The sequence below is a fragment of the Methylorubrum suomiense genome, from assembly GCF_022179765.1.
Taxonomy (GTDB): domain Bacteria; phylum Pseudomonadota; class Alphaproteobacteria; order Rhizobiales; family Beijerinckiaceae; genus Methylobacterium; species Methylobacterium suomiense.
Genome location: NZ_BPRE01000014.1, coordinates 113,771 through 166,553 on the forward strand (window position 1 = coordinate 113,771; position 52,783 = coordinate 166,553).

Below are 52,783 nucleotides of genomic sequence, written 5' to 3' on the forward strand. Positions count from 1 at the left end.
AAAGCCGGACGGCCGCAGCCGGTCGCGACGTCCCACAGGCGAACGGTGCCGACGAGGGTTTCGCCGCGCGTCGCGGTCAGGGCGAGGCCCTGCGCGGGCAGACGGCCCTCGCGCAGGCGCTGCGAGGTCTTCAGGACGCGTGCCGGGCCGAAGCAGGCATCGAGCAGGCGCTCGCGCGCGGCGACGTCCGAGGCGATCTCATCACGGATCTGGATCATGGCCGTACCCTCCCAAACTCGCCGTTCGGCGGGAAGAAACAGCCCTCGCACCTGCGCGGGGCGCAGGCCGTCCGGGACACGTCGATGGCGCGTCCCGTGGGACGCGCGGGCTTTCTGACGCGGAACGCGTGAACGGAGGCTGAGCGCGGGCTCAGATCACGATCTGCTCGAGGGGCGGGAAGCCGTTGAAGGCCACCGCCGCGTAGGTCGTGGTGTAGGCGCCCGTGCCCTCGATCCACACCTTGTCGCCGATCGAGAGCGAGACCGGCAGCGGGTAGTGATTCTTCTCGTAGAGCACGTCGACCGAGTCGCAGGTCGGACCGGCGACGACGCAGGGGCTCATGCGGTCCTCGTCGTGGTCGGTTCGGATGGCGTAGCGGATCGACTCGTCCATGGTCTCGGCGAGGCCGCCGAACTTGCCGATATCGAGATAGACCCAGCGCACCTCGTCCTCGGCCTCGGACTTCCGGGAGACCAGCACCACCTCCGCCTCGATCAGCCCGGCATTGCCGACCATGCCCCGGCCCGGCTCGATGATGGTCTCGGGAATCCGGTTGCCGAAATGCTTGGTGAGCGCGCGGAAGATCGCGTCGCCGTAGGATTCCACGCCCGGCACCGCCTTGAGGTACTTGGTCGGGAAGCCGCCGCCGAGATTGACCATCGACAGGCTGATGCCGCGGAGCGCGCATTCCTGGAAGATCATCGAGGCGGAGGCGAGCGCCCCGTCCCAGGCTTCCGTGTTGGCCTGCTGCGAGCCGACATGGAACGAGACGCCGTAGGCATGAAGCCCGTGCCGGTGGGCGTGCTCCAGCACGTTCACCGCCATCTCCGGCTCGCAGCCGAACTTGCGCGAGAGGGGCCAATCCGCGCCCGCGCCGTCGCACAGGATGCGGCAGAAGACCTGCACGTCGGCAGCCGTCACGCCGGCCTCACCGGCGGCGCGGACGATCTTCTCCACCTCGGCCTGGCAATCGACGGCGAAGAGCCGGATGCCGAGCTTCAGCGCGCGCACGACGTCGCGCTCCTTCTTGATGGTGTTGCCGAAGGAGATGCGCTCGGCCGTGGCACCGGCGGCGAGCGCCATCTCGATCTCGGCGACCGAGGCGGTGTCGAAGCAGGAGCCCATCTCGGCGAGCAGGCGCAGGACCTCCGGGGCCGGGTTCGCCTTCACGGCGTAGAACACGCGGGTATCCGGCAGGGCGCGGGCGAACTGCGAGAAGTTCTCGCGCACGACCTCAAGGTCGAGCACCATCACCGGACCCTCGTCCCGGCCGAGGTCACGGCGCGCGCGCAGGTAATCGCGGATGCGATCGGTCATCGGTCGTCCCCACCACAGGTTCGAGGCGCCATCCGTGGGCGCGAGATCGAATCGAGACGACCCGTCGGGATCGTCGGCGTCAGGGGGCGATGCGTCGCGTCCGTCCACGCGCTTTGGAGACGCGGGATCGGCCACGAGTGCAGAGCACCCGGAAGCTGCCGTGGATTGGATGGGGAAACCCCAACCGCACGCCGGGCAAGGAGAAACAAGCCTCTTCGGTGTCGGCCTTTGGAGGGCCGACGAGACCAAAAAAGCCCGTTCGTCGTTGCTTTAAGCTGCGTCCCCCGTGGAGAGCGGGGTTCGCCGGTTTCGCCTCCGGCTGCCGGTTGTTGTTAGGGTCTGGTGTTGCCACCCGGATGCCGGCCGTAGGGATCCACCCCTTGCGACCATCGATCCTTTAAGACCCCTGGCGGCTGTCCGGCAGTTGACCGGATGCCCACCAACCGGCACGCGGCCACAGGCACGTGCGAAATTGGGCGAGGCGGATATACGCAGCGTAACGGGGTGAAACAAGTGGCTTCCCACACCTTTAGCCGGCGTTTCCCCATAGCCTCACGCGATTGTGGCCGACCCGCATCAGTCGGTGTTTCGCCGCTGGGCTCACGCGTCGGCGGCCGCATCCCACGGCTCAGAGCCTCTCGCTCCGCTCGACGGCGGGGCAGAGCCGACGCTGCTGCGGCGCTCGCCCGAACATCGGCGATGCCGCCCGATCCATGGGCATGGCCCCGCAGCGTTCGGTAGCAGCCCTTTCCAAGGACGCGCGGACGGTCCATTGAACCGGGCCGAAGCTTGGCCCGCATCGTCATACGGGCCGACATGCCGAGCTGCAGGGAGTCATGACCGAGCCGTCCCGCCGCGCCGTCGTCTCAGGCCTCGCCGCCGGCTTGGCCGGTCTTCCCATCACCGCTCTGGGGCAGGCACGGCCCTTCAGCTTCGCCACGGTCGAGGACGAGGCCCGAAGCCTCGCCGCCGCGCCCTACGACGCGACCGTGCCGCCCCTGCCCGACATCTTGGCCAAACTCGATTACGACGCGTGGCGCGACATCCGCTTCCGGCCGGACCGCGCTTTCCGGGTCGGCGCCGACGGGCGCTTCCGGCTCCAGCTGTTTCATCTCGGCTTCCTGTATCCGCGCCCGGTGGCTGTCAGTCTCGTGCGCGACGGAACCGCGACCCCGATCACGTACGATCCGGCCCTGTTCGATTTCGGCCGGACCAAACTCGACGCGCCGCTGCCGGGCGATCTCGGCTTTGCCGGCATTCGCCTTCACACCGCCCTCAACCGTCCGGACGTAATCGACGAGCTGATCGTCTTCGTCGGCGCGAGCTACTTCCGCTTCCTCGGCCAGGACCAGCTCTACGGCCTCTCGGCGCGCGCCCTGGCGGTGAACACCGAGGCCGCGGGCGGGCCCGAGGAATTCCCGGTCTTCCGCGCATTCTGGATCGAGGCGGACGGCGAGCCGGGCACCTGCACGATCCACGCGCTTCTCGACGGGCCATCGCAGGCGGGCGCCTACCGATTCATCGTACGGCCGGGCGCGCAGACCACGGTGTCGGTGACCGCGACGCTGTTCCCGCGTCGGCCGCTGGCCGATGCCGGCCTCGCGCCGCTCACTTCCATGTACTTCATCGGCGAGACCGACCGGGGACACAGCGACGATTACCGGCCCGAACTGCACGATTCGGACGGTCTCCAGATCGCGGCGGGCTCCGGCGAGTGGCTCTGGCGGCCGCTGGACAATCCGGGGGGACGACGGATCTCCACGTTCTCCGTCGCCTCGCCGCGGGGCTTCGGCCTGATGCAGCGCGACCGATCCTTTGCCAGCTATCAAGATCTTGAGGCGGGTTACGAGCGTCGTCCCGGCTACTTCGTCGAACCCGAGGGCGATTGGGGCGAGGGCAGCGTCGTCCTGATGGAGTTGCCGACCGACAACGAGACCGCCGACAACATCGTCGCCTTCTGGCGACCGAAGATTCCCTTCCCGCCCGGTAAGCCGGCACGCTTCGCCTACCGGATCCGGGCGATCGGCGCCGGCGATCTTCATCCCAACGGTCAGGTGGTCAACACTTTCCTGGCCACACCTGCCGCCAGCGGCGCCCCGCGCAAGGAGGGCGATCCGGATGGCCGCCTCGCCCGTCGCTTCCTCATCGATTTCGGCGGGGGCAGTCTGGATCGGCGCGCCGCAGGAGCCCCGCCGCCGGAGGTCGTGGCGAGCGCGAGCATCGGACGCATCGTCGCCACCTCGATCGTGCCGAACCCGCATATCGGCGGTTTCCGCGTCGCCGTCGACATACGCCTCGATGCCCCGGGGACGACGGAGTTGCGGGCCTTCCTGCGCGACAAGGGTGGCGAGGCGCTGACCGAGACATGGACCTTCCCCTGGAGCGCCGCGTGAGCCGCAACGGCCATGCCCCCGCCGGGCTCGACGTGACGATCCGGCCGGCCCGGCTCGCCGATCTCGATGCCCTAGTAGCCCTGGAACACGCGGCCTTCGCCACCGACCGAGCCGAGCGTCGGGCGATCCGCCATGCTCTCGGCTCGCCTAGCATGAGCCTGCTCGCGGCGGTCGCGCAGGATGCGGGCGAGGAGATCCTCGTCGGCGCCGCGACCCTGGAGCGGCGGCGCACGAGCCTCGTCGCCCGGCTCTCCTCGATCGCCGTTTCGCCGGCGCGGGCCGGCCACGGCCTCGGCAGCCTCCTGCTCGACGCGGCCGAGACCGATACCCTCGACCACGACCGCAGACGCCTGCGCCTGGAGGTTCGGGCGGACAACGGAGCCGGCATCCGCCTCTACGAGCGGCACGGCTATACCCGCTACGGCACCAAGCCCGACTATTACGAAGATGGCATGGAAGCGTGGTGCTACGAGAAGGTGTTGGCCCCGCGCTGAAGCGGCGCAGGGGGAACCGCCCTTCAGGATCGGGCTTTCATCCTCATTCACGCTGCACCGCAACCGACAACGTGCGCCAGCGCACTGGCATCCCTCACCGATGGGACCACGTTGCGGGTATCTACCCGCGTCCCCGGCTGCCCGCCGGTGTCGTCCTTGATCCAAAGAGAGCCGAATGCCGAATCTGTTCGACCCGATCACCCTCGGTGCCATCGAGCTGCCGAACCGCATCCTCATGGCGCCGCTGACCCGCGGTCGCTCCACCCGCACCCACGTGCCCACCCCGCTGATGGCCGAGTACTACGCCCAGCGCGCGGGTGCCGGCCTCATCATCTCCGAAGCCACGGGCATCAGTCAGGAGGGGCTCGGCTGGCCCTACGCACCGGGCATCTGGTCGGACGAGCAGGTCGAGGCCTGGAAGCCGATCGTGAAGGCGGTCCACGATGCCGGTGGACGCATCGTCTCGCAGCTCTGGCACATGGGCTACCTCGTCCATCCGGATTTCCTGGGCGGCGAACCGCCGGTCTCGGCCTCCGAGGCGACGGCACCGGACGAGGCGCATACCTACGAGGGCAAGAAGCCCTACGGAAAGGCTCGCGCCCTGCGTGAGGACGAGATCCCGCGCCTCATTGCCGATTACGAGCGCGCCGCCCGCAACGCCGTGGCGGCAGGCTTCGACGGCGTTCAGATCCACGCGGCCAACGGCTACCTTCTCGACGAGTTCATCCGGGACGGCGTCAACAAGCGCTCCGACCGCTACGGCGGCTCGGTCGAGAACCGGGTGCGGCTGGTGACCAAGGTGGCCCAGGCCGTCGCCGGCGTCGTCGGCCCCGAGCGCACCGGCATTCGCTTCTCGCCCAACGGGGCCATCCAGGGTGTGGACGATTCGAACCCGCACGAGACCTTCGGCCTCGCCGCCGAGATGATGGAGCGTGTCGGTCTCGCCTTCATCGAGATGCGCGAGCCCGGACCCGACGGCACCTTCGGCAAGGCATCGGTGGCGCCCGTCGCCCCGGTCGTGAAGGAACGCTTCGGCGGACCGGTGATCCTCAACTGCGACTATGACGGCCCGCGCGCCCAGGCGGCGGTGGAATCGGGCGAGGCCGACGCCATCGCCTTCGGCCGCCCCTACATCGCCAACCCGGACCTGCCGGAGCGCATTTCCAAGGGCCTGCCCTTCGCCAAGGACGACATCAAGACTTGGTACAGCCAGGGCCCGGAGGGCTATGTCGACTACCCGACGCTCGGGAAGCAGGCCGCCTAAGCACCCCGGATCGGCGGATCGAATGGACGGCCCCGCGCGAGCGGGGCCGTTTTTTGTCGGCTGGGAGCATCGTCTTGCACGGCGCCCTCGCCGAGGCGGACCCCGCTTCGCCCAAGGCTCGACGTGCCCTCCCGGTGCGAACCCGTGGGCATGCTCCCCGTGGCTTGCCGGATCGAGCCAGCAGGGTCCCGGGCACGACGGACAGTCCAGCGAGGCACGGAAGGCCCCGTGCGGAGAGCGACAACATGGGACGGACCTTCCGAAGAGACAGCTCTGCGCCCGAGGGGATCGCCGCATGGCGAGGCGCATCCGATCACGTGGCAACACCGGGCGCGGTGGACCGGGGGTCGTGTCCGCGCCGCCGGCAGCCCATCCGTCATAGGCCGTTCGCGTGAGCCATCCCCCCTATCGCCTCGTCGCCTTCGATTTCGACGGGACCCTCGCCGACACCTTCCCCTGGTTCTGTTCGGTGCTGAACGGGGTGGCGGACCGCTACCGCTTCCGCAGGGTCGAGGCCGACCCGGTCGAGCGGCTGCGGATGTTGGGCGCCCGCGCGATCATCGCGGAGCTCGGCATCCCGGCCTGGAAGGTGCCGCTGATCGCCCGGCACATGCGCGGGCTCGCCGCGCGCGACGCCGAGGCGATCGCGCTGTTTCCCGGCGTGCCGGCGATGCTCGACGCGATCGATGCGGCGGGGATCGGGCTCGCGGTGGTCAGTTCCAACGGCGAGGCGACCGTGCGCCGGGCGCTCGGGTCATCGGGCATCGGCATCCGCCACTATGCCTGCGGCGCCTCGCTTTTCGGCAAGGCACGCCATCTGCGCGCGGTCGCACGGGCGGCAGGGATCACGCCGGAACGGATGCTGGCGGTGGGCGACGAAATTCGCGACGCCGAGGCCGCCGCCGAGGCGGGCTGCGCGTTCGGCGCCGTCGCCTGGGGTTACTCGGCGCCCGCTGCGCTTGCAGCCCGGGCGCCGGCCCATCTGTTCGGAGGGCCCGACGACATCGTCCGGGCCCTGACCGGCGGGGCGGCCTACTGACCGGCGCGGGCGCCGGGGACGATCGAGGTGCCGGCGCCGCTTCCGAACGGCTCGTAGCGGGTCAGACCGCGGAAGAGCTGGCTGAGGAAGGCGCGGTCGGCGCCGCTCGACGGGGTCCTGCGCTCGATGAAGTCGAAGACGCGTCCATCCTGCAGGCCGTAGAGCGCCACGCGCTCCACCTTCATGCCGGGATTGAAGTAGACCGCCGTCACCTTCTGATCCTGCACCTGCTCACCGAGGAACAGCACCGTGCGGCTCGTGGTCTGGCTGATATAGTACCAGGACTTGTTGCCGACCGTGGAGACGGTCGAGGGCGTGCCGAGGATCTGCAGCACCTGCTCGGCGCTCATCCCCGGCTTGACGGTCGCGAGGGCGGCCTGGTCGATCTGGTAGCCGTGGCGGATTTCCTCGCCGATGCAGCCCGAGACGCCGAGCGCGATCGTGCCGAGAACAGCCACGCGGGCGAGCGACGAGACGAGACGGCGCGACATCGGCCCCCCTGTTTCCATCATGCGGGACGGGTCCGCGGCACGATTTCGCTCGTGCGTCTTCGGACTTGCACCCTGGTCGAGGGTTGCCGTACCGCGGTGATATGGCTTTGACAAGGCAAGCTCGGCCACAGGCCAGGCCGATCCGGTGGACCGCATGATCGCAGGGTTTTTTCGCCGTGCCGGGGAGCGCCGCCGGACGATCCGAACGCTGCACCAGCGGATCGGCGAGGCGGCGCGCCGGCCCGATCTGTACGAGGCGCTGGGCGTGCCCGACACCGTGGAGGGCCGGTTCGAAGCCCTGAGCCTGCACGTCATCCTCGTGCTGCGTCGCCTCGGGCACTTGCCGCCGCCCGCCGACGACGTCGCCCAGGAGCTGATCGATTCGGTGTTCGTGCAGCTCGACGAGAGCCTGCGTGAACTCGGCGTCGGCGACATGGGCGTGTCGAAGCGCATCAAGAAGCTCGGCGCCTCGTTCTACGCGCGGGCCGGGGCCTACGGCACTGCCCTCGACGAGGGCGACATGCAGGGTCTGGCCGCGGCCCTCGCCCGCAACGTGCTGGCGAAGGACGAGGCGGACGCCGCCCAGGCGCTCGCGGCCTACGTCGCGGCCAGCGCCGATGCCCTCGCCGGGCAGGATCTCGATGCCCTGCTGACGCAGGGTCCCCGTTTCGCCGCTCCGGCCCACGCGCCGCAGGAGGCTTGAGATGAATGCCGCCCCGACCGGACCGCTCTCCCGCTCGGTCAATGTCGAGCGCCTGAACAAGGATCGCGCCGAGATCACCGTCGAGGCGAGCCCGGAGGAATGCGCCGTGCTCGCCCGGGACTTCAAGATTCCCGCCATCCGCGACCTCGTCGGGCGCTTCCGCCTCAGCGGCTCGCTCACCCGGCTGCATGTCGGCGGTAGCGTCGAGGCGATCGTGACCCAGGTCTGCACGGTGACGCTGGAGCCGTTCGAGGCGAAGGTGGAGGAACCGGTCGATGTCGAGTTCACCAATGCCGACATCCTGAACGACACCGATGCCGAGGATGTCGAGCTGCCCGATCCGATCATGAACGGGCGGATCGATTTCGGCGCGCTGACGGCCGAGTTCCTGGCGCTCGGGCTCGATCCCTATCCGCGCAAGCCCGGCGTCGCCTTCGAGCCGGTCAGCGCGGGGGAGGAGCCGCTGCCGTTTGCCGACCTCGCGGCGCTCAAGGACAAGCTCGGCGGAAAGGCGTAATCGCCCATCGCGTCGGAAAATTCTCAGTTTTTGTTTGCCCGGCGGGGCGGCCTCGCTATTTTGCGCGCCGCCGAACCGGGCCCGTCGGGCCCTCTCCGCCCGCATGCAGGACGCCCCGCGGCGTCCGGTCCAGGGAATCATGTCGAACCGCGTTTGCATCTCGCTCGACGCCATGGGCGGCGATCACGGCCCTTCGACCGTCGTGCCCGGTGCGGCCATCGCCCGTGAGCGCCACCCCGAAACCACCTTTCTCATGTTCGGCGACGAGGCGGTCATACGCCCCCTCGTCGAGGCCGAACCCCGCCTGAAAGGGGCGGTGGAGATCCGCCACACCACCGTGTCCGTCGCCATGGACGACAAGCCGAGCCAGGCGGTGCGCCAGGGCCGCGGCAAGTCCTCGATGTGGCGGGCGATCCAGGCGGTGCGCGACGGCGAGGCCCAGGCCGCCGTCTCGGCCGGCAATACCGGCGCGCTGATGGCGATGTCGAAGATCTGCCTCAAGACCATGGCGGGGATCGAGCGCCCGGCCATCGCCTGCCTGTGGCCGACGGTGCGGGGCGAGAGCGTGGTGCTCGATGTCGGGGCCACGATCGGCACGGATGCCGAGCACCTCGTCGAGATGGCGGTGATGGGCGCGGCCATGGCCCGCATCGTGCTCGATCTCGAGCGCCCGACGGTGGGCCTTCTCAATGTCGGCACCGAGGAGATGAAGGGCAACGAGGCCGTCAAGGAGGCCGCCCGCCTCCTGCGCGAGACGGAGCCCGCCCATTTCCACTATTACGGCTTCGTCGAGGGCACCGATCTCGGGCGCGGCACCACCGACGTCGTCGTGACGGAGGGCTTCACGGGCAACATCGCCCTGAAGACCGCCGAGGGCACCGCCAAGCAGATCGGCAGCTACCTGAAGGCCGCCATGGGCCGGACGCTCTCGGCCAAGATCGGCTACCTGTTCGCGCGCCAGGCCTTCGCGGCCCTGCGCGAGAAGATGAATCCGAGCCGGGCCAATGGTGGTGTGTTCCTCGGGTTGGAAGGCATCGTCATCAAGAGCCACGGCTCGGAAAACGCGCAGGGCTTCGCGTCGGCGGTCGATCTCGCCCACGACATGGCGCGCCACGACCTGATGCGGACGATCCGGGATATGCTGGAGCAGACGCCCGCCGTCGCGCCAGCCTGAGAAAAGATGCGGCTCGGATGAGCCGTCGAGATTGAGGAAGGGACGGATCCGATGGCGCTTCTGCGCTCCGTCGTGGTCGGGTGCGGTGCATACCTGCCCGAGAACGTGGTCACCAACGCGGCCCTCGCCGAGCGGGGAATCGAGACCTCGGACGAGTGGATCGTCCAGCGCACCGGCATTCGCCAGCGCCACATCGCCGGCCCCGACGAGACCACCTCGGTGCTGGGCACCCGCGCGGCTCAAGCCGCCCTCGACGAGGCCGGCCTGTCGCCGGCCGACATCGATCTCGTGCTCTGCGCCACCTCGACGCCCGACCACACCTTCCCGTCGACCGCGACCCAGATCCAGGCAGCGCTCGGGATCGAGGGCGGCTTCGCCTTCGATCTCCAGGCCGTCTGCGCCGGTTTCGTCTACGCGGTCGCCACCGCCGATCGCTTCCTCTCCACCGGCGGAGCCAAGCGCGCGCTGGTCATCGGGGCCGAGACCTTCTCGCGCCTTCTGGACTGGGAAGACAGGACCACCTGCGTTCTGTTCGGCGATGGCGCCGGGGCGATCGTTCTGGAAGCGCGCGAGAACGACGCGTCCGACCGGGGCGTCCTCACCAGCTGCCTGCGCTCGGACGGCCGCCACCGCGCCAAGCTCTACGTCGATGGCGGTCCGGGCTCGACCGGCACCACGGGCAAGCTGCGCATGGAAGGCCGCGAGGTGTTCCGCTTCGCGGTGGGCTCCGTCACCGACGTGATCGAGGAGGCGTTCCGCGCCTCCGGCACCACGGCGGACGATCTGACGTGGTTCGTGCCGCATCAGGCCAACCGCCGGATCATCGAGGCCTCCGCCGACAAGCTCGGCATCGCCCGCGAGAAGGTGGTCCTGACGGTCGATCGCCACGGCAACACCTCGGCCGCCTCGATTCCCCTGGCGCTGGCTGCCGCCCGCCGCGATGGACGCATCCAACAGGGCGACCTCGTGATGATCGAGGCGATCGGCGGCGGGTTCACCTGGGGCGCGGCGCTGATCCGCTGGTAGAGCGGGCGGTTCGGCGGGGGCGCACGGTCGATCCGGCAAGATGTCCGGATCGCCGGGCACGAAGAGCGCGACTGAGACCGCGTGATGGGGTGGTCCTCGGCTTTGGCCGAGGCGTCTCGCGGAGCGAACCGTCCGAGGCGGCGGATACGGCCACCGGCAGGGGGCCGGACAGAACACGGCGTGATCGCTTCGCGCGATCGAGCGCTGTCAAGACGAAGGTTCGGTTGACCCTGGGCGACTCGCCGATTAGCGTGTCCGATCATAGAGATACGCGTTAGGCCGAAACACGGCCGGGAGGGGAGCGCATGGCGGGAAGGACGGTCACACGCGCCGATCTGAGCGAGGCCGTCTACCAGCAGGTCGGCCTCTCCCGCTCCGAATCGGCGGCGCTGGTCGAGACGGTGTTGTCGGAGATCTGCACCTGTCTGTCGCAGGGCGAGACGGTGAAACTCTCCTCTTTCGGTTCCTTCGTCGTTCGCTCCAAAGGCAAGCGGATCGGCCGCAATCCGAAGACCGGCGTCGAGGTCGAGATCGAGCCGCGCCAGGTCATGGTGTTCAAGCCTTCGAACGTGCTCAAGGCACGCATCAATGGCGGGACCGTCAACGGTCACGACACCGACGAGGATTGACCCCTCCGTTGAAGCCCGGTGATTCGCGCGGGCGCCGCTGCCGACGCGCTCCCGCACTCCATTCGATCCAGGCCGTCACAGGGATCCGCCCATGGGGCTTCCGCTCGCATCCGAGGACGACCGCACCGAGAAGCGTCCCGGCGCCTTCCGGACCATCACGGAGGTCTCCGAGGAACTCGGCGTACCCCAGCATGTCCTGCGCTTCTGGGAGAGCCGGTTCAGCCAGATTCGGCCGCTCAAGCGGGCGGGCGGACGGCGCTATTACCGGCCCGACGACGTCGATCTCCTCAAGGGCGTGCGCCGGATCCTGCATGGGCAGGGCTACACCATCCGGGGGGCGCAGCGCATCCTGAAGGAGCACGGCGTCCGCTTCGTCCAAGCGATCGGCCGGGGCGAGGCCGAGCCCGGCCCGCCCCTGCCCCAGGATCGCGATGAGGATGCTACGGTGGGCCTGGTGTCCGGCCGGTCCACGTTGGAGGCGGTCCTGTCGGAATTGCGCTCCTGCCGGGCGCTGCTGGCCGACCTCGACCAATCCGATCCGGAGCCGCACGAGGCCGTCTAGGGCGAATTGCGACGAAGCAGATCCGGTTCGTCGGAAGGCTGCGCGGCTCGACGTGGGCGGATGGCAGGTGCGGGTGCGCCAAGCCGATCCAAGACATCGCCGGTTCGGAAGCGTGGGCCTTACCATTTCGGCCCGTGCGCTCGAAACGAGGCGGCTGGAGCCCGGATCAACTCCCTTGTGCGCAAGTTATTGCCGAATCTCGCGGTTTTGTGTCCGCGCGGCCAATGTTGCGCGAACTTTATCGGCACAGGGACGTTGAGGCGCCATGCCCCCACGCGCCCGGATGTCGCCGACCCAGGAACTGATCGCCCGCATGATGCGGATTGTGCGGGCTTGTCCGGAGGCCGCCAACGAGGTGCTGGAGCTGATGTTCCTCGTCAGCCAGATCGAAGCCTCGACCACTGTCGACCGGGACTATCGCGACGCCCGCCGCGTCATCAGTCGCTTGCGGGCGCCCCTTTGGGAAATGGGTCCGGCCGACCGGGAAGCCCTTCTCAAGGCTGCGGAAACGATTCGCCGGGCCTGCGATTTGTCCGACGCTGACATACCCGCGACGCCCGGAGCCGACCTCGGCGAGCGCGCCCGGATCGAGGCCGTGCTGTCCCAGACGCTGGCGGGAGAATTGAGCGCGGCCCAGATCGCCCGCGTGGCGGGTGCCGTCGCCGCCGCGATCCAGCACTGAGCCGGCTCCACCCGAACCTTTGCGTGAGGAGCCTCGACGCAAGCGGCTTCCATTCCCACATGCGCCCTTGCCGATGCAAACCTGCGCCCGCATCGGGCCGGATTCCCCGCATGCCGGATCGGGCGCGGCGCGACGACGAGGAAACGCCGATGATTGCGACGATCTCCGCCCTCCGCCCGGCTCCGGCCGCGACCCGAGCCCTCGTGCTCGTGGCATCGCTCGGCCTTGCCGGAGCCGCCGCGGCGCAGACCACCGTGACCCGCAGCGAGACGGTCCAGGCCGGCAAGGGGGCCCGCCTCGTGATCGTGCCGAACCTCAAGAAGGATTGCTCGACCGGGCCCATGCCGGAGATTCGCGTGACGACGCCACCGAAATTCGGCTCGCTCATTACCAAGGGCGGCAAGCTGAAGACCCCGGCCAAGTACCGTTGTCCGAACAAGGACGCCGAGGCCCAGGCGATCTTCTACCAGGCGAATGCTGGCTATACCGGCCCCGATACGGTCGTGGTCGAGGTCAAGAACTCCGATGGCGAGATCGAGAAGCGGGATATCCGCATCACCGTCGAAGCCAGCAAGGGCGACGACAAGGCCAAGGACAAGAAGGACACCACCGACCTGTGAGGTGATCCTGCCCACGTCCCGTGACGTGGCGCATGCTGCAGCGCGAAAAGCCGGCGGTCTCCGCCGGCCCGACAGGCATGGTTTGAGGGGTGCCGGCGGCGATCACGGAGAGCCTCGTCGGCTGCTAACTCGTAGCCTGGGTTAGAGTGTGACCCGTTTGCGACGCTGGCCTCTACGCATATTCGCGCTGCGACAAAACCCGCAATGTCAGTTGCATCCGAGGCGAGACAGGATGAAGCTGTCATCAGCCTGAAGGGGGTGTTCGAATGCCGCTGCACTCGACGAACGACCTGTTCCAGAGCTTCGCGCGCGGCTACGAAGCGCGCCGCGACACGGAGATGACCCTCTCTGAATATCTCGAGGCGTGCCGCGACAATCCGCTGATGTATGCTTCTGCCGCTGAGCGCATCCTCGATGCGATCGGCAAGCCGGAGATGGTGGACACCGCCAAGGACGCGCGCCTCGGCCGCGTGTTCATGAACCGCACGATCCGGGTCTACCCGGCCTTCTCCGAGTTCTACGGGATGGAGGAGACGATTGAGCGGATCGTCTCGTTCTTCCGCCACGCCGCTCAAGGGTTGGAGGAGCGCAAGCAGATCCTCTACTTGCTGGGCCCCGTCGGCGGCGGCAAATCCTCCCTCGCGGAGCGCCTCAAGGCCTTGATGGAAGTCCATCCGGTCTACGTGCTCAAGGCCGGCGACGAGGTCTCGCCCGTCTTCGAGAGCCCGCTCGGTCTGTTCGATCCCGAGGTCATGGGCCGCGAGATCGAGGAACGCTTCGGCATTCCGCGCCGCCGCCTCACCGGCCTGATGAGCCCTTGGGCCCTCAAGCGGCTCGACGAGTTCGACGGCGACATCTCCCGCTTCAAGGTGATCAAGGTGCGGCCCTCGCGCCTGCGCCAGATCGCCATCGCCAAGACCGAGCCGGGCGACGAGAACAATCAGGACATCTCGTCCCTCGTCGGCAAGGTCGACATCCGGCGCCTCGAGACCCTCTCCCAGGCCGATCCCGACGCCTATTCCTATTCGGGCGGCCTCAACCGGGCGAACCAGGGCGTTCTCGAATTCGTCGAGATGTTCAAGGCGCCGATCAAGATGCTCCACCCGCTGCTCACGGCGACGCAGGAGGGCAACTATGTCGGCACCGAGAATATCGGCGCGATCCCCTTCACCGGCGTGATCCTGGCCCACTCGAACGAGGCCGAGTGGCAATCGTTCAAGACCAACAAGAACAACGAAGCCTTCATCGACCGGATCTACGTCATCAAGGTGCCCTACTGCCTCCGGGTCACGGAGGAGCAGCGCATCTACGAGAAGCTGATCTCGAGTTCCGAGCTGTCGCAGGCGGCCTGCGCCCCTGGGACTCTGGAAATGCTGGCGCGCTTCTCCGTTCTCTCGCGCCTGCGGGAGCACGCCAATTCCAACCTGTTCTCGAAGATGCGCGTCTATGACGGGGAGTCGCTCCGCGAGGTCGATCCCCGCGCCCGTTCGATGCAGGAATACAAGGACACGGGCGGTGTCGACGAGGGCATGGACGGGATCTCGACCCGCTTCGCCTTCAAGGTGCTGGCCGCGACCTTCAACCACGACACCACCGAGGTCTCGGCCGATCCGGTGCATCTCATGTACGTGCTGGAGCAGGCAATCCGGCGCGAACAGCTGCCGCCGGAAACCGAGAAGCGGTACATGGAGTTCATCAAGACGGAACTCGCCCCGCGCTACGCCGAGTTCATCGGTCACGAGATCCAGAAGGCCTATCTCGAATCGTATCACGATTACGGCCAGAACCTGTTCGATCGCTACATCGACTACGCCGACGCCTGGATCGAAGATCAGGATTTCAAGGACGCGGAAACCGGCCAGCTGCTCAACCGCGAACTCCTGAACCAAGAGCTGACCAAGATCGAGAAGCCCGCCGGAATCGCCAATCCGAAGGATTTCCGGAACGAGGTGGTCAAGTTCGCCCTGCGCTCCAGGGCGCAGCACGGCGGCCGGAACCCGTCGTGGACCTCCTACGAAAAGCTGCGCGAGGTGATCGAGCGGCGGATGTTCTCCCAGGTCGAGGAGCTGCTGCCCGTCATCTCCTTCGGCTCCAAGAAGGACAGCGAGACCGAGAAGAAGCACGGCGAGTTCGTCGACCGGATGACCGACCGGGGCTACACCGAGCGTCAGGTTCGGCGTCTCGTGGAATGGTACATGCGGGTGAAACAGGCGGGGTGAGGCGGGCCGCCCCATCTCACGCATCCGCCGCACTCCCGCACCTTTGTCCTTGAACCAGGGACGTGACACCAGGCGCTGAGCGACACCGGATGCACATCGTCGATCGTCGGCTCAATCCAGGCGGAAAGAGCCTCCCGAACCGCCAGCGCTTCCTGCGCCGGGTGAAGGACGTCGCCCAGCGGGCGGTGCGCGAAGCCGCCCGCGAGAAGGATATCAAGGATCTTGGGAAGGACGGGCGCATCACCGTGCCGGGCGACGGCGTGCGCGAACCGCGCTTCTCGCGCCAGCCCGGCACGGGCCATCAGGACTACATCCTGCCGGGCAACAAGACCTACGTGGAGGGCGACCGCATCGAGCGTCCGCCCGGCGGCGGCGGAGGGGGCGGCGGCGCGGGGGAAGGCGGCGACGGGTCGGAGAACAGCGAGGATGCCTTCCACTTCGTGCTGACGCGGGAGGAATTCCTCGACCTCTTCCTCGAGGATCTTGAACTGCCCGATCTCGCCAAGCGGCGTCTCGCCATCGTCGAGACGGAGGGACTGCGCCGGGCCGGCTACACCGTCTCCGGGTCGCCCGCGAACTTGGCGCTCTCGCGCACCCTGCGCAATTCAATGTCCCGGCGCATCGCCCTCAAGCGGCCGAAGCTCGAAGAAGTCACCGCCCTGGAGGAAGAGGTCGCGAAGGCCCGCGAAACGGATGATCCGGCCCTGCCCGATCTGCTGGTGAAGCTGGAGGCCTTGCGCGAGCGCTCCAAGCGCATCCCCTACGTCGATCCGATCGACCTGCGGTTCCGCCGCTTCGAGCCCTATCCGAAGCCGATCGCCCAGGCCGTCATGTTCTGCCTGATGGACGTCTCGGGCTCGATGACCGAGCACATGAAGGATCTGGCCAAGCGGTTCTACATCCTGCTGCACATCTTCCTGACGCGCCGCTACAAGCATGTCGAGATCGTCTTCATCCGTCACACCGACCGGGCGACGGAGGTGGACGAGGAGACGTTCTTCGGCTCCCGCGAGACGGGCGGCACCCTGGTCTCCTCCGCTCTGGTGGAGATGAAGCGGATCGTGGCCGAGCGCTACTCGCCGGACGACTGGAACATCTACGCCGCCCAGGCGTCGGACGGCGACAACGTCTCCTCCGACGGGCCGACCTCTACGGAATTGCTGCGGGCCCACATCCTGCCGGCCTGCCAGCACTTCGCCTATCTGGAGGTCGGCGACGAGAACGGCCCGCGCGCCGGCTTCGTCGAGCACCGCACCACCCTGTGGCGGACCTACGAGGCCCTGGCCAAGGCGGGCGAGCCGCTCGCCATGCGGAAGGTGAACCACCGCCGCGACATCTACCCTGTCTTCCGCGAGCTGTTCGGCCGCAAGGACGCGAAGGCGGAAGTGTGAGCTATGTCCCCTCCCCTTGCGGGGAGGGACGAACGCGTCGAGGAAAGGGCCGACATGGTCGCGAGCCTGAGCCGCACGAAATCCGCCGCCCCTCAGCCGAGCGAGCTGCTGTTCACCGGCAATGACTGGGACTTCCACACCATCCGGCGCATCCACGACGCCTGCGAAGCGGTGGCGGGACCGGAACTCGGCCTATCCTGGTATCCGAACCAGATCGAGATCATCACCGCCGAGCAGATGCTCGACGCCTATGCCTCGATCGGCATGCCGCTGTTCTACAAGCACTGGTCATTCGGCAAGCACTTCGCCCAGCAGGAGGCAAGCTACCGGCGTGGCCTGATGGGGCTCGCCTACGAGATCGTCATCAACTCCGATCCGTGCATCTCCTACGTCATGGAGGAGAACACGGCGACGATGCAGACGCTGGTGATCGCGCACGCCGCCTTCGGCCATAACCACTTCTTCAAGAACAACTATCTGTTCAAGCAGTGGACCGACGCCGAGGGCATCCTCGACTATCTCGATTTCGCCAAGAGCTACATCGCCCGCTGCGAGGAGCGCTACGGCCACGGGGCCGTCGAGCAGGTGCTCGACGCCGCGCATGCCCTGATGAGCCAGGGCGTCCACCGCTATCCCCGCAAGAAGCGCCCGGACCTCGCCAGCGAGCAGCGCCGCGAGCGCGAGCGCGAGGAGCACGGCGAGCAGATCTACAACGACCTCTGGCGCACGCTGCCGGCCAAGACCGGCGCGGCCAAGGGCGACCCGGCCCTGGAGCGGCGCAAGGCGCTGCTCGAGCTGCCGCAGGAGAACATCCTCTATTTCCTGGAGAAGGTCGCCCCGCGCCTGCGGCCGTGGCAGCGCGAGATCCTGCGGATCGTTCGGCTGGTGGCGCAGTATTTCTACCCGCAGCGCCAGACCAAGGTCATGAACGAGGGCTGCGCCACCTATTGCCACTACCGGATCATGAACGCGCTCTCGCAGAAGGGGCAGCTCAGCGAGGCGGCCTATCTCGAGTTCCTGACCTCGCACACCAACGTCATCCGTCAGCCGAACTTCGACGACCGCTCCTTCGGCGGCCACAATCCCTATGCGCTGGGCTTCGCCATGATGCAGGACATCGCCCGCATTGTGGAGAACCCGTCGGACGAGGATCGCGACTGGTTCCCCGACATCGCCGGCACGGGCGATGCCATGTCGGTGCTGCGCGATTGCTGGGAGAATTACCGCGACGAGAGCTTCATCGCGCAATTCCTCTCGCCCAAGCTCATGCGCGACATGCGCCTGTTCCACGTGGTGGACGACCCCGACGAGCCGGAGATGCGGGTCGAGGCGATCCACGACGAGCGCGGCTACCGCAAGATGCGTCGCTCCTTCGCCCGGCAATACGACGTGGCGTGGCTCGATCCCGATATCGAGGTGGTGGACGTCGATCTGGAGGGCGACCGCAAGCTCATCCTCCACCACAAGGCGCTCAACCGCATCACCCTGCAGAAGGAGGACGCACGGCGCGTGCTCCAGCACCTCGCCGACCTTTGGGGCTACGACGCGGTGCTGAAGGAGGTCGACCCGGCGAGCGGCGCGGTGCTCGTGGAGCACAACGCGAGCGCGCGGCCGATCTTTTTCTAGGACATCTCCCTTCACCCCCCTCATCCTGAGGTGCTGAGCGTCAGCTCAGCCTCGAAGGAGGCTCCAGCTCGCGATGTGATCCCTGGAGTCCCCCCCCTTCGAGGCCGCTACGCGGCACCTCAGGATGAGGGTCATGGTGGGAGTGGCGTCGTCAGAGCGAGAGCAGCGCAGCGCTCGCGTCGCGCGCGGCCTCCGCGAGGCGCACACGGCCGCCATCCAGAACAGCCCCTCCCCCCGCGATCAGGGCGAGCGCCGCCGGGTAGAGCCGGTGTTCCTGCACGATGACGCGGGCGGCCAGCGTGTCCGCGTCGTCGCCGGGCAGGACCGGCACCGCCGCCTGGGCGACGATCGGCCCGGCATCGAGCTCCGGCACGACGTAGTGGACGGTGCAGCCATGGAGCCGCACGCCGGCTTCGAGGGCGCGCTCATGCGTATGCGTACCCTTGAACAGCGGCAGCAGCGAGGGGTGGATGTTGATCATCCGCCCGGCCCAAGACTCGACGAAGGCGTCGGTGAGGATGCGCATGAAGCCCGCAAGCACGATCAGCTCGATGCCGGCAGCCTCCAGCTCCCGTTGCAGGGCTGCATCGAAACCCGCGCGATCGGGATAGGCCCTGTGGTCGATGGCGCGCGCCGGGATGCCGGCTTCCCGGGCACGGTCGAGACCGGCGGCATCGGGGCGGTTCGACAGGACGAGCACGATCTCGGCCGGGTAGTCCGAAGCACGGGCCGCCTCGATCAGCGAGACCATGTTGGAGCCGCGGCCGGAGATCAGGATCGCGACGCGTTTCCGTGTGTTCTGGGTTTGGGCGGACATGGGCGTTCCGGGCAATCTCCGGTCATCCCATTGTTCCCCTCATCCTGAGGTGCCGCGTCAGCGGCCTCGAAGGCGGGATCCAGGGATCGCGGGACTCTTGGAGCCCTCCTTCGAGGCCTCCGCTTCGCTACGGCACCTCAGGACGAGGTGAGTGGATGGGAGCAGGCGGCCTTGCGCGGTTACAGCGCCAGCCGCCCCGTGAACGTCACCGGCTCCGCCCCCCGCTCGGTGATCCGTCCGAGACGCACCGGCGCCTCGCCGGCTTCCGCGAGCGCGGCGGCGACGGCATCGGCCGCATCGGCGGCGGCGACCACCACCATGCCGATCCCGCAATTGAAGGTCCGCAGCATCTCCGGCTCGGCGACGCCCCCCTCTCGTGCCAGCCATCCGAAAACCGGCGGCACGGAGATCGCGGACAGATCGACCTCGATGCCGACGCCCTCGGGCAGGACGCGGGGCAGGTTGTCGGGGAAGCCGCCGCCGGTGATGTGAGCGAGGGCGCGGATGCCGCCCGCGCGCTTCAGGGCGGCCAGCAGCGGCTTCACGTAGATCCGCGTCGGCTGCAGCAGAGCCTCTCCCAGCGAGCGGCCCGGCGCGAACGGCGCGTCGGCGTCGTAGGAGAGGCCGGTCTTGGCCACGATCCGGCGCACCAGCGAGAAACCGTTGGAATGGACGCCGGACGACGGCAGTCCCAGCACCGCATCACCCGGCAGGATGCCCGGCCGCGGCAGCAGCGTGCCGCGCTCGGCCGCGCCCACCGAGAAGCCGGCGAGGTCGTAATCGGAGCCGTCGTAGAGGCCCGGCATCTCGGCGGTCTCACCGCCGATCAGCGCGCAGCCCGCCTGCCGGCAGCCCTCGGCGATGCCGCGCACGATGTCGGCGCCGACGCCCGGAACGAGCTTGCCGGTGGCGTAATAGTCGAGGAAGAACAGCGGCTCGGCGCCCTGGACGATGATGTCGTTGACGCACATCGCCACGAGGTCGATGCCGATCGTGGCGTGTCGCCCGGTCTCGATGGCGATCTTCACCTTGGTGCCGACGCCGTCATTGGCGGCGACCAGGATCGGATCCTTGAAGCCCGCGGCCTTGAGATCGAACAGGCCGCCGAAGCCGCCGATCTCCGCATCCGCCCCCGGCCGGCGCGTGGCGCGCACCAGCGGCTTGATGGTCTCCACGAGCGCGTTGCCCGCGTCGATATCGACGCCGGCCTGCGCGTAGGTGAGCCCGTTCCCGTCCTGCGCCGTCATCGCCGTCCCGTCGCACATCCACGATTCATGGACATGCGCTGCCACATCGCGGCGCGAATGGCCACTACCGCGCGCGCAAAGCGCCGCATTCGGGCACAGTATCCTGCACCGGATCCGGCATCGACCGGATGTGGCCAGGACGCGGCGCCTTGACCCGCAGGGCCACGCTTCCCACACTTCTGCCACGGCGACGAGACGTAGGGAGCCTCGATGCGCGCACGGGCCATCATCGGGCTTTCGATTCTCGCGGTCCTCATCTTCCTGCTCTACGAGCTGCGCGAGGTGATGCTGCCCTTCGTGGCGGGGCTCGCGCTCGCCTACCTGCTCGATCCCCTCGCCGATCGGCTGGAGCGGCTCGGCCTCGGGCGGCTCGCCGCCACGCTCATCATCCTGGCGGGTTTCGTCGTCGGCTTCGTGGTGCTGCTCATCCTCGTGGTGCCGCTCGCCGCTGGACAGATCGCGGCCCTCGTCAACACCTTGCCGGGCACCGTCTCGCGTCTGCAATCGATCCTGGTCGAGCGGGCCGGGCCGCTGCTGGAGCGGCTCGGCGGCAAGGAGGTGGTGGGCGAGCTGCAATCCTCCGTCGGCACGCTGGTCGGCCAGGGCGGGACGTGGTTCCTCGCCTTCCTCAAGTCGCTCTGGACCGGCAGCCAGGCTCTGGTCTCGATCGCCTCGCTCCTCGTCGTCACCCCGGTCGTCGCCTTCTACCTGCTGCACGACTGGGATCGGATGATCGCGGCGCTGGACCGCTGGGTGCCGCCGCGCCACCGCCCGACGGTGCGACGGCTCGCCGGCGAGATCGACGGCGCCGTGACCGGCTTCGTGCGCGGGCAGAGCCTCGTCTGCCTGATCCTCGGCTCGTTCTACGCCGTCGGCCTGTTCTTCGTCGGGCTGAACTTCGGCGTCCTGATCGGAATGATCTCGGGCTTCCTCACCTTCATCCCCTATGTCGGCACGCTCACCGGCTTCATGCTGTCGGTCGGCGTCGCCCTGGCGCAATGGTGGCCGACCGGCGACTGGCTGCATATCGGGCTGACCGTCGGCGTGTTCGTCATCGGCCAGTTCCTCGAGGGCAACGTCATCTCGCCGAAGCTCGTCGGCGACTCGGTCGGCCTGCATCCGGTCTGGCTGATGTTCGCGCTGCTCGCGTTCGGCTCGCTGTTCGGCTTCCTCGGCCTGCTGCTCGCCGTGCCGGTCGCCGCTTCCCTCGGCGTGCTCGTCCGCTTCGGCATCGAGCGTTACCTGGAGAGCCGTCTCTATCGCGGCGACGGGCCGGTGCTGATCGGCGAGACCGAGGCCGCCCGTCTGCCGATCCGCGATTGACAGGTCCGTCACTCGGCGTGCGGCCCGGCGCGCTATATGCTGTCCCCATGCGCGACACCGCCCCCCCGAAGCAGCTGACCTTCGACCTGCCGCTCGACCCGCGCTACGGCGCGGAGGATTTCCTGGTCAGCCCCTCGAACGAGGAGGCCTATGGCCTGATCGAGGCGTGGCCGGACTGGCCGGACACGGTGTTCCTGCTCAAGGGCCCACCGGGCAGCGGCAAGAGCCATCTCGCCTCGATCTGGGCGAGCCGGGCCCAGGCCTGGACCGTGACCGCCGCGTCGGTCGGGAGCAGCGACGTCGCCCACCTGATCTCCAACGGCGCCCTGGTGGTCGAGGACGTGGACCGGGCGGAGGGCCGCGACGAGGCCGCCCTGTTCCACCTGCTCAATCTGGCCCGCGAGCGGCGCTTCCCCGTGCTCCTCACCGCCTCCGGGCCCGTGGACGGCTTCGGACTCAAGGTTGCGGATCTGCGCTCGCGCCTGCGGCTCGCACCGGGTGCCGAGATCGGCCCGCCGGACGACGCGCTGCTCAAGGCGGTGATCGTGAAGCTGTTCGTCGATCGTCAGCTCGTGGTCGATCTGTCCGTGGTCGAGGCCCTGGCGTTTCGCATCGACCGTTCGCTGGCCCGCGCCCGCGAGGTGGTGGCCGAGCTCGATCGTGACGCCCTCGGCCGTCGGCGCCGCATCTCGAAGCCGCTCGCGCTCGCCGTGCTGGACCGGATTGGCGGCAGCGAGCCCGCGATGGAGGAGGACGGGCCGTGATGCGGCGTGCGGCGCACCTGCTGCTCGCGCTCCTGGCCTTCGGGCCGGCAACCGCGCGAGCGGCTCTGGAGGGTGTGCCGCCCGGCGGCATCGACAATTGGTCCGACCTGCGGAACCTGTTCGTGCGATGCTGGACGGTCCCGAAGGGAACCGAAGGCTCGCTGATCGCCTTCCAGTTCCTGCTGGCCCCCGATGGCGGCATGCGGGGCCCGCCTCGCGTGGTCGGCAAGCGCCTGACCGGGGATGCGGATGCGCAGAAACGCTTCTCGGACGCGGCCTACGCGCCGTTCTCGCGCTGCCTGCCCGCGCCGCTGACGCCGGGGTTCAAGGCGTTGCTCGGCGAGACGCTGATCCATCTGAGCTACGTCAACGGCCCCCGCATCAAGGCCCGCAATCTCGGCGCAGCCATGACGATCTTCGCCGAGGAGGCGCGACGGGAGGCGGAATAGGCCGCGCCGGTCAGTCCGGCCGCCGTCACGAAACTGTCAAACAAGCGCGGGCCGCTCATGCTACGGAGCCGGCCGCGATCGAAACGGAGAGGAGCCCGCGCGTTGTCGGAAGCCGAGACGGACGGTCTGGTGCAGGACGCCGAGGCGCTGGAGGCCGAAGAGACCAGCCTCGCCACGGAGAGGGGTGTTCGCAGCGAGACGGCGCGCGCCCGCACGGCGCGGGCCGCGCGCATCATTGCCGCCGAGAAGGCCGCCGAGAAGCCGCCGGAGCCGGAAGCCGGCACCGATCCCACAGCGACCGTGGCCGCCCGCGAACCGGTGATCGAGGCGGGCCGCGCCCTGCGGCACTCGCCCGAGCGCTTCGTCAACCGCGAGCTGTCCTGGCTGCAATTCAACCGCCGGGTTCTGGAAGAGGCCTCCAACCCCAACCATCCGCTGCTGGAGCAGCTGCGCTTCCTCTCGATCTCGGCCAACAACCTCGACGAGTTCTTCATGGTGCGCGTCGCCGGCCTGCATGATCAGGTTCGCGCCGGCCTCACCGTGCCCTCGCAGGACGGGCTCTCCCCCGCCGAGCAGCTCGTGCGGATCGGCAACGAGGTGTCGCGGCTGGCCCTCGACCAGCAGGAACGCTGGCGCCAGCTGCGCGCGGAGCTGAACGTCAACGGCATCCACCTCGCCGAGCCGGCGGAGCTGTCGGCCGAACTCCTCGCCTGGCTCGAAGACTACTTCCTGGCCCATGTCTTCCCGGTGCTGACGCCGCTGGCCATCGACCCGGCCCACCCGTTCCCCTTCATCCCCAATCTCGGCTCGACCATCGCCTTCATGCTGGTGCGCCCCCGCGACGGGCGGACCTTGCGGGCGCTGATCCGCATGCCGGCGGTGCTCGACCGCTTCGTCCGCCTGCCCGATCAGGACGGCGACGCGACGGCGCGCTTCATCGCCATCGAGCAGGTGATCGTGAAGTTCGCCGCGCGCCTGTTCCCCGGCTACACCCTGAAGGCGCAGGGCGCCTTCCGCGTCGTGCGCGATTCCGACCTCGAGATCGAGGAAGAGGCCGAGGACCTCGTCCTGCACTTCGAATCGGCGATCAAGCGCCGCCGCCGCGGCGTGGTGATCCGCCTCGAAGTCGAGGCCGGCATGACCGAGGAGCTGCGCGCCTTCGTGGCCGACGAGCTGGAGATCGCCCCCGACGCGATCTTCCTCGTGGAGGGGACGCTGGCGCTCAACGAGCTGTCGCAGATCGTCGGGATCGACCGGCCGGACCTGAAGTTCAAGCCCTACAATCCGCGCTTCCCCGAGCGCATCCGCGAGTCCGGCGGCGACGTGTTCGCCGCGATCCGCCAGAAGGACTTCTGCGTCCACCACCCCTACGAGTCGTTCGATTCGGTGGTGCAGTTCCTCTACCAGGCCGCCCGCGATCCGAACGTGGTGGCGATCAAGCAGACGCTCTACCGCACCTCCTCGAACTCACCGATCGTCGCGGCTTTGGCCGAGGCGGCGGAGGCCGGCAAATCGGTGACCGCCCTGGTCGAGCTGAAGGCCCGCTTCGACGAGGAGGCCAATATCCGCTGGGCGCGCAATCTCGAGAAGGCGGGCGCGCAGGTCGTGTTCGGCTTCGTCGAGCTGAAGACGCATGCCAAGCTATCGATGGTGGTGCGCCGCGAGGGCGACCGGCTCGTCACCTACTGCCATGTCGGCACCGGCAATTATCACCCGATCACCGCGCGCATCTACACGGACCTGTCCTTCTTCACCGCCGATCCGGCGATCGGCCGGGACGTGTCGCGCATCTTCAACTTCGTCACCGGCTATGCCGAGCCGGCCGAACTGGAGCGCATGGCGGTCTCGCCGCTGACGCTCAAGCCGCGCCTGCTCCAGCACATCGAGGAAGAGATCGCCCACGCCAAGGCCGGGCGACCGGCGGCGATCTGGATCAAGTGCAACTCGCTGGTCGACAGCCAGATCATCGACGCGCTCTACGACGCCAGCCAGGAAGGCGTGCAGATCGATTGCGTGGTGCGGGGCATCTGCTGCCTGCGCCCCGGCATCCCCGGTCTCTCCGAGACGATCCGGGTGAAATCCATCGTCGGGCGCTTCCTCGAGCACGGGCGCGTCTACGCCTTCGGCAACGGCGCCGGGCTGCCGCATCCGAAGGCGACCGTTTACATCTCGTCGGCCGATCTGATGAGCCGCAACCTCGACCGCCGCGTCGAGGCCTTACTGCCGATCACCAATCCGACTGTGCATCAGCAGGTGTTGGACCAGATCATGCTGGCCAACCTCCTCGACAACCGGCAGAGCTGGCGTGTACTGGCCTCAGGTGCCTGCGAGCGGATCGGCCCTGCCGAAGGGGAAGAGCCGTTCAATGCGCACAAGTATTTCATGACGAATCCGAGCCTGTCCGGGCGCGGCAAGTCGTCGAAGAAGTCGAGCCCGCGGGCGCTCAGCCGCCGCGCACATCGCTCGTGACCGACAGGCTCCGTGCCGGAGCAACCACGCCCCGGCGCGTCACCATCGACGAGCGCGCCGCCGGGCTCGCCCCGGGGTGCCTCCCTGGCAAGGGGATCGCATGGGTCCGCCCCGTTCGCACCTGACGCTCGCCCACGATGCCGAACGGCCGGGGCCCATGACGAGCACCATGACCGCACCCGTCGCGATCATCGATATCGGCTCGAACTCCGTGCGGCTCGTCGCCTATGACGGGCTGCAGCGGGCGCCGACGCCGCTCTACAACGAGAAGGTCCTGTGCGGCCTCGGCCGCGCGGTCTTCTCAACCGGGCGGCTCAACGACGAGTCGGTGCAGCGGGCGCTCACCGCCCTTCGGCGCTTCCGCGTTCTGTGCGACACCATGCGGATCACGCGCATCTTCGTGCTCGCCACGGCGGCGGCCCGCGACGCTGCCAACGGTCCGGCCTTTCTCGACGCGGCCCGCGCCGCGCTCGGGCAGGAGATCCAGCTCCTGTCGGGCCGACGCGAGGCGGAATTGTCGGCGCTCGGCGTCGTCTCCGGCTTCTACGCCCCGGACGGCGTGGTGGGCGATCTCGGCGGCGGCTCGCTCGAACTCGTCGATGTCCACGGCGTCACCGTCGGTTTGGGCGTGACCATGCCGCTCGGCGGGCTGGCGCTCCAGGACCTGTCCGAGAACTCCCCCAAGAAGGCGCGGAAGATCGCCCGCGACCACCTGCGAAAGGCCGAGCCTCAGCTGGAGACTCTGCGCGGCCGCACCTTCTACGCCGTCGGCGGCACGTGGCGGGCTCTGGCGCGGCTGCATCAGGCGGCGCGCGGCTACCCGCTCCACGTCATGCACGGCTACACCGTCGAACCGTCCGACGAATTGAGCTTCCTCGAAATGGTCGAGACGACCGATACGGCGACGCTCCAGGAGGTCGAGACCATCTCCGAGGCGCGCCGGCCGCTGCTGGCCTACGGTGCCGTGGTGCTGGAGGAGATCATCCGCCTGGGCCGGCCCCGCGAGATCGCGATCTCGGCGGGCGGCGTGCGCGAGGGACTCCTGTTCGAGCAACTCGACCGCGAGGCCCGGGCCCTCGATCCGCTGATCGTCTCGGCCCAGGAACTGAACGACCAGCGCGCCCGCTCTCCCGGCCACGGCGAGGAGCTGCGTGCCTGGACCGACCGCTTCGTCGAGACCCTCGACGGGCCGGAGACCGCGGGGGAGCGCCGCCTGCGCCACGCCGCCTGCCTGTTGTCGGATATCGGCTGGCGCGCCCATCCCGATTATCGCGGCGAGCAGAGCCTCAACGTCATTGCCAACGCCGCCTTCACCGGCATCGACCATCCGGGACGGGCCTACCTCGCCCTCTCCGGCTACTTCCGCCACGAGGGCGTCGCCCCGGAAAAGGCGAGCCCGATGCTGCGCGGGCTTGCCGGGCCGCGCCTCTTCGACCGCGCCCGGCTGATCGGTGCGCTCCTGCGGGTCGCCTTCCCGGTCTCGGCCGGCATGGCCGGTCCCCTCGCGCGGATGCCGGTGGCAGTGGAGGACGGGAAGGTCGTCCTGCGGCTGCCGCGCGAATGGGAGGCCTTGAACGGCGAGCGCCTTCTCAACCGCGTCCGCGGCCTCGGCCGGGTGATCGGTCTCGACGGGCGCATCGACGTCGCCTGACGGATCCCGGCCCGGACGCTCAGCGAAGCGTCAGCGGAAAGCTGAGCTCGGTATAGCCTTCCAGCGTCAGCAGGCCGGGCGGCGGAGGGGCGAACGGACCGGCGGCCTCGACGGCACGGCGCGCCCGTTCGCCCAGGGCCGGACTCCCCTCCTCGATCGCCACCCCGTCGAGGGCGCCGTCGGCGGCGATCCGCACCCGCAGGGTCACCGGGCCGCCGCGCCCCGGCGCGACCCGGTCCGCCGCGCCGATGCGGCTGACGACGGTGGCGACCCAGGCGCGGGCCTTGGCATCGACCCGCGGGGCCGCCGCCGCGGGCGGCATCGGCAGCGCGAGGAGCGACAGGACGAAACAGCGCGTCAGAAAACGGAACGCCACGCGACACCACTCCGGCGGCCGGGCTCGAAGCCGGCCCGTGAGAATGAAACGATAGAGCCGATCGGAAGAGGCAGCCGCATCCGTCTGGAGCGACCGGACGATGATGGTTCGTGCCGGCAGCCCGCGCCGCCGCAACAAAAAGGGCGCCCTGGGGCGCCCCGAACGCAAGACCGGGACCGATCACATCGTCGTGTCGGTCACGGTGACGCGTCTCACATGCGGTTCTTCTTGGACTTCATCTTCTTCGACTTCATCGGGCCGCTGCCGGACATCTTTCCGCTCATCTTGCTGTCGGGCTGCACGCCGGTGGCGTTGGAGCCGGTCATCTGTGCGGTATTGCCGCTCTGGGCCGAAGCCGGGGTGGCGATCGCCGCCGCACCGAGGATGAGGGCGGCAGAGAGAGCGATGGCGTGCTTCATGGGGCGTCTCCCGATTTGTCGTTGCAGACTTCCGAACCGCAACGACAACGAGGTCCTGCGGCCGAGGTTCCGCCCGCGGACCGACAGCCTTGTCACTGCGCCGCAACACGAATTCGGCGCGAGCCCCATCCCTGGGCCGCTCAGATCGTGGCCGCCGCACCCCGCCGCAGATGCTCGTCCAAGCGCGGCATGATCTCGACGAAGTTGCACGGGCGGTGGCGATAATCGAGCTGGCTCGCCAGGATCCCGTCCCAAGCATCGCGGCAGGCGCCGGGCGAGCCCGGCAGCACGAAGATGTAAGTGGCGCCCGCCACCCCCGCGGTCGCCCGCGATTGCAGCGTCGAGGTGCCGATTTTTTCGTAGCTGATGCGATGAAAGATCGCCGAGAACCCGTCCATCCGCTTCTCGAACAGCGGCTCCAAGGCCTCCGGCGTCACGTCGCGACCCGTAAAACCGGTGCCGCCGGTGGTGAGGATTACGTCGATCCCCGGATCGCGCACCCAGGCCCCGACCCGCTCGCGAATAGCGCCGACCTCGTCCGGCACGATGTCCCGCTCCGCCAACCGATGCCCGGCCTCGGTCAACCGTGCGGCGAGCGTATCGCCGGACTTGTCGTCGGCGAGCGTGCGCGTGTCGGACACCGTCAGCACGGCGATCGAGAGGGGGATGAAGGAGCGGGCAGGTTTTGAGTCGGACATCGGCGTCTCGCGGGCGTTCACGGCGGATGCTGCCGCATATGGCGTCGCCCTGTCGACTTGTCCCGTGAATGTCCGGCGGGCACGGCAGGGGCGCCGGGGAACGCGTTTACGCTCCCTCCCGCCCCATGCTAGGCGCCGTCGCAAATCGCGCGTCCGGACGAGGCCTCGAACAGCATGATTCCCCGTTATTCCCGCCCCGAGATGGCCGCGATCTGGTCGCCGGAGAGCCGGTTCCGGATCTGGTTCGAGATCGAGGCCCATGCCACCACCGCGCTGGCCAATATCGGCGTCGTCCCGAAGGAGGCCGCCGACAAGGTGTGGGAGAAGGGCCGCGACGCGGTCTTCGACGTCGCCCGCATCGACGCGATCGAGGCGGTGACGAAGCACGACGTCATCGCCTTCCTGACGCACCTGGCCGAGATCGTCGGGCCGGAGGCGCGCTTCGTCCACCAGGGCATGACCTCCTCGGACGTGCTGGACACCTGCCTCAACGTGCAGCTGACGCAGGCCGCCGACATCCTGATCAAGGATCTCGACGCGCTGCTCGCCGCCCTGAAGCGGCGCGCCTTCGAGCATAAGCTGACCCCGACCATCGGCCGCTCGCACGGCATCCATGCCGAGCCGGTCACATTCGGCCTCAAGCTGGCCCAGGCCTATGCCGAATTCGACCGTGCGAAGGAGCGCCTGATCGCGGCGCGCAAGGAAGTCGCGACCTGCGCGATCTCGGGTGCGGTCGGCACCTTCGCCAACATCGATCCGCGGGTGGAGGAATACGTCGCCGAACAGATGGGACTCCAGCCGGAGCCGGTCTCGACCCAGGTGATCCCGCGCGACCGCCACGCCATGTTCTTCGCGGTGCTCGGCGTGATCGCGAGTTCGATGGAGCGGCTCGCCATCGAGGTGCGCCATCTCCAACGCACGGAAGTGCTGGAGGCCGAGGAATTCTTCTCCGAGGGGCAGAAGGGCTCGTCCGCCATGCCCCACAAGCGCAACCCGGTGCTCACCGAGAACATCACCGGTCTCGCCCGCATGGTGCGCGGCTACGTGACCCCGGCGCTGGAGAACGTCGCGCTCTGGCACGAGCGGGACATCTCCCATTCCTCGGTCGAGCGCATGATCGGTCCGGACGCCACCGTCACCCTCGACTTCGCGCTGGCGCGGCTCACCAGTGTGATCGACAAGCTGCTGATCTACCCGGCCAACATGCAGAAGAATCTCGACCGGCTCGGCGGCCTCGTCCATTCGCAGCGGGTGCTGCTGGCCCTCACCCAGGGCGGCGTCTCGCGGGAGGATTCGTATCGGCTGGTCCAGCGCAACGCGATGCCGGTCTGGCGCGGCGAGGGCGATTTCCTGACGCTGCTCAAGGCCGATCCGGAGGTGACCGCGGTGCTGAAGCCGGAGCAGATCGAGGAGTGCTTCGACCTCGGCTATCACCTCAAGCACGTCGACACGATTTTCTCGCGCGTGTTCGGGGCGGCCTGAGCGGGGACGTCCAGCACGGAATCTGCTTCTCCACGCGACGACGGAACGCCCGAGACCTCCGATGACCCGCACCGCCTACCTCAACGGTGAGTTTCTGCCCCTCGACGAGGCCCGCATTCCGGTGATGGACCGCGGCTTCCTGTTCGCCGACGGGATCTACGAGGTCGCGGCGGTGCTCGGCGGCAAGCTCGTCGACAACGCCGCGCATCTCGCCCGCCTCGACCGCTCGCTGTCGGAGATCGGCATCCGCAATCCGCATTCCGCACAGGAATGGGAACGGTTGGAGACGGAACTCGCGACCCGCAACGGGCTCACCGAGGGGCTCGTCTACATCCAGGTCACGCGGGGTGTGGCCGAGCGCGACTTCTCCTTCCCGAAGGAGGACGTGGCACCGACCGTGATGATGTTCACCCAGGCCAAGAGCATCGTCGCCAATCCCCTGGCCGAGATTGGGGCGAAGGCGATCACCGTCCCGGATCTCCGCTGGAAGCGCCGCGACATCAAGTCGGTGGCTTTGCTGGCGCAGGTCATCGCCAAGCAGCAGGCGGCGGAGGCCGGCGCGGCGGAGGCCTTCATGGTCGAGGACGGCGTGGTGACGGAGGGCTCGTCCTCCTCGGTCTTCATCGTGACCAAGGCCGGCGCGATCGTGACGCGCCCGCTCTCGCACGCGCTGCTGCCGGGCATCACCCGGGCCGCCGTGCTGGCCCTCGCCGCCGAGACCGGGCTCGCCTTCGAGGAGCGGCTCATCAACGCCCGCGAACTCACCGAGGCGGCGGAAGCCTTCTACACCTCGGCCTCGGCCTTCGTGATGCCGGTGGTCGAGATCGACGGCCACACGCTCGGCGATGGCCGGCCGGGGCCGGTGGCGCGGCGCCTGCGCGAACTCTACTTCGCCTTCGCCGAGGGCCGGCGGGGATAGGCGTGCGGAGATCCGAAGAGGACCGCGAAGAGGAACGTCCATGGGGGCGCCCCCGTTGGTCCGCATAGGATCGACTGAGGACGCTATGACTTTCGGAAAGACGATGTTCGGTGCCGCCGCCCTGTTTGCCGCTTTCGCCGGCACGGTGGCGCTCGCACAGGATCCCTCCGTGCCCCAGCGCGGGCAGGACAGCGACCCCAAGCTGCCGGCCCCCAACGACCGGGTCCCCGAGAAGGTCCGGCCGGAGGGCGATACGACCGGGACCACGCTGAGCGACAAGCTCGAGAAGTCGGATGGCGTGATCAAGCCGCCGGCCGGCGTCGATCCCGAGATCCGGACCATCGCGCCGGATCCGACCCCGAACTCGACGCCGGTCATCAAGCCGCCGGGCAACGCCAAGTAGTCGCTGGAGACGAGTTCGAGCACGGCAGCCCCGCAGGTAGCGGGGGGCCGGTCCCCAGCCGGCACGGGCCGCTTCGCTTGACGGGCCTGCGCAGATCGCCGAAGACGCCCCGTATCTTTGATCCCCCGGCGCAAGGCCGGGGTTTTCGCGCGTGGCGCACCCGCTTGGCGCTCGCGCGGCGATATCGGCCCGAAGGGTGATTGCCGGCTTGGCTTACGGCCGCGGCAAGGCATCGACAGGCCGGGGCACCGTTCCGGAATCGTTTCGGGGCGAGGCGCCGGCGATTACGAGACAGGTCACACGCGCATGGCGAACGTCGTCGTCGTAGGCGCCCAATGGGGCGACGAGGGCAAGGGCAAGATCGTCGACTGGCTCTCCGAGCAGGCCGACATCGTGGTGCGCTTTCAGGGCGGCCACAATGCGGGCCACACGCTGGTGGTGGGCAACGCGGTCTACAAGCTGTCGCTGCTGCCCTCGGGCGTGGTTCGTGAGAACACCCTGGGCGTCATCGGCAACGGCGTCGTGCTCGATCCCTACGCCCTCGCCTCCGAGATCGATCGCTTGGCCGGACAGGGCATCACGGTCACGCGGGAGAATCTGCGCGTGGCCGACAACGCCACGCTGATCCTCTCGCTTCACCGCGAACTCGACGCCCTGCGCGAGGACGGGGCTCCGGGCACCAAGATCGGCACGACCAAGCGCGGCATCGGACCGGCCTACGAGGACAAGGTCGGTCGCCGCGCCATCCGGCTGATGGATCTCGCCGAGCCAGAGACCCTGCCGCCGAAGATCGAGCGCCTGCTCGCCCACCACAATGCGCTCCGCCGCGGCTTCGGTCTCGAGGAGATCGCGGAGCAGACGATTCTCGACGAGCTGACCGGCATCGCCGACCGGGTGCTGCCCTATCAGGACACCGTCTGGCACCTGCTCGACGAGGCGCGCCGCAAGGGCAGCCGCATCCTGTTCGAGGGCGCCCAGGGCGCGCTCCTCGACGTCGATCACGGCACCTATCCCTTCGTCACCTCCTCCAACACCGTGGCGGGTCAGGCCGCGACCGGTTCGGGGCTGGGGCCGCGGGCGATCGGCTACGTCCTCGGGATCGCCAAGGCCTACACCACCCGCGTCGGCGAAGGTCCCTTCCCGACGGAGCTCCACGACGCGATCGGCCAGCGCATCGGCGAGCGCGGCCACGAATTCGGCACGGTGACCGGGCGCAAGCGCCGCTGCGGCTGGTTCGATGCCTGCCTCGTGCGCCAGACCGTGCAGACCTCGGGCATCGACGGCATCGCGCTGACCAAGCTCGACGTGCTCGACGGCTTCGACGAGATCAAGGTCTGCACCGCCTACGACATCGACGGCAAACGCTACGAGCACCTGCCGGCGAGCCAGGCCGCGCAGCAGCGCGCGGTGCCGGTCTACGAGACGATTCCCGGCTGGCCCGGCACCACCGCGGGCGCGCGGTCTTGGGCGGAACTGCCGGCCCAGGCGATCAAGTATGTGCGCCGGATCGAAGAGTTGATCGGGGCACCGGTGGCGCTCCTCTCGACCTCGCCGGAGCGCGACGACACGATCCTCATGCACAATCCCTTCGAGGATTGAGCGCAGGATTGGACCGGTAGAGCCGGCGGACAGGACAGGCGGATCCGGGCACGATGGCCGACTATTATCCGTTGCTCGCGCGCGCGCTCGAAGCCCTGCCCGATCGTACGCCGGCCTTGCGCAAGGCGGTCTACGACCGGGCCCGCAGCGCCCTGATCGGGCAGTTGCGCAATCTCGATCCGCCGGTGCCGGGAGCCGATATCGAGTTGGAGCGCAAGGCGCTCGACGCGGCGATCGGGCGGCTGGAGATCGAGTACGGCACCACGCCCGCGGCCCCATCGGCGGCGCCCGCACCGGCTCCGGCAGTGCCGTCGGGTCGGCCCGAGCCCAGGGCGGAGATGCCGGCGGTGGCGCCCGCTGCGCCGCCTCGGCCCGAGGCCGCTTCGCCCAAGCCCGTCGAGGCGAAACCGCCGCAGGCCGATCCTGTCGAGCCCGCGACGCCGATACTGCCGCCCGCTGAGCTGCGCGCGCCCGAGCCGGTGCCGGAGGCGGCGCTCACCTCCGATCATCTGCCGGAGCCCGGCCCGCCGGTCGACGCGCAACCCTTCGTGCCGCCCCCGCGCCGACCGAAGGTCGAGGAGCGGGCTGAGACACCGGGCTTCATTCCGGTCGCGGCGAATGCCGAGAGCGACGAAACCCCGTCGAACGATCCCGCGAACGGCCGCCAGCGACCGCGTATCGACGTGGTGGCGCCGTCGGGTGGTCGATCGCGCCTCCTGCGCAATCTGTTCGTCGGCGCGGTGCTGGTCAGCGTGATCGCCCTGATCGCCGTCGCGGCCTTCTTCCTGCGCGACCAGCCGTCCGAGCTACAGCGCAATACGGCCGAGACTCAGGAAGGAACCCCCGCCGAGACCCCGGACGCGAAATTCGCCGACCGGGTCGGCGGCGAGGCGGAGTCGCGTCCGAAGCCGGCGGCCCCCGGCGCAGCACCGGCACAGCCGGAGATGACGGTCTCGCAGCGCGCGGTTCTCTACGAGGAAAACACCGCCGATCCACGCGCCCAGCCCAATGCCGTCGGCGGCCACGCGGTCTGGCGGCTCGACACCGTGAGTGGCGAGCAGGGTGAGCCGCTGCAGACGGTTCTGCGCGCCACGATCGAGTATCCGGAAGCCGGGCTCACGCTGACGATGACCCTGCGGCGCAACCGCGACGCGACCCTTCCGGCCTCGCACACGATCGAACTGGCTTTCACCAATTACGGCTCGGGCGCCAAGCGTTCGGTGCAGAATGTCGGCCTGCTTCAGCCCAAGGAGGAGGAATCGGCCCGCGGCTCGCCGGTGTCAGGCCTTCCGGTGCGGGTGCGCGAGAACCTGTTCCTGATCGGCCTGTCGTCACTCAAGAGCGACGTCGACCGCAACACCGATCTGTTGCTGCACCGGAACTGGTTCGACCTTCCCGTCTCCTACGCATCGGGCTCGCGGGCGATCCTGACCTTCGAGAAGGGCAGCGCGGGCGCCCGCGCCATGCAGGCCGCCTTTGACGCCTGGAAGGACTGAGAAGTCCGGGTTTTCGAAGGGCTCGCCCCGCTGGCGGGGCGGGGGGGGGGCCCCCGCCTCCCCGGAGCCCGAGACCTTACGCCCGTGCCTCGGTACGGGGCAGTTCGCGCGTGGCGAGATTGCGCTTGACCGCTTCCTGCACCTTCTCGAAGGCGCGCACCTCGATCTGACGCACGCGCTCACGGGAGACGCCGAACTCACCGGACAGATCCTCCAGCGTGATCGGGTCGTCGGCGAGCCGCCGCGCCTCGAAGATGCGGCGCTCACGGGCATTGAGCACGCCGAGAGCGTCGCGCAGGGCCGAGAGGCGGTTGCGCCCCTCCTCCTCGCGGGCCAGCACCGTCTCCTGGCTCGGGCTGTTGTCGACCAGCCAGTCCTGCCACTCGCCCTCGCCCTCCTCGCGCAGGGGCGCGTTGAGCGAGGTATCGCCGGACAGGCGACGGTTCATGTCGACCACGTCCTGCTCGGGCACCCCGAGCGAAGTGGCGATCGACTTGACCTGATCGGGGCGAAGATCCCCCTCGTCGAGGGCAGAGATACGACCCTTGGCCTTGCGCAGGTTGAAGAACAGCTTCTTCTGGTTGGCGGTGGTGCCCATTTTCACGAGCGACCAGGAGCGCAGGATGTATTCCTGGATCGCCGCCTTGATCCACCACATGGCGTAGGTGGCCAAGCGAAAGCCCTTGTCCGGATCGAAGCGCTTGACCGCCTGCATCAGGCCGACATTGCCCTCGGACACCACTTCGCTGATCGGCAATCCGTAGCCGCGGTAACCCATGGCGATCTTGGCGACGAGGCGCAGATGCGAGGTGACGAGCCGGTGCGCGGCCTCGCGGTCGCCGTGGTCGCGCCAGGTCTTGGCCAGGGTGAATTCTTCCGCCGGCTCCAGCATCGGGAACTTGCGGATCTCGTCGAGGTAGCGCGAAAGGCCTCCCTCGTTGGCAAGCACGGGTAGTGCGCCAGCCATGTGCACCTCCTTCAACAGCCCCCCTGTCGGGCGGGCTCCAAGCGCGGCCGCTCCTCTTGAGCCGGCCATGCCGCATCCCATCTTAGACGGGTTCCGCCATGCCCGGTAGCGACCAACGCTGTTCACGCGGGGTCCAACGCGCGAAGCGGAGTCCGGGTTTAACGTGTCACGCGGGCGCACCCATCGCGGTGCCGAAACGCACCTTTTCGCCTTCGACCGGATCAAGCCTCCAACGCTCTGAGCAGATTTGAGAAATCCTCGGGCAGAGGGCTCTCGAACCGCAGCCGTTCGCCGGTGCGCGGATGCAGAAATCCGAGTTCGGCCGCGTGCAGCGCTTGGCGGTCCAGGGCGGCCAAGGCAGCCCGCGGCTTCTCGCTCAGCCGGGCCGCCTTGGTCTTGAAAGCGGCGCCGTAGGTGGCATCGCCGAGGAGCGGATGGCCCCGATGGCTCAGATGCACCCGGATCTGGTGGGTTCGCCCCGTCTCCAGACGGCAGCGCACCAGGGCCGTGAGCCCGTCGCCGCCCGGCAGATTCTCGACCCGGTAATGGGTGACGGCATGGCGCCCCTCCCCGTCCCGCACCACCGCGATTTTTTCGCGGTTATGGCGTGACCGTGCCAGGGACGCCGTGATGGTGCCGGCGCGGGGCTCCGGCACGCCCCAGACCAGGGCGAGATAGGCCCGCTCCAGCGCCCCGCTGCGGCCGTGATCGGCGAATTGGGCCGAGAGCCCCTGATGCGCGCGATCGTTCTTGGCGACGACGAGGAGCCCGCTCGTATCCTTGTCGAGCCGGTGGACGATGCCGGGCCGCCGCACACCGCCGATCCCCGAGAGGCTGTCCCCGCAATGGGCGATCAGCCGGTTGACCAGCGTGCCGTCCTCATGCCCCGCCGCCGGGTGGACGACGAGGCCCGCGGGCTTGTCGATGACGATCAGGTCGTCATCCTCGTGGACGACGACGAGCGGCAACGCCTCGCCCTGGGGCTCGGCGGGAAGCGGCGCCGGCACCAGAACCTCGAGGCGGCTCCCACCTGCGATTTTGCGCGACGGGTCGCGGATCTCCACATCGTCGCAGCGGACGTGGCCATCGCGGGCGAGCGCCTGAAGGCGGGCGCGGGAGAGATCCTCGAAGCCCCGGGCCAGGACGCGGTCGAGCCGCTCGGGTGCGGCCCCCGGTTCGACGACGAGGCTGCGGACGGTCGTATCGTGAGTCACCGAACTTTTCTCGCTGCAGCGCCCGAAACGGCTTGCCCGGGCGCGGAGGCCTCGCTATAGCACCACTCGCCGGCCCGGAAGCTCCCATCGTCTAGCGGTCTAGGACGTCGCCCTCTCACGGCGAAAACAGGGGTTCGATTCCCCTTGGGAGCGCCACCGGTCGAACAAGCCCCTGACGGGGCTTATTTTTTGCCTGAACGCCTTCCATCCAGACGCACCGGGCCCATCGGCTCGATCAGCCCCGTGCCGGCTTGCCGTCGTGGACGAGGCGGCGCGCATTCGGGCGCATCCTCGTCCTAGGTTTGTCAGGCCGCTTCGGCATCCGCGTAGGAGCGGCAATGTTCGAGGTAGCCGACCTCGTGGCGACCAGCGAGATCGACCACGCTCGACCACAGCCAGGAGGGCGCGCCCTCGGCTTGCGAGATGCCGCGGGTGACGTCGCGCCGCCAGTTTGTGCGAACGGTCGCCTTCATCTGCCGGCCATGGGAGGCACCGACCACGTGGGCGAGGTAGCGCGCCGCCCGCACCGCCTCGCCGCGACCGAACTGATCGACATCGAGCTTCAGGTCCTGCGGCAGCAATTCGCGCACCACGACCGGCTTCCCGAGAATCCGCGCGGGCAGCATGCGCTCACCCAGATTCGGCGACAGCGCCCGGGCGCCCGCCACGACGCGCTCGGCCGGGTTCTTCGGCATCTCGACGCCGGGCGCCGGCGGTGCCGCCGCGGCGACCGCCTCCTTCAGATCGACCAGCGCCAGCCTCGGCTTCTCGCCGCGCTCGTCGATGCGCAGCAAGGCGGCGTAGCGCAGGAAGCCCAGCGAGGAACATCCCTTCATCCAGTACGCGGCATCGAGCATGCGCACGCGGGCCTCGCTCGCCTGGCCGTTCAGCGACAGGACGAGGTCCCGCACCCCCTCCTCGCGAAACAAGGTCTCGAGGGCGTCGCGCTCGTCGGCATCGAGGGCCCAGAAGCGGCGACCGAGGGGAATCCTCGGCTCCACGTCCCTGAGCCGCTCGCGGGCGAGGTGCTTCCAGTGCCGGCCGAGCGCCCGGCGGCGGACGGTACGGACCGCATCGGGCTCCGGCGGCTCTCCGTCGCCGTCCGGCGCCGCGAGACCCTCGGCATAACCCCGCACCATCTCCTCCAGCATCCGCGCGGTGACGACGCCGGGCAGGTTGGAGCCGCGGGCGGCGCTCGCCAGCGAGAGCCCCAGCCGGACGAGGTCGTGCGCCGGATTTCCGATCACCGTCTGATCGAGGTCGCGGATCTGAATCGCGACCGCCCCCTCCGCATCGGCCAGCGGCCCGAGATTGCCGAGATGACAATCCCCGCAGATCCAGATCGGCGGTCCCTCGGGAAGCGTGCCGCGGGGCAGGCCGTCGAGCCACTGATAGAACTTCAGGGTGTTCCCGCGGACATAGGCATGGGCCGATTTCGCCATCTTGAGCGCCCGCTGCCGCTCCAGCGTGGCCTCGCGGTCCGCCCGTTCCACCGATCGATGCGACGTCATCCGCTTCCCTTCGTGCCCCGCATCGCGCCATCCATCCGGCTTGCCAAGCAAACCGACAACGCCGCGCTGCCGGGAAACCGTGGCGCGGCCCAACGTCCCGGTATGGATGAGATTCCTTTCCGGAACGTGGGAGGGCTGCGCCGCCTGGGCCCTATCGACCGAGGCGCCGCCAGCACTTTATCGGGAATAGCGCCCGTCACGGCTGCGTTCAGCTATGGCGAGGTTGCAACGAAGCCGACAAAACAGCGGGCCGACTCTCGGAAACGACTTTCGGCACGACCATGCCCGCGCGGCGACGATCAACCCCCTATCGGGGCCATTGGGAGCCCGGCGCGTTGCTGGCAGAACGGTTCGGTCTACGTCGACTCATCGCCGCGCTGTTGGCAGCGCCTGAGGAGGCCACGCCCCCTGCACGATCTGTGGCTTCGGCGCCGAAAATCCGACCGCCCTCCCGCCCGGAGAGCCGCCGCCACGGCCCGACGCCCGCACACGTCATCGGCCACCGCCAGAGCGCCGAGGGCCTCGTGATCGTCGATCACACCGACGCACCGGACTGGGATGCTTGGATCGACGCGGAGCCGGGCGGCAACTTCTACGCCGCCAAACCCTGGGGCACGTACAAGGCTCGGCTGAACTGGACGGTCCGGCGCATCGCGGTCCAGGACGGCAGCGGACGTCCCCTCGCTTTCGTGCAGGTACAAGAGCGCTGCATCGGGCCCGCGCGCTTCGTCCTGGCACAGGGCTGCCCCGTTTTGACCGCGGCCGGAAGAACGCGGGCGGAAGCCGCGCTGAGCGCCCTGCGCGATCACCTCGATCTCGGCCCCTTCGATCTCTTCGGCGTCAATTTCCAGGAATTCCAGGACAACGAGGCGATGTCGGCCTTGCTGGCACTCGGTTTCGTCCCTGTCGTCTCAGCCCGCCAGCACACGCTCGAACTCGATCTGACCCGCCCGATCGCGACGATCGAGGCCGAGCTCGACCCGAAATGGCGGCGCAAGCTCGCCAAGGCCCGGCGCAATGCCGATCTCGAGACACGAATATTGACCGGGGCACAGGAGCGACTGCGCGCCTTCGACGTCTTCACCGAGATGTATGCCGCGCTCCGGAGCCGTAAAGGCTTCTCGAACACCTTCGACCCGCAGGCGTTCCGGGACATCGCCGCCACCGACCCACGCCTCGTCATCCTCGAAGTGCGCGAGAACGGATCACCGATCATGGTCCGGATCGCCCACCGGGCCGCCGCGCGCTGGACCGACTTCTTCGCAGCCTCCAACGAGCGCGGACGGGCCACCAACGCCGCCGCCCTCTCGGTCTGGAGCTCGATTGAACGGGCGAAGGACGAGGGCTGCCCGATCTACGACCTCGGCGGCATCGATCCGGCGGGCGATCGCGGGGTGTTCGATTTCAAGCGCGGGATCAGCCGGCGCGTCGTCCAGAGCACGCCGCTCTGGCTCTACGGGCGCTCACGCCTCGTGCGCTCCCTCGCTGCCGCCTTCCTGGCCCAGCGCTGAGCGACGGCGACGGCACCCGGTCGCAATCCTCGACATCCTCTCCCGCCGATCAACCCTGCGATCCATCCGGCACGCGCGCCACGAGCGGCGAACACGGCATGCATCAAGGCATCGTCGACGAGGCGTCTCCGCCGCCGGGTCGGTTCTATGCAATTCATTACGAGTCGATAAAGGCTGTTGTTACACCGTAATTTAGTCCAAGACTGCGAAGGTCGGTCTCATGTTTCGGCGTGAGGCGGGCTTTCGCGGCTCATAACAGGTCGCTTCCCCTCTCGTCGTCTCTCAGGTGAGTCTCCCGCAGTCGGTCTCGTCCTTTCATGAGCCAAACATCCCGTTTCGGCACAGAGTTCGAGGGCACGCCGCTTGCTGAAGAGTCATCCATCTCATCATCCCGTCCCGCTGATCCGAGACGAGCAGGTGAGCTCGCAGTATCCTGAGTTGGCGCGTACCGAGGACTACGATGAAGACTGCTCTCATCACCGGCATCACGGGTCAGGACGGCGCGTACCTGGCAGAGTTGCTTCTCGGACGCGGCTACCAGGTGCACGGCATCAAGCGCCGCTCCTCGAGCTTCAACACCGGTCGCATCGACCACCTGTATCAGGACCCGCATGAGGAGGACGTGCGCCTCCACTTGCATTACGGCGACATGACCGATTCGGCCGCCCTCACCCGCATCATCGCGGATGTGCGACCGGACGAGATCTACAATCTCGCCGCGCAGTCGCATGTCGCCGTCAGCTTCGAGACGCCGGAATACACCGCCAATGCCGACGCGGTCGGCCCGCTCCGCATTCTCGAAGCCATCCGCCAGCTGAGACTGACCGAGTCCACCCGCTTCTATCAGGCCTCGACCTCGGAGCTGTACGGCCTCGTCCAGGCCGTGCCCCAGCGCGAGACGACCCCGTTCTATCCCCGCTCGCCCTACGGCGTGGCCAAGCTCTACGCCTACTGGATCACGGTGAACTACCGGGAGGCCTACGGCATCCATGCCTCCAACGGCATCCTGTTCAATCACGAGAGCCCGATCCGCGGCGAGACCTTCGTGACCCGCAAGATCACCCGCGCCGTCGGCCGCATCGAGACCGGTCACCAGGACTGCCTCTGGATCGGCAATATCGACGCCCAGCGCGACTGGGGCCATGCGCGCGACTACGTCGAGGCGATGTGGCTCATGCTGCAGCAGGACAAGGCCGACGACTACGTCATCGCCACGGGTGAGACCCGCTCGGTGCGCAGCTTCATCGAGGCGGCCTTCGCCGAGGTCGGCCGCACCATCGTCTGGGAAGGCACGGGCGTGGATGAAGTCGGGCGCGATGCCCGCACCGGCGACGCCCTGGTGCGGATCGATCCGCGCTTCTTCCGCCCGACCGAGGTCGAACTTCTCGTCGGCGACGGCACCAAGGCGCGCGAGGCCCTCAACTGGACCCCGCGTACGACGTTCCAGGAACTCGTGCGCGAGATGGTGGAAGCCGATCTGGAAGAGGCGCGGTTCGAGGCCGAGACGGCTTTGCGCCGTCCGCGTCATCACGGCGTGCCGCTGCGCTTGGCCGCCGAGTGAGCCGAGCCATGGCGAGCGGGACCATGCGCTACGCACTTTCGGGCAAGCGGGTCTTCGTCGCGGGCGCGCGCGGCATGGCGGGGGCGGCCCTGGTGCGCCGTCTTGCGCGGGAAGGCTGCGAGGTTCTCGACCACGGCCGCGAACGCGTCGATCTGCGCGATCTGGGATCGGTCGAGGCCTATTTCGCGGATACCCGCCCGCAGGCGGTGTTCCATGCCGCCGGCACCGTCGGCGGCATCCAGGCCAATGATCGCTACCCGGCGACCTTCCTCTACGACAATCTCGCCATGGCGGCGAACGTGATCCATGCCGCCCACAACCGGGGCGTGGAGAAGCTTCTCTATCTCGGCTCCTCGTGCATCTACCCGAAGCACGCCGCCCAGCCGATGACCGAAGACGCGCTGCTGACCGGCCCCCTGGAGCCGACCAATCAGTGGTACGCGGTCGCCAAGATCGCCGGGATCAAGCTGTGCCAAGCCTATCGCCGGCAGCATGGCAGCAATTTCATCGCGGTGATGCCGACGAATCTCTACGGGCCGGGCGACAATTATCACCCCGAGAACTCGCACGTCGCCGCCGCCCTGCTGCGCCGCTTTCACGAGGCGCGGGCGGCGGGAGCGCCCAGCGTGACGATCTGGGGCACGGGGACGCCCTGCCGCGAATTCCTCTACGTCGACGACCTCGCCGATGCCTGCGTCTTCGCCATGAAGGAATGGTCGAGCGAGGACATCCTCAATGTCGGCACCGGCACGGATGTGACGATCGCGGATTTCGCCCGAACCGTGGCCCGCGTCGTCGGCTACCAGGGCGAGCTCGTGTTCGATGCCGACAAGCCGGACGGCACGCCCCGCAAGCTTCTCGACGTGTCGCGCCTGGCCGGTCTCGGCTGGCGGGCCGGCACCGGTCTCGAGGAGGGCCTGCGCCGCGCCTATGCCGACTTCGTCTCGGGCGGAGGCCGGAACCGATGAGCGCCCGTATCCTCATCGTCCACAATCAGTATCAGATTCGCGGCGGTGAGGATGCCGTGGTGGAGCGCGAGGCCGCGGCCCTCGCCCGCGCGGGCTGCGCGGTCGAGACGCTGATCTTCTCCAACGACGACATCCAGGGGCCGGTCGATCGCCTGCGTGCGGCCGTCGAGGCACCGCATGCCCGGCGCGGGATCCGGCGCGTGGTCGAAGCGGTGCGGCGCTTCCGGCCGGACGTGGTCCACGCCCACAACACCTTTCCGCTGGTCTCCCCCGGCATGCATGCCGCGGTGCGGGCGGAGGGGGTGGCTACGGTCCAGACGCTGCACAATTTCCGCCTGACCTGCGCGGGCGCCATGTTGATGCGCGACGGGCAGCCCTGCGAGACCTGCGTCACCGGTTCGCCCTACGCGGCGGTGCGGCACCGCTGCTACCGCGGCTCGCGGCTCGGCAGCCTCGCGGTCGCGCGGATGATCGACCGCCACCGCCGCATCGGCACCTGGACCCGCGATGTCGACGCCTTCGTCGCGCTGACCCCCTTCGCACGGGGCCGCTTCGTCGCGGCGGGCCTGCCATCCGAGCGCATCGTGGTGAAGCCGAACGGTCTTCCCGATCCCGGCCCCCCCTCCGAGATCGCGCGGGACAGGATACTGTTCGCCGGGCGGCTCAGCCGCGAGAAGGGCGTCGAAATCCTGAAGGACGCGGCGGCCCGGCTCGGACGGACCATCGACGTCGCGGGCGAAGGCCCCCTACGCGGGACGCTGGACGGCGCACCGAATCTTGCCCTGCTCGGCAGCCTGCCCGGCACCGAGATCCAGGCGCGGATGGCCCGTGCCGCCGCCCTCGTGGTGCCCTCGCTCTGGTACGAGGGCCTGCCGATGGTGGTCGCCGAGGCTTACGCCGCCGGCACACCCGTGATCGCCTCGCGCATCGGCGCCCTCGCCGACCTCATCGAGGACGGCGTGACCGGCCTCCTCGTCACGCCCGGCGATCCGGCGGATCTGGCGCGGGCCATGGACCGTATCCTCGCCGATCCGTCGGCGGCCCGCCGGATGGGCCTCGCCGCGCGGGCAGCCTATCTGCGCGACTGGACCGAAGAGGCGACGACGGCCTCGCTTCTGGCCATTTACCGGCGCGCCTGCACCGCCCGCGCCGCCCTTCCCCTCCCCCTCTCGCCGTCCGTTCTGGAAATCGTCCGATGAGCCACGACCCCGCGGTCGCCCGGTTCCGCCTCGCCGGCACCGGCATCTCCGCCATCGATATGAAGGGCCTGGTCGCCTCGATCCGGCGCCGCCTCGAATACGGGCGAACGCGGCCCGGCACCTTCGTGGTGTTCCGCGATGCCCATGGCATCGTGCGCGCCACCGAGGACGAGCGCCTGCGCGCCGCGCACGAGGCAGCGATGCTGGTCTGCCCGGATGGGCGCCCGCTCTACTGGCTCGGTCGCCTGCGCGGAATCGACGGCATCGGACAGGTGCCAGGCATCGAATCGGTCGAGGCCGTGTGCCGGGCCGGCCTTTCGGCGGGCTGGCGCCATTACTTCCTCGGCGGCGGCGAGGGCGTCGCGGGCGCGCTCGCGGAGACGATGGCGGCACGATTGCCGGGACTGCAGGTCGTCGGCGTCGAGACCCCCCCTTTTCGCCCGCTGGATGAGGTCGAGACCGCCGCCATGTACCGGCGCATCCGGACCTCGGGGGCGCAGATCCTCTGGATCGGACTCGGTACGCCGAAGCAGGAATTGTTCATGGCCGAGCATGCCCCGCACCTGCCCGGCACCGTGGCGATGGGCGTCGGCGCCGCCTTCGACGTCCTGACGGGGCGCGTGCCGCGGGCACCGAAGGCGTTCCAGGTCATCGGCCTCGAATGGGCCTATCGCCTGCTGCGCGAGCCGCGCCGGCTGGCCGGTCGCTACATTCACACGATCCCGCGCTTCCTGGCCCTCGTGGCCGCCGATCGCCGTCATCGCCCGGCACATATCGCGGAGAAGGTGCGGCACGGGTAACGCCGTCGCCCCGTCCACGCACCCTCGTAGCCTCCTTCAGGGCTTCCTTTCCCCATGCCCGCCGTCGGAGACGGTGGGCATTTTTGTTCGTCCTGCGGCGGGCGGCCGCGGGTCAGTTGAAAAACCCGATGCGGGGCAATGCCCTGAGAGTGATGTTGCGCCCGTAACGGCAGCCGCACAGGGGCGTCCGAGAAGGGAATTGGCAACATCGCTCACGTCTTCTTGGGAAAAAACGGCAATTTGGGTCTTGCGGGCGGAGCCGGACTGGGCGATATACCTCCCGCGCTGAAAATCGGTGCACCGTCAGTATCTTACGATCTTCTTAGAGTGGTGATCGCGAGGCTCTGACGTCCTATAATTTTCGAGGAGAGACACCATGAAGTGGGCTGCCCCGGTCGTTTCCGAGATCTGCGTCGGCATGGAAGTCACGAGCTACGAGTCGGCTGAGATCGATACCTTCAACTAAGAAGGTCGGAGCTGGGCCTGGGCGATCGCGGACGAGCGGGTAGCTACCATGCATGTCGTGATCCTCGGCTCGGCGGCGGGCGGCGGCGTTCCTCAGTGGAACTGCCGCTGCTCCATCTGTTCGCTGGCCTGGGCCGGTGATCCCAGGGTCAAGCCTCGCACGCAGTCGAGCATCGCGGTCTCCCCCGACGGGGAACGTTGGCTCCTGCTGAACGCGTCCCCCGACATCCGCCAGCAGATCCAGGCGAACCCGCAGATGCATCCGCGGGAGGGTCTGCGCCACTCGCCGATCCACGCCGTGCTGCTGACCAACGGCGACGTCGATCACGTCGCGGGTCTTCTCACTCTGCGCGAGGGGCAAGCGTTCACCCTCTACGCCACGCCCGGCATCCTCGGCTCCGTTTCCGAGAACCGCGTCTTCGACGTGATGGCCGTCGACGTGGTGAAGCGGCAGACGATCTCGCTCAACGAGACCTTCGAGCCGGTGCCCGGCCTCAGGGTCACGCTGTTCTCCGTGCCCGGCAAGGTGCCGCTCTGGTTGGAGGATGCCTCGATGCAGATCGGGGCCGAGACCGAGACCACCGTGGGGACGATGATCGAGGCCGGGGGCAAGCGCCTCGCTTACATTCCCGGCTGCGCCCGGGTGACCGACGATCTCAAGACGCGCGTCGCGGGGGTCGATGCCTTGCTGTTCGACGGCACGGTGCTCGAAGACGACGACATGATCCGCTCCGGCGTCGGCACCAAGACCGGCTGGCGCATGGGCCATATCCAGATGAACGGTGAGAACGGTTCGATCACGTCCTTCGCCGATGTCGAGATCGGGCGGCGCGTCTTCGTTCACATCAACAACACCAATCCGGTCCTCGTCGAAGATTCGCCCGAGCGCGCGAGCGTCGAGGCACGGGACTGGACCGTAGCCCATGACGGTCTGACGCTCGACCTCTGAGCCGAAGTGGGCGGTGCTGGGCCTGGAAGTTTGGGCCCCGATCTAATATATTTTGCACGATACAATCGTGCGGTGGCCGTCCTGTCCTTCGAGGACCCGGTTGCCCATTTTAAAAAAGCTCCAGGAAACGCGACCAAGCCGGGGAGAGTCCGACGCCATGACCGCCCAATTTCCGCCCCCCGTCCCTGAAGCCGAGCAGCGGCTGTTGAGCCACGAGGAGCTCGAGACGGCGCTCCGCGATATCGGCGCCCGCCGCTATCACAACCTGCACCCGTTCCACCGCCTGCTGCATGACGGCAAGCTGTCGAAGGATCAGGTTCGGGCCTGGGCACTCAACCGCTACTATTATCAGGCGATGATCCCGGTGAAGGACGCGGCGGTGCTCGCCCGCCTGCCGGACGCACAGCTGCGCCGCATCTGGCGTCAGCGCATCGTCGATCACGATGGCGACCACGAGGGCGACGGCGGCATCGAGCGCTGGCTGAAGCTGGCGGAAGGGGTGGGATTCGAACGCGAGTACATCCTGTCCACGAAGGGCATCCTTTCGGCGACGCGCTTCTCGGTCGATGCCTATGTGCATTTCGTCTCGGAGCGGTCCCTGCTGGAGGCCATCGCCTCCTCGCTCACCGAGATGTTCTCGCCGACGATCATCTCGGAGCGCGTCGCCGGGATGCTGAAGAATTACGACTTCATCACCAAGGAGACCTTGGCTTATTTCGACAAGCGTCTCACCCAGGCGCCGCGCGACGCCGACTTCGCGCTCGACTACGTGAAGCGGCACGCCACCACGCCGGAGCTGCAGCGCGCCGCCATGGCCGCGCTGACCTTCAAGTGCAACGTGCTGTGGACGCAGCTCGACGCCCTGTATTTCTCCTATGTGGCACCGGGCATGATCCCGCCGGATGCGTGGCAGCCGGGCGAGGGCCTCGTCTCGGAGGGTAGCCCGGCGGGGGCGCCCGCTCCCTTCCAGGGTGGCGACGTGCCGCGGCTGCCACGGGGCGTGCGCCTGCGTTTCGATGAGGTGCGCGACAAGCACGTCCTGCTCGCGCCCGAGCGCACCTTCGACCTCGACGACAACGCGGTCGCGGTCCTCAAGCTGGTCGACGGCACGAGCAGCGTGTCGCAGATCGCCCGGACTCTCGGCGAAACCTACGACGCCGATCCGGCCGTCATCGAAGCCGACATCCTGGTGATGCTGGCCGGCCTCGCACAGAAAAGGGTCCTGGAGCGATGAACGCACCGACGCCCGGCCTCTCCCCCAGCGAAGTGATCCCGGCGCCGGTGGGTCTGCTCGCAGAGCTGACCCATCGCTGCCCGCTCCGCTGCCCCTATTGCTCGAATCCGCTCGAACTCGACCGACGCTCGGCCGAGCTCGACACGGCGACGTGGCTGCGGGTGCTGACCGAGGCGGCGTCCCTGGGCGTGCTCCACGTCCATCTCTCGGGCGGCGAGCCGACCGCCCGCCAGGACATCGTCGAGATCACGGCCAAATGCGCCGAACTCGGTCTCTACTCGAACCTGATCACCTCCGGGGTCGGCGGTGCCCTGGGCAAGCTCGACGCGCTCTACGATGCCGGGCTCGACCACGTGCAGCTCTCTGTTCAGGGCGTCGATGCCAAGAACGCCGAGAAGATCGGCGGCCTCAAGAACGCCCAGCCGCAGAAGATGCAGTTCGCCGCCCGCGTCACGGAGCTCGGCCTGCCGCTGACGCTGAACTCGGTGATCCACCGCGGCAATATCCACGAGGTACCGGGCTTCATCGACCTTGCGGTCAAGCTCGGCGCCAAGCGACTGGAAGTGGCCCATACGCAGTATTACGGCTGGGCCTACGTCAATCGCGCCTCGTTGATGCCCGACAAGCGCCAGGTCGACGAGTCGATCCGCATCGTCGAGGCCGCGCGCGAGCGGCTGAAAGGCCAGCTCGTCATCGACCTCGTGGTGCCGGATTACTACGCCAAGTATCCGAAGGCCTGCGCGGGCGGCTGGGGCCGCAAGCTGATGAATGTCACGCCCCAGGGCAAGGTGCTGCCCTGCCACGCCGCCGAGACCATCCCCGGCCTCGAGTTCTGGTACGTGAACGACCACTCGCTCGGCGACATCTGGGCGAAGTCGCCGGCCTTCGCCGCCTATCGTGGCACCTCCTGGATGAAGGAGCCCTGCCGCTCCTGCGACCGGCGGGAGAAGGATTGGGGCGGCTGCCGCTGCCAGGCCTTGGCGCTCACGGGCGATGCCGCCAACACCGATCCGGCCTGCTCGCTCTCGCCCCTGCACTCGAAAATGCGCGATCTTGCCACCGAAGAGGCTGCCGAGAACCCGCCGGACTATATATACCGCACCATCGGGACGAATGTGCAAAGTCCTTTGACCGAGAAGGCACCCCTTTGAACCGTACCCTCCTGCTGGCCGCGCTCGCCGCGGCTTCCCTGACCGTGACCGCCGCGCGGGCGGCTCCCGACGCTGCCCCCCCCGCGCCGACCCCGGTCGCGACCGATGCCACGACGCCGAGTGCGGGCGATCTGCTGTTCGAGCGGCCGCAGATGAAGAACACGGCGCCGGGCAGCACGATCACCTACGATTACCTGCGCCGCAGCGGCATCGTGCGCGGTCCCTACGGCCCGCCGATCAGCGACGAGATCAAGTTCACGATCGAGCCGGGCAAGAGCGCCGAGAGCCGCGACGTGCGGGTCCAGATGTTCTCCGGCGGCAACCGCATTCCGGCGGGGCCGTTCGTGGACATGCCGGGCAATCCCGTGCTGAGCCTGTTCCTCGAGAACCATCTCAAGGGATTGGCCGGACTTCTGGAAGCCAATCCGCGTTATCTCAAGAATGCCATCCGCAAGGGTATGCGCGAGAAGGCCACGATCACGAAGACCGAGGTCGAGTTCAAGGGCCGCAAGGTCGAGGGTTGGCGCATCGAGATGCAGCCCTTCGTCGGCGACCCTCTGACCGACCGCATGCGCGGCTTCGACAATCTCACCTACACCTTCGTCACGTCGCCGGACGTGCCGGGCGAGATCGTCTCGATCCAAGCCCGTGCCACCAAGCCGGATGGCGGCGAACTCCTCGAAGAGAGGCTCGATTATGACCAGAAGGATTCCTGAGGCCCTCGCCGCGGCTCTGCTGGCTGCGGTTCTGGCGGCTCCGGCCCAGGCCGAGGAAAACGATTACCCGACGGATGCCCGCGCCGATTACGTGTTCGGTTGCATGGCCGCCAACGGGCAGACCCGCGAGGCGCTGGAGAAGTGCTCCTGCTCCCTCGACGCGATGGCCGCGATCCTGCCTTACGACAAGTACGTGCAGGCCTCGACCATCCTGTCGATGCGTCAGGGCATCGGCCAGCGCACCACCGCGTTCAAATCGACCAAGATGTTCGATGACCGCGTCGCCGATCTCCGCCGCGCCCAGGCCGAGGCCGAGATCCGTTGTTATCGCGGCGCGAGCTGAAACCGTCCGCGCCGGGGGCTGGTCTCCCGGCGCCCGAGAGGCTAGGCCCGGCCGGCCCCGATGTATTCGAACCCGGTCCGATGTCCGCCACTTCCCCTCCGACGAGCCGCCTGACGGCGTTGCTGCCCGATCTGGGGCGGCGCACCTTGGTGATGGGCATCCTCAACGTCACCCCGGACTCGTTCTCGGACGGAGGCCGGTTCGAAGGCGTCGAGGCGGCCCGCCGGCAGGCTGACACGTTGGTCGCCGAGGGTGCTCAGATCCTCGATATCGGCGGGGAATCGACCCGGCCCGGCCATGTGCCGATCTCGGCCGAGGAGGAGCAGGCCCGGGTCCTGCCGGTCATCGCAGCGCTCGCGCCGCATCTGGCCGTCCCGATCTCCATCGACACCTACAAGGCCTCGACGGCCGAGGCTGCATTGAGGGCGGGCGCAGCCCTCGTCAACGATGTCTGGGGCCTGCAGCGGGAGCCCGACATCGCCCGGGTGGCCGCCGCGCACGGCGCCCCCGTCATCGTCATGCACAATCGTGAGACGATCGACCCGAGCCTCGACATCGTCGAGGACATGAAGCGGTTCTTCGCCCGCTCCCTCGACATCGCCCGCTGCGCCGGCATTCCGGACGCCGACATAGTGCTCGATCCCGGCATCGGCTTCGGCAAGAGCTGGGATCAGCATCTGGAGGCGCTGCGGCGCCTGCCCGAGATCCGTGCACTCGGGTTCCCGCTCCTGGTCGGCGTCTCCCGCAAGAGCCTGCTGGGACGGCTGCACGATCGGGAGACGGCGCCGCGGGATCGTCTGATCGGGTCGATCAGCGCCCATGTGCTGGCCGGCACCCTCGGCGCCGACATCGTCCGAGTTCACGACGTCGCGCAGCATATCGAGGCGCTGCACGTGCTCGACGCGGTGATGCGTCCGGAATCCGCGCGTGGCTGACCGCATCCTCGTCCACCGCCTCGCGGTCTTCGCCCGCCACGGCGTCCTGCCGGAGGAGGAGCGGCTCGGCCAGCGCTTCTACATCTCGCTCGAATGCCGCCTCGACCTCTCCGAGGCCGGGCGAAGCGACGATGTGGCCACGACCGTGAGCTACGCCGATCTCGCACAGATCGCCGTCGAGACCGCCACCGAGCGGCGCTTCGCGCTCATCGAAGCCCTGGCCGAGGCCATCGCCGAGACCTGCCTCGCCCGGTTTTCACGGATCGAGGCGATCCGGGTCCGGATCGACAAGCCGAGCGCCCCGATCCCGGCGATCCTCGATTACGCTGCGATTGAGATCGAGCGGGAGCGCCGCACATGACGTCCGCCTATCTCGGCCTCGGCAGCAATATCGGCGATAAGGCGGCAATGCTCTCGGCCGCCGTCGCGCGGCTGGCCGCATGGCCCGGCATCCGCCTCGTCGCGCGCTCCGCCGATTACCGAACGCCGCCCTGGGGCGATACGGATCAGGATTGGTTTCTCAACGGCGCGGTCGCCGTCGAGACCGATCTCACACCGCACGAATTGCTGGAGGCCTGCCTGTCGATCGAGGCGGCCCTCGGCCGGGTCCGCGAGCGCCGCTGGGGCCCGCGCGTCATCGATATCGACGTTCTGTCCTACGAGGGCGTCGAGGTGTCCGACGAGCGGCTGGTGTTGCCGCACCGTTTCGTGCGGGAGCGCGCCTTCGTGCTGGTCCCACTGGCCGAGATCGCCCCCGACCTCGTCATCGGCGGCGAGACCGTACGCGACGCGCTGGCAAAGCTCGACGCGACGGGGATCGAGCGGAACGAATGAGACAAGGCCCGGATGCATCTCGCATCCGGGCCCTGTTTCTCACGATCGACCGAAGGCCGCCTCAGGGATCTTTCGCGTCGCCGCTCGCTTCGAGGAGCTTGTTCTCCTCGGCGGCGAGCAAGGGGACGCCGTAATCGCGCAGCACCTTCTCGATGTCGTCCTTGCGCTTCCGCAGAACGGTATTGATCGTGCGCTTCCAATCGTCCTCGTTGTGGCGCACGCCCATGGAGACGCGGAAGGTGAGCGCCGGACGACCCGGCTCGTTGAGCAGCGGCACGACATCCATCGGCACGCCGCTTTCCCGCGCCAGCCAACCGGCGGACGGCCCCCACAGGATCGCGACATCGACCTTCTTCTCGGCGAGGTCGGCGATGACCTCGGCCGCCACCGTCTGGTGCTTCCGGTCGGCGGCGAAGGTGTAGGGCGCGTAGGGAATCAAACGATCGCCCGCGAGGCCCACCTCCGTCAGCCGGGCAACCGGCGGCGTGCCGGCGATGATGCCGATCTTCTTGTCCTTCAGCCGAGGGTCGTCGAGCCCCTTCAACCCATCCACTTCGCCCTTGCGGGTCACCACCGCATAGGCCGAGCGATAGTAGGGATTGGTCGGCTGGACCACCTCGCCACCTGAAGTGCCGATGATCAGATCGCACAGCCCAGTGCCGAGGGTGTTGCGGACAAAGCCCGGTCCCTGGGTGAGCCAGTAATACCGCAGCTTGACCTTGAGTTCGTCGGCGACGATCTCCGCGATCTTGTTCTCGAAGCCGCCGCCCTTGCGCTGCGAGTACGGCATGTTGCCGGGATCCGAGCAGACCCGCAGGACATCGGTAGTGACGAGGTCCGGCAGGTGCTGGGCCCGAGCGTCGCGCGCTCCTGCTGCGATCAGCAGGAGCGCGACGACGGGAAGGAGAGAGTGGCTGCGGGGCATCAGCCGCCCAGGCACTCCGCCTCCGCCTTCTTGTAGGCCTCCGGCTTGTCCTCCTTCTCGCCCGGACGGGCGCGGCCCCAGGCGCCGGCGGCGCGGGCACGGAGATACACGTAGAGGTCGTTGGCGTAGCACATGACGTTCTTGTTGTCGCCGAAGGCGGGCATCACCTGGTTCTGGGTGTTGTTCACCTCCTGCTTGCCGCCGGCGAGGATGCCGTAGAACTCCTCGTAGGAGAGGCGCTTCAGCGAATCCTTGAGGGCCGGGGCGTAGGTCGAACCCATGCCATCCGGGCCGTGGCAGACGTGGCACTCGGCGTGATAACGGCGGTAGCCAGAATAGGTGTACCAGTCGACCTTCTTGCCGTCGTTGGTCACGCGGAAGGTCGGGTGGCCGTCCTTGTCCGTGTACTTGCCATCCTCGTCCTTCACGGCCGTGGCGGCCTTGAGGACCGGCTCGTCGATTTCCTTGGCGTTGGGATCGAGCTTGTTGGCCAGCTCAGGCTTGGCATCCTGCGCGGCGACGAGAGTGGCCGTGGGAACCGTTCCGATGACGGCGGCGCCGACGAGACCAAGCAAAGCGAGGGTTTTCATTGAGGACAACGACGTTTCTCCCGAGACCACGATGTTGCACCGCAACGTAAATCGTGCGGTTACCGCAGCGTCTTACATGCTTATCATAAAATCATAAAGATGCCGGCGCGGGAACCGCGCCGGCATCTCTTTGCATGGGCTGGCCATGCGACCGAGCGTCTCTTGCGACAACTTCCGGTTTAGGGAAGGACTTCCCGCCGGATCTTGCGACCGGCGAGAAGTGTCGTTGAGACTTAGTTGTTCGGCAGGGAGAAGACGGTGAGCTGGCCGCCGAGGTTGGTGTAGCTCGACAGGGCCGCGTAGCCGCCCACCGCGCCGAGGCCGGCGTTCGGGTCGGTCAGGCCGGCCGCAAGGCCGATGCCCGCCCAGCCGCCGACGCCCGACAGGACGCCCACGTACTGCTTGCCCTTGTGCTCGTAGGTCATCACGTTG

52 protein-coding genes, 1 tRNA gene and 1 pseudogene (1 of these 54 only partly in view) are annotated in these 52,783 nt (G+C 68.4%); 40 read left to right on the forward strand and 14 right to left on the reverse strand.

Annotated features, from left to right (window positions below):
• Together MFF26_RS19995 and MFF26_RS20000 are read right to left on the reverse strand one after the other, a co-directional pair.
• Positions 1 to 218 carry the beginning of a GNAT family N-acetyltransferase gene (locus MFF26_RS19995; RefSeq protein ID WP_137828789.1) on the reverse strand. It extends 340 nt beyond the left edge of the window, so 218 of the gene's 558 nt are visible here — the first part of the coding sequence; the start codon lies at positions 216 to 218; its stop codon lies off the left edge, out of view.
• Between the two features lie 151 nt (positions 219 to 369).
• The gene (locus MFF26_RS20000) at positions 370 to 1,536 is read right to left on the reverse strand and encodes a type III PLP-dependent enzyme (RefSeq protein ID WP_137828790.1); all 1,167 of its coding nucleotides are present in this window, start codon (positions 1,534 to 1,536) and stop codon (positions 370 to 372) included.
• 836 nt (positions 1,537 to 2,372) lie between these two features.
• On the opposite strand from MFF26_RS20000, the gene MFF26_RS20005 reads away from it, so the two are divergent.
• From MFF26_RS20005 to MFF26_RS20020, 4 genes are all read left to right on the forward strand, one after another.
• The gene (locus tag MFF26_RS20005) at positions 2,373 to 3,929 is read left to right on the forward strand and encodes an OpgD/OpgG family glucan biosynthesis protein (protein WP_137828791.1); all 1,557 of its coding nucleotides are present in this window, start codon (positions 2,373 to 2,375) and stop codon (positions 3,927 to 3,929) included.
• On the forward strand, positions 3,902 to 4,423 hold the full coding sequence (locus MFF26_RS20010; RefSeq protein WP_137828792.1) for a GNAT family N-acetyltransferase: 522 nt from the start codon (positions 3,902 to 3,904) through the stop codon (positions 4,421 to 4,423). The genes MFF26_RS20005 and MFF26_RS20010 overlap by 28 nt, the downstream gene beginning before the upstream one ends.
• A gap of 175 nt (positions 4,424 to 4,598) precedes the next feature.
• Positions 4,599 to 5,687 carry an alkene reductase gene (locus MFF26_RS20015; RefSeq protein WP_137828793.1) on the forward strand — a complete coding sequence of 363 codons (1,089 nt, stop codon included), beginning with the start codon at positions 4,599 to 4,601 and terminating at the stop codon, positions 5,685 to 5,687.
• A gap of 391 nt (positions 5,688 to 6,078) precedes the next feature.
• Entirely contained in the window at positions 6,079 to 6,726 is a 648-nt protein-coding gene (locus MFF26_RS20020; protein WP_238308443.1) for an HAD hydrolase-like protein, read from the forward strand.
• Here the strand turns inward: MFF26_RS20020 and MFF26_RS20025 are convergent.
• Positions 6,720 to 7,217 (reverse strand): outer membrane protein assembly factor BamE, encoded by a 498-nt coding sequence (locus tag MFF26_RS20025; protein WP_137828795.1) that lies wholly within the window; start codon positions 7,215 to 7,217, stop codon positions 6,720 to 6,722. The genes MFF26_RS20020 and MFF26_RS20025 overlap by 7 nt on opposite strands.
• Positions 7,218 to 7,371: 154 nt before the next feature.
• Here MFF26_RS20025 and MFF26_RS20030 point away from each other — a divergent pair, with 154 nt between their 5' ends.
• The 11 genes from MFF26_RS20030 (at position 7,372) to MFF26_RS20080 (ending at position 18,366) form a co-directional block, all read left to right on the forward strand.
• On the forward strand, positions 7,372 to 7,920 hold the full coding sequence (locus MFF26_RS20030; protein WP_137828796.1) for a ubiquinol-cytochrome C chaperone family protein: 549 nt from the start codon (positions 7,372 to 7,374) through the stop codon (positions 7,918 to 7,920).
• A 1-nt stretch (position 7,921) separates the two neighbouring features.
• Entirely contained in the window at positions 7,922 to 8,437 is a 516-nt protein-coding gene (locus MFF26_RS20035) for a YceD family protein (protein WP_137828797.1), read from the forward strand.
• A 139-nt stretch (positions 8,438 to 8,576) separates the two neighbouring features.
• On the forward strand, positions 8,577 to 9,611 hold the full coding sequence (gene plsX, locus MFF26_RS20040) for a phosphate acyltransferase PlsX (protein WP_238308444.1): 1,035 nt from the start codon (positions 8,577 to 8,579) through the stop codon (positions 9,609 to 9,611).
• A gap of 51 nt (positions 9,612 to 9,662) precedes the next feature.
• Entirely contained in the window at positions 9,663 to 10,637 is a 975-nt protein-coding gene (locus tag MFF26_RS20045; protein WP_137828799.1) for a beta-ketoacyl-ACP synthase III, read from the forward strand.
• A 305-nt stretch (positions 10,638 to 10,942) separates the two neighbouring features.
• Positions 10,943 to 11,266 carry an integration host factor subunit alpha gene (locus tag MFF26_RS20050; RefSeq protein WP_137828800.1) on the forward strand — a complete coding sequence of 108 codons (324 nt, stop codon included), beginning with the start codon at positions 10,943 to 10,945 and terminating at the stop codon, positions 11,264 to 11,266.
• A gap of 91 nt (positions 11,267 to 11,357) precedes the next feature.
• The gene (locus MFF26_RS20055) at positions 11,358 to 11,828 is read left to right on the forward strand and encodes a MerR family transcriptional regulator (protein ID WP_137828801.1); all 471 of its coding nucleotides are present in this window, start codon (positions 11,358 to 11,360) and stop codon (positions 11,826 to 11,828) included.
• A 283-nt stretch (positions 11,829 to 12,111) separates the two neighbouring features.
• On the forward strand, positions 12,112 to 12,510 hold the full coding sequence (locus MFF26_RS20060; protein ID WP_137828813.1) for a hypothetical protein: 399 nt from the start codon (positions 12,112 to 12,114) through the stop codon (positions 12,508 to 12,510).
• Positions 12,511 to 12,659: 149 nt separating this feature from the next.
• Positions 12,660 to 13,130 carry a 4-aminobutyrate aminotransferase gene (locus MFF26_RS20065; protein ID WP_137828814.1) on the forward strand — a complete coding sequence of 157 codons (471 nt, stop codon included), beginning with the start codon at positions 12,660 to 12,662 and terminating at the stop codon, positions 13,128 to 13,130.
• 266 nt (positions 13,131 to 13,396) lie between these two features.
• Positions 13,397 to 15,349, forward strand: coding sequence for a PrkA family serine protein kinase (locus MFF26_RS20070; RefSeq protein WP_137828802.1), 1,953 nt, complete (start codon positions 13,397 to 13,399; stop codon positions 15,347 to 15,349).
• 89 nt (positions 15,350 to 15,438) lie between these two features.
• A complete protein-coding gene (locus MFF26_RS20075) occupies positions 15,439 to 16,740 on the forward strand; it encodes a YeaH/YhbH family protein (protein WP_238308445.1) in 1,302 nt (433 codons plus the stop codon).
• A 54-nt stretch (positions 16,741 to 16,794) separates the two neighbouring features.
• Complete coding sequence (locus tag MFF26_RS20080; protein WP_137829672.1) at positions 16,795 to 18,366, forward strand: SpoVR family protein; 1,572 nt, start codon at positions 16,795 to 16,797, stop codon at positions 18,364 to 18,366.
• 151 nt (positions 18,367 to 18,517) lie between these two features.
• Here the strand turns inward: MFF26_RS20080 and purN are convergent, their stop codons facing one another.
• Positions 18,518 to 19,183: a phosphoribosylglycinamide formyltransferase gene (purN, locus tag MFF26_RS20085; protein WP_137829673.1), complete on the reverse strand. Its 666-nt coding sequence runs from the start codon at positions 19,181 to 19,183 to the stop codon at positions 18,518 to 18,520.
• Positions 19,184 to 19,362: 179 nt separating this feature from the next.
• Positions 19,363 to 20,430, reverse strand: coding sequence for a phosphoribosylformylglycinamidine cyclo-ligase (gene purM, locus MFF26_RS20090; protein ID WP_137829748.1), 1,068 nt, complete (start codon positions 20,428 to 20,430; stop codon positions 19,363 to 19,365).
• A gap of 210 nt (positions 20,431 to 20,640) precedes the next feature.
• Here purM and MFF26_RS20095 point away from each other — a divergent pair, with 210 nt between their 5' ends.
• From MFF26_RS20095 to ppx, 5 genes are all read left to right on the forward strand, one after another.
• On the forward strand, positions 20,641 to 21,753 hold the full coding sequence (locus tag MFF26_RS20095; protein ID WP_137829674.1) for an AI-2E family transporter: 1,113 nt from the start codon (positions 20,641 to 20,643) through the stop codon (positions 21,751 to 21,753).
• 47 nt (positions 21,754 to 21,800) lie between these two features.
• Entirely contained in the window at positions 21,801 to 22,517 is a 717-nt protein-coding gene (locus MFF26_RS20100; protein WP_238308446.1) for a P-loop NTPase family protein, read from the forward strand.
• The gene (locus MFF26_RS20105; protein ID WP_210236204.1) at positions 22,517 to 22,966 is read left to right on the forward strand and encodes a UCP034077 family protein; all 450 of its coding nucleotides are present in this window, start codon (positions 22,517 to 22,519) and stop codon (positions 22,964 to 22,966) included. Before MFF26_RS20100 ends, MFF26_RS20105 begins: the two co-directional genes overlap by 1 nt.
• A 102-nt stretch (positions 22,967 to 23,068) precedes the next feature.
• Positions 23,069 to 25,435, forward strand: a complete 2,367-nt coding sequence (locus MFF26_RS20110; RefSeq protein WP_137829676.1) for an RNA degradosome polyphosphate kinase — start codon at positions 23,069 to 23,071, stop codon at positions 25,433 to 25,435.
• Between the two features lie 100 nt (positions 25,436 to 25,535).
• A complete protein-coding gene (gene ppx / locus MFF26_RS20115; RefSeq protein ID WP_137829677.1) occupies positions 25,536 to 27,086 on the forward strand; it encodes an exopolyphosphatase in 1,551 nt (516 codons plus the stop codon).
• 19 nt (positions 27,087 to 27,105) lie between these two features.
• Here ppx and MFF26_RS20120 read toward each other — a convergent pair whose 3' ends face one another.
• The 3 genes from MFF26_RS20120 to moaB form a co-directional block, all read right to left on the reverse strand.
• Complete coding sequence (locus MFF26_RS20120; RefSeq protein ID WP_238308447.1) at positions 27,106 to 27,462, reverse strand: TonB family protein; 357 nt, start codon at positions 27,460 to 27,462, stop codon at positions 27,106 to 27,108.
• Between the two features lie 212 nt (positions 27,463 to 27,674).
• The gene (locus tag MFF26_RS20125; protein ID WP_137829678.1) at positions 27,675 to 27,881 is read right to left on the reverse strand and encodes a hypothetical protein; all 207 of its coding nucleotides are present in this window, start codon (positions 27,879 to 27,881) and stop codon (positions 27,675 to 27,677) included.
• A gap of 140 nt (positions 27,882 to 28,021) precedes the next feature.
• The gene (gene moaB, locus MFF26_RS20130; protein WP_137829679.1) at positions 28,022 to 28,579 is read right to left on the reverse strand and encodes a molybdenum cofactor biosynthesis protein B; all 558 of its coding nucleotides are present in this window, start codon (positions 28,577 to 28,579) and stop codon (positions 28,022 to 28,024) included.
• 174 nt (positions 28,580 to 28,753) lie between these two features.
• Here moaB and purB point away from each other — a divergent pair, with 174 nt between their 5' ends.
• The 5 genes from purB (at position 28,754) to MFF26_RS20155 (ending at position 34,478) form a co-directional block, all read left to right on the forward strand.
• On the forward strand, positions 28,754 to 30,061 hold the full coding sequence (gene purB, locus MFF26_RS20135) for an adenylosuccinate lyase (RefSeq protein ID WP_238308448.1): 1,308 nt from the start codon (positions 28,754 to 28,756) through the stop codon (positions 30,059 to 30,061).
• A gap of 61 nt (positions 30,062 to 30,122) precedes the next feature.
• Entirely contained in the window at positions 30,123 to 30,980 is an 858-nt protein-coding gene (locus tag MFF26_RS20140; RefSeq protein ID WP_137829681.1) for a D-amino-acid transaminase, read from the forward strand.
• 103 nt (positions 30,981 to 31,083) lie between these two features.
• A complete protein-coding gene (locus MFF26_RS20145; RefSeq protein ID WP_238308449.1) occupies positions 31,084 to 31,383 on the forward strand; it encodes a hypothetical protein in 300 nt (99 codons plus the stop codon).
• Between the two features lie 306 nt (positions 31,384 to 31,689).
• Positions 31,690 to 32,982 carry an adenylosuccinate synthase gene (locus MFF26_RS20150; RefSeq protein WP_137829683.1) on the forward strand — a complete coding sequence of 431 codons (1,293 nt, stop codon included), beginning with the start codon at positions 31,690 to 31,692 and terminating at the stop codon, positions 32,980 to 32,982.
• Between the two features lie 53 nt (positions 32,983 to 33,035).
• Positions 33,036 to 34,478 (forward strand): histidine kinase, encoded by a 1,443-nt coding sequence (locus MFF26_RS20155; protein WP_238308450.1) that lies wholly within the window; start codon positions 33,036 to 33,038, stop codon positions 34,476 to 34,478.
• Positions 34,479 to 34,554: 76 nt separating this feature from the next.
• On the opposite strand, the gene rpoH is transcribed toward MFF26_RS20155, so the two are convergent.
• Both rpoH and MFF26_RS20165 read right to left on the reverse strand, forming a co-directional pair.
• The gene (rpoH, locus tag MFF26_RS20160) at positions 34,555 to 35,445 is read right to left on the reverse strand and encodes an RNA polymerase sigma factor RpoH (RefSeq protein ID WP_137829685.1); all 891 of its coding nucleotides are present in this window, start codon (positions 35,443 to 35,445) and stop codon (positions 34,555 to 34,557) included.
• Between the two features lie 221 nt (positions 35,446 to 35,666).
• Positions 35,667 to 36,659, reverse strand: coding sequence for an RluA family pseudouridine synthase (locus MFF26_RS20165; protein WP_137829686.1), 993 nt, complete (start codon positions 36,657 to 36,659; stop codon positions 35,667 to 35,669).
• 80 nt (positions 36,660 to 36,739) lie between these two features.
• Between MFF26_RS20165 and MFF26_RS20170 the strand changes: the two genes are divergently transcribed.
• Positions 36,740 to 36,815, forward strand: a tRNA-Glu gene (locus MFF26_RS20170).
• 149 nt (positions 36,816 to 36,964) lie between these two features.
• Here the strand turns inward: MFF26_RS20170 and MFF26_RS20175 are convergent.
• A complete protein-coding gene (locus MFF26_RS20175; RefSeq protein WP_137829687.1) occupies positions 36,965 to 38,170 on the reverse strand; it encodes a DUF2252 family protein in 1,206 nt (401 codons plus the stop codon).
• 524 nt (positions 38,171 to 38,694) lie between these two features.
• On the opposite strand from MFF26_RS20175, the gene MFF26_RS20180 reads away from it, so the two are divergent.
• The 14 genes from MFF26_RS20180 (at position 38,695) to folK (ending at position 50,836) form a co-directional block, all read left to right on the forward strand.
• Complete coding sequence (locus MFF26_RS20180) at positions 38,695 to 39,681, forward strand: lipid II:glycine glycyltransferase FemX (protein WP_238308451.1); 987 nt, start codon at positions 38,695 to 38,697, stop codon at positions 39,679 to 39,681.
• Positions 39,682 to 40,141: 460 nt separating this feature from the next.
• Entirely contained in the window at positions 40,142 to 41,242 is a 1,101-nt protein-coding gene (gmd, locus tag MFF26_RS20185) for a GDP-mannose 4,6-dehydratase (protein ID WP_137829689.1), read from the forward strand.
• 23 nt (positions 41,243 to 41,265) lie between these two features.
• The gene (locus MFF26_RS20190; RefSeq protein ID WP_373324505.1) at positions 41,266 to 42,210 is read left to right on the forward strand and encodes a GDP-L-fucose synthase family protein; all 945 of its coding nucleotides are present in this window, start codon (positions 41,266 to 41,268) and stop codon (positions 42,208 to 42,210) included.
• Positions 42,207 to 43,409 (forward strand): glycosyltransferase, encoded by a 1,203-nt coding sequence (locus tag MFF26_RS20195; RefSeq protein ID WP_137829691.1) that lies wholly within the window; start codon positions 42,207 to 42,209, stop codon positions 43,407 to 43,409. The genes MFF26_RS20190 and MFF26_RS20195 overlap by 4 nt, the downstream gene beginning before the upstream one ends.
• A complete protein-coding gene (locus MFF26_RS20200) occupies positions 43,406 to 44,209 on the forward strand; it encodes a WecB/TagA/CpsF family glycosyltransferase (RefSeq protein WP_137829692.1) in 804 nt (267 codons plus the stop codon). The genes MFF26_RS20195 and MFF26_RS20200 overlap by 4 nt, the downstream gene beginning before the upstream one ends.
• Before the next feature lie 376 nt (positions 44,210 to 44,585).
• On the forward strand, positions 44,586 to 44,675 hold the full coding sequence (gene pqqA / locus MFF26_RS20205; RefSeq protein WP_007564431.1) for a pyrroloquinoline quinone precursor peptide PqqA: 90 nt from the start codon (positions 44,586 to 44,588) through the stop codon (positions 44,673 to 44,675).
• 48 nt (positions 44,676 to 44,723) lie between these two features.
• Positions 44,724 to 45,623, forward strand: a complete 900-nt coding sequence (pqqB, locus tag MFF26_RS20210) for a pyrroloquinoline quinone biosynthesis protein PqqB (RefSeq protein ID WP_137829693.1) — start codon at positions 44,724 to 44,726, stop codon at positions 45,621 to 45,623.
• A gap of 157 nt (positions 45,624 to 45,780) precedes the next feature.
• Positions 45,781 to 46,857 (forward strand): pyrroloquinoline-quinone synthase PqqC, encoded by a 1,077-nt coding sequence (gene pqqC / locus MFF26_RS20215; RefSeq protein WP_137829694.1) that lies wholly within the window; start codon positions 45,781 to 45,783, stop codon positions 46,855 to 46,857.
• A complete protein-coding gene (gene pqqE, locus MFF26_RS20220) occupies positions 46,854 to 48,008 on the forward strand; it encodes a pyrroloquinoline quinone biosynthesis protein PqqE (protein ID WP_137829695.1) in 1,155 nt (384 codons plus the stop codon). Before pqqC ends, pqqE begins: the two co-directional genes overlap by 4 nt.
• Entirely contained in the window at positions 48,005 to 48,724 is a 720-nt protein-coding gene (locus tag MFF26_RS20225; protein ID WP_137829696.1) for a hypothetical protein, read from the forward strand. Before pqqE ends, MFF26_RS20225 begins: the two co-directional genes overlap by 4 nt.
• The gene (locus MFF26_RS20230) at positions 48,705 to 49,067 is read left to right on the forward strand and encodes a hypothetical protein (RefSeq protein ID WP_137829697.1); all 363 of its coding nucleotides are present in this window, start codon (positions 48,705 to 48,707) and stop codon (positions 49,065 to 49,067) included. Before MFF26_RS20225 ends, MFF26_RS20230 begins: the two co-directional genes overlap by 20 nt.
• 80 nt (positions 49,068 to 49,147) lie before the next feature.
• A complete protein-coding gene (gene folP, locus MFF26_RS20235) occupies positions 49,148 to 50,002 on the forward strand; it encodes a dihydropteroate synthase (RefSeq protein ID WP_137829698.1) in 855 nt (284 codons plus the stop codon).
• The gene (folB, locus tag MFF26_RS20240) at positions 49,995 to 50,363 is read left to right on the forward strand and encodes a dihydroneopterin aldolase (RefSeq protein WP_137829699.1); all 369 of its coding nucleotides are present in this window, start codon (positions 49,995 to 49,997) and stop codon (positions 50,361 to 50,363) included. The genes folP and folB overlap by 8 nt, the downstream gene beginning before the upstream one ends.
• On the forward strand, positions 50,360 to 50,836 hold the full coding sequence (gene folK / locus MFF26_RS20245; RefSeq protein ID WP_238308452.1) for a 2-amino-4-hydroxy-6-hydroxymethyldihydropteridine diphosphokinase: 477 nt from the start codon (positions 50,360 to 50,362) through the stop codon (positions 50,834 to 50,836). The genes folB and folK overlap by 4 nt, the downstream gene beginning before the upstream one ends.
• A gap of 61 nt (positions 50,837 to 50,897) precedes the next feature.
• Here the strand turns inward: folK and xoxJ are convergent, their stop codons facing one another.
• The 3 genes and pseudogenes from xoxJ to MFF26_RS20260 all read right to left on the reverse strand — a co-directional run.
• The gene (gene xoxJ, locus MFF26_RS20250) at positions 50,898 to 51,761 is read right to left on the reverse strand and encodes a rare earth element methanol dehydrogenase accessory protein XoxJ (protein WP_137829701.1); all 864 of its coding nucleotides are present in this window, start codon (positions 51,759 to 51,761) and stop codon (positions 50,898 to 50,900) included.
• On the reverse strand, positions 51,761 to 52,351 hold the full coding sequence (gene xoxG, locus MFF26_RS20255) for a methanol metabolism c-type cytochrome XoxG (protein ID WP_137829750.1): 591 nt from the start codon (positions 52,349 to 52,351) through the stop codon (positions 51,761 to 51,763). The genes xoxJ and xoxG overlap by 1 nt, the downstream gene beginning before the upstream one ends.
• 233 nt (positions 52,352 to 52,584) lie before the next feature.
• Positions 52,585 to 52,783 (reverse strand): annotated as a pseudogene (locus MFF26_RS20260) (PQQ-dependent dehydrogenase, methanol/ethanol family); the annotation flags it as partial.

Excerpts from the sequence above, each read along its gene's own strand:
- MFF26_RS20000 (WP_137828790.1), bottom strand. The coding sequence starts at position 1,536 with ATGACCGATCGCATCCGCGATTACCTGCGCGCGCGCCGTGACCTCGGC.
- MFF26_RS20005 (WP_137828791.1), top strand. The coding sequence starts at position 2,373 with ATGACCGAGCCGTCCCGCCGCGCCGTCGTCTCAGGCCTCGCCGCCGGC.
- MFF26_RS20010 (WP_137828792.1), top strand. The coding sequence starts at position 3,902 with ATGGACCTTCCCCTGGAGCGCCGCGTGAGCCGCAACGGCCATGCCCCC.
- MFF26_RS20015 (WP_137828793.1), top strand. The coding sequence starts at position 4,599 with ATGCCGAATCTGTTCGACCCGATCACCCTCGGTGCCATCGAGCTGCCG.
- MFF26_RS20025 (WP_137828795.1), bottom strand. The coding sequence starts at position 7,217 with ATGTCGCGCCGTCTCGTCTCGTCGCTCGCCCGCGTGGCTGTTCTCGGC.
- MFF26_RS20030 (WP_137828796.1), top strand. The coding sequence starts at position 7,372 with ATGATCGCAGGGTTTTTTCGCCGTGCCGGGGAGCGCCGCCGGACGATC.
- MFF26_RS20035 (WP_137828797.1), top strand. The coding sequence starts at position 7,922 with ATGAATGCCGCCCCGACCGGACCGCTCTCCCGCTCGGTCAATGTCGAG.
- plsX (WP_238308444.1), top strand. The coding sequence starts at position 8,577 with ATGTCGAACCGCGTTTGCATCTCGCTCGACGCCATGGGCGGCGATCAC.
- MFF26_RS20045 (WP_137828799.1), top strand. The coding sequence starts at position 9,663 with ATGGCGCTTCTGCGCTCCGTCGTGGTCGGGTGCGGTGCATACCTGCCC.
- MFF26_RS20050 (WP_137828800.1), top strand. The coding sequence starts at position 10,943 with ATGGCGGGAAGGACGGTCACACGCGCCGATCTGAGCGAGGCCGTCTAC.
- MFF26_RS20055 (WP_137828801.1), top strand. The coding sequence starts at position 11,358 with ATGGGGCTTCCGCTCGCATCCGAGGACGACCGCACCGAGAAGCGTCCC.
- MFF26_RS20060 (WP_137828813.1), top strand. The coding sequence starts at position 12,112 with ATGTCGCCGACCCAGGAACTGATCGCCCGCATGATGCGGATTGTGCGG.
- MFF26_RS20065 (WP_137828814.1), top strand. The coding sequence starts at position 12,660 with ATGATTGCGACGATCTCCGCCCTCCGCCCGGCTCCGGCCGCGACCCGA.
- MFF26_RS20070 (WP_137828802.1), top strand. The coding sequence starts at position 13,397 with ATGCCGCTGCACTCGACGAACGACCTGTTCCAGAGCTTCGCGCGCGGC.
- MFF26_RS20075 (WP_238308445.1), top strand. The coding sequence starts at position 15,439 with ATGCACATCGTCGATCGTCGGCTCAATCCAGGCGGAAAGAGCCTCCCG.
- MFF26_RS20080 (WP_137829672.1), top strand. The coding sequence starts at position 16,795 with ATGGTCGCGAGCCTGAGCCGCACGAAATCCGCCGCCCCTCAGCCGAGC.
- purN (WP_137829673.1), bottom strand. The coding sequence starts at position 19,183 with ATGTCCGCCCAAACCCAGAACACACGGAAACGCGTCGCGATCCTGATC.
- purM (WP_137829748.1), bottom strand. The coding sequence starts at position 20,430 with ATGACGGCGCAGGACGGGAACGGGCTCACCTACGCGCAGGCCGGCGTC.
- MFF26_RS20095 (WP_137829674.1), top strand. The coding sequence starts at position 20,641 with ATGCGCGCACGGGCCATCATCGGGCTTTCGATTCTCGCGGTCCTCATC.
- MFF26_RS20100 (WP_238308446.1), top strand. The coding sequence starts at position 21,801 with ATGCGCGACACCGCCCCCCCGAAGCAGCTGACCTTCGACCTGCCGCTC.
- MFF26_RS20105 (WP_210236204.1), top strand. The coding sequence starts at position 22,517 with ATGCGGCGTGCGGCGCACCTGCTGCTCGCGCTCCTGGCCTTCGGGCCG.
- ppx (WP_137829677.1), top strand. The coding sequence starts at position 25,536 with ATGGGTCCGCCCCGTTCGCACCTGACGCTCGCCCACGATGCCGAACGG.
- MFF26_RS20125 (WP_137829678.1), bottom strand. The coding sequence starts at position 27,881 with ATGAAGCACGCCATCGCTCTCTCTGCCGCCCTCATCCTCGGTGCGGCG.
- moaB (WP_137829679.1), bottom strand. The coding sequence starts at position 28,579 with ATGTCCGACTCAAAACCTGCCCGCTCCTTCATCCCCCTCTCGATCGCC.
- purB (WP_238308448.1), top strand. The coding sequence starts at position 28,754 with ATGATTCCCCGTTATTCCCGCCCCGAGATGGCCGCGATCTGGTCGCCG.
- MFF26_RS20140 (WP_137829681.1), top strand. The coding sequence starts at position 30,123 with ATGACCCGCACCGCCTACCTCAACGGTGAGTTTCTGCCCCTCGACGAG.
- MFF26_RS20145 (WP_238308449.1), top strand. The coding sequence starts at position 31,084 with ATGTTCGGTGCCGCCGCCCTGTTTGCCGCTTTCGCCGGCACGGTGGCG.
- MFF26_RS20150 (WP_137829683.1), top strand. The coding sequence starts at position 31,690 with ATGGCGAACGTCGTCGTCGTAGGCGCCCAATGGGGCGACGAGGGCAAG.
- MFF26_RS20155 (WP_238308450.1), top strand. The coding sequence starts at position 33,036 with ATGGCCGACTATTATCCGTTGCTCGCGCGCGCGCTCGAAGCCCTGCCC.
- rpoH (WP_137829685.1), bottom strand. The coding sequence starts at position 35,445 with ATGGCTGGCGCACTACCCGTGCTTGCCAACGAGGGAGGCCTTTCGCGC.
- MFF26_RS20175 (WP_137829687.1), bottom strand. The coding sequence starts at position 38,170 with ATGACGTCGCATCGATCGGTGGAACGGGCGGACCGCGAGGCCACGCTG.
- gmd (WP_137829689.1), top strand. The coding sequence starts at position 40,142 with ATGAAGACTGCTCTCATCACCGGCATCACGGGTCAGGACGGCGCGTAC.
- MFF26_RS20190 (WP_373324505.1), top strand. The coding sequence starts at position 41,266 with ATGCGCTACGCACTTTCGGGCAAGCGGGTCTTCGTCGCGGGCGCGCGC.
- MFF26_RS20195 (WP_137829691.1), top strand. The coding sequence starts at position 42,207 with ATGAGCGCCCGTATCCTCATCGTCCACAATCAGTATCAGATTCGCGGC.
- MFF26_RS20200 (WP_137829692.1), top strand. The coding sequence starts at position 43,406 with ATGAGCCACGACCCCGCGGTCGCCCGGTTCCGCCTCGCCGGCACCGGC.
- pqqA (WP_007564431.1), top strand. The coding sequence starts at position 44,586 with ATGAAGTGGGCTGCCCCGGTCGTTTCCGAGATCTGCGTCGGCATGGAA.
- pqqB (WP_137829693.1), top strand. The coding sequence starts at position 44,724 with ATGCATGTCGTGATCCTCGGCTCGGCGGCGGGCGGCGGCGTTCCTCAG.
- pqqC (WP_137829694.1), top strand. The coding sequence starts at position 45,781 with ATGACCGCCCAATTTCCGCCCCCCGTCCCTGAAGCCGAGCAGCGGCTG.
- pqqE (WP_137829695.1), top strand. The coding sequence starts at position 46,854 with ATGAACGCACCGACGCCCGGCCTCTCCCCCAGCGAAGTGATCCCGGCG.
- MFF26_RS20230 (WP_137829697.1), top strand. The coding sequence starts at position 48,705 with ATGACCAGAAGGATTCCTGAGGCCCTCGCCGCGGCTCTGCTGGCTGCG.
- folP (WP_137829698.1), top strand. The coding sequence starts at position 49,148 with ATGTCCGCCACTTCCCCTCCGACGAGCCGCCTGACGGCGTTGCTGCCC.
- folK (WP_238308452.1), top strand. The coding sequence starts at position 50,360 with ATGACGTCCGCCTATCTCGGCCTCGGCAGCAATATCGGCGATAAGGCG.
- xoxJ (WP_137829701.1), bottom strand. The coding sequence starts at position 51,761 with ATGCCCCGCAGCCACTCTCTCCTTCCCGTCGTCGCGCTCCTGCTGATC.
- xoxG (WP_137829750.1), bottom strand. The coding sequence starts at position 52,351 with ATGAAAACCCTCGCTTTGCTTGGTCTCGTCGGCGCCGCCGTCATCGGA.